At 49.6% G+C, this 55,232-nt stretch carries 64 protein-coding genes and 1 pseudogene (1 of these 65 only partly in view); 32 read left to right on the top strand and 33 right to left on the bottom strand.

What is annotated here, in order from left to right; translation table 11 throughout:
* Positions 1 to 774 carry the 3' portion of a hypothetical protein gene (locus RDU59_10155; GenBank protein ID MDQ7838834.1) on the top strand. 636 nt of this gene lie to the left of the window's left edge, so 774 of the gene's 1,410 nt are visible here — the last part of the coding sequence; its start codon lies beyond the left edge, outside the window; it ends in the stop codon at positions 772 to 774.
* A 337-nt stretch (positions 775 to 1,111) separates the two neighbouring features.
* Here the strand turns inward: RDU59_10155 and RDU59_10150 are convergent, their stop codons facing one another.
* Entirely contained in the window at positions 1,112 to 1,306 is a 195-nt protein-coding gene (locus tag RDU59_10150) for a hypothetical protein (protein ID MDQ7838833.1), read from the bottom strand.
* A 369-nt stretch (positions 1,307 to 1,675) separates the two neighbouring features.
* On the opposite strand from RDU59_10150, the gene RDU59_10145 reads away from it, so the two are divergent.
* Positions 1,676 to 2,143: a bifunctional nuclease family protein gene (locus tag RDU59_10145; protein MDQ7838832.1), complete on the top strand. Its 468-nt coding sequence runs from the start codon at positions 1,676 to 1,678 to the stop codon at positions 2,141 to 2,143.
* Between the two features lie 11 nt (positions 2,144 to 2,154).
* On the opposite strand, the gene RDU59_10140 is transcribed toward RDU59_10145, so the two are convergent.
* Positions 2,155 to 3,186, bottom strand: coding sequence for a TIGR00730 family Rossman fold protein (locus RDU59_10140; GenBank protein ID MDQ7838831.1), 1,032 nt, complete (start codon positions 3,184 to 3,186; stop codon positions 2,155 to 2,157).
* Positions 3,187 to 3,376: 190 nt separating this feature from the next.
* On the opposite strand from RDU59_10140, the gene RDU59_10135 reads away from it, so the two are divergent.
* Positions 3,377 to 3,622, top strand: coding sequence for a hypothetical protein (locus RDU59_10135; GenBank protein ID MDQ7838830.1), 246 nt, complete (start codon positions 3,377 to 3,379; stop codon positions 3,620 to 3,622).
* A gap of 68 nt (positions 3,623 to 3,690) precedes the next feature.
* Positions 3,691 to 4,473: a YkgJ family cysteine cluster protein gene (locus tag RDU59_10130; protein ID MDQ7838829.1), complete on the top strand. Its 783-nt coding sequence runs from the start codon at positions 3,691 to 3,693 to the stop codon at positions 4,471 to 4,473.
* A gap of 321 nt (positions 4,474 to 4,794) precedes the next feature.
* Here RDU59_10130 and RDU59_10125 read toward each other — a convergent pair whose 3' ends face one another.
* The 3 genes from RDU59_10125 to RDU59_10115 all read right to left on the bottom strand — a co-directional run bounded on the left by RDU59_10125 (position 4,795) and on the right by RDU59_10115 (position 8,809).
* Positions 4,795 to 5,841, bottom strand: coding sequence for a deoxyhypusine synthase family protein (locus tag RDU59_10125; GenBank protein MDQ7838828.1), 1,047 nt, complete (start codon positions 5,839 to 5,841; stop codon positions 4,795 to 4,797).
* A 365-nt stretch (positions 5,842 to 6,206) separates the two neighbouring features.
* Complete coding sequence (locus RDU59_10120) at positions 6,207 to 6,917, bottom strand: PilZ domain-containing protein (GenBank protein ID MDQ7838827.1); 711 nt, start codon at positions 6,915 to 6,917, stop codon at positions 6,207 to 6,209.
* Between the two features lie 251 nt (positions 6,918 to 7,168).
* Positions 7,169 to 8,809 carry a VCBS repeat-containing protein gene (locus tag RDU59_10115; GenBank protein MDQ7838826.1) on the bottom strand — a complete coding sequence of 547 codons (1,641 nt, stop codon included), beginning with the start codon at positions 8,807 to 8,809 and terminating at the stop codon, positions 7,169 to 7,171.
* Positions 8,810 to 9,093: 284 nt separating this feature from the next.
* Here RDU59_10115 and RDU59_10110 point away from each other — a divergent pair, with 284 nt between their 5' ends.
* The 7 genes from RDU59_10110 to alaS all read left to right on the top strand — a co-directional run bounded on the left by RDU59_10110 (position 9,094) and on the right by alaS (position 17,202).
* Positions 9,094 to 9,825, top strand: a complete 732-nt coding sequence (locus RDU59_10110; protein ID MDQ7838825.1) for a VTT domain-containing protein — start codon at positions 9,094 to 9,096, stop codon at positions 9,823 to 9,825.
* Complete coding sequence (gene larC, locus RDU59_10105) at positions 9,797 to 11,023, top strand: nickel pincer cofactor biosynthesis protein LarC (protein ID MDQ7838824.1); 1,227 nt, start codon at positions 9,797 to 9,799, stop codon at positions 11,021 to 11,023. Before RDU59_10110 ends, larC begins: the two co-directional genes overlap by 29 nt.
* A gap of 189 nt (positions 11,024 to 11,212) precedes the next feature.
* Positions 11,213 to 11,668 carry a phosphatidylglycerophosphatase A gene (locus RDU59_10100; protein ID MDQ7838823.1) on the top strand — a complete coding sequence of 152 codons (456 nt, stop codon included), beginning with the start codon at positions 11,213 to 11,215 and terminating at the stop codon, positions 11,666 to 11,668.
* A 39-nt stretch (positions 11,669 to 11,707) separates the two neighbouring features.
* The gene (locus RDU59_10095) at positions 11,708 to 12,964 is read left to right on the top strand and encodes a competence/damage-inducible protein A (GenBank protein MDQ7838822.1); all 1,257 of its coding nucleotides are present in this window, start codon (positions 11,708 to 11,710) and stop codon (positions 12,962 to 12,964) included.
* Positions 12,939 to 13,502, top strand: coding sequence for an RNA 2',3'-cyclic phosphodiesterase (thpR, locus tag RDU59_10090; GenBank protein ID MDQ7838821.1), 564 nt, complete (start codon positions 12,939 to 12,941; stop codon positions 13,500 to 13,502). Before RDU59_10095 ends, thpR begins: the two co-directional genes overlap by 26 nt.
* Positions 13,503 to 13,533: 31 nt before the next feature.
* Complete coding sequence (recA, locus tag RDU59_10085) at positions 13,534 to 14,568, top strand: recombinase RecA (protein ID MDQ7838820.1); 1,035 nt, start codon at positions 13,534 to 13,536, stop codon at positions 14,566 to 14,568.
* Positions 14,569 to 17,202 (top strand): alanine--tRNA ligase, encoded by a 2,634-nt coding sequence (gene alaS / locus RDU59_10080; protein ID MDQ7838819.1) that lies wholly within the window; start codon positions 14,569 to 14,571, stop codon positions 17,200 to 17,202. It begins immediately after the preceding gene.
* Positions 17,203 to 17,278: 76 nt separating this feature from the next.
* On the opposite strand, the gene RDU59_10075 is transcribed toward alaS, so the two are convergent.
* Positions 17,279 to 17,989 (bottom strand): outer membrane protein assembly factor BamD, encoded by a 711-nt coding sequence (locus RDU59_10075; protein MDQ7838818.1) that lies wholly within the window; start codon positions 17,987 to 17,989, stop codon positions 17,279 to 17,281.
* Positions 17,990 to 17,994: 5 nt separating this feature from the next.
* Positions 17,995 to 18,330, bottom strand: coding sequence for a thioredoxin (gene trxA, locus RDU59_10070; protein ID MDQ7838817.1), 336 nt, complete (start codon positions 18,328 to 18,330; stop codon positions 17,995 to 17,997).
* A 348-nt stretch (positions 18,331 to 18,678) separates the two neighbouring features.
* Between trxA and RDU59_10065 the strand changes: the two genes are divergently transcribed.
* The 7 genes from RDU59_10065 to RDU59_10035 all read left to right on the top strand — a co-directional run bounded on the left by RDU59_10065 (position 18,679) and on the right by RDU59_10035 (position 24,112).
* The gene (locus RDU59_10065; GenBank protein ID MDQ7838816.1) at positions 18,679 to 19,638 is read left to right on the top strand and encodes a GDP-mannose 4,6-dehydratase; all 960 of its coding nucleotides are present in this window, start codon (positions 18,679 to 18,681) and stop codon (positions 19,636 to 19,638) included.
* Between the two features lie 4 nt (positions 19,639 to 19,642).
* Complete coding sequence (locus RDU59_10060; GenBank protein ID MDQ7838815.1) at positions 19,643 to 20,956, top strand: UDP-glucose/GDP-mannose dehydrogenase family protein; 1,314 nt, start codon at positions 19,643 to 19,645, stop codon at positions 20,954 to 20,956.
* Between the two features lie 199 nt (positions 20,957 to 21,155).
* A complete protein-coding gene (locus RDU59_10055; GenBank protein MDQ7838814.1) occupies positions 21,156 to 21,716 on the top strand; it encodes a hypothetical protein in 561 nt (186 codons plus the stop codon).
* 202 nt (positions 21,717 to 21,918) lie between these two features.
* Entirely contained in the window at positions 21,919 to 22,236 is a 318-nt protein-coding gene (locus tag RDU59_10050) for a Rho termination factor N-terminal domain-containing protein (GenBank protein ID MDQ7838813.1), read from the top strand.
* Positions 22,237 to 22,257: 21 nt separating this feature from the next.
* On the top strand, positions 22,258 to 23,154 hold the full coding sequence (locus RDU59_10045) for a phosphoribosylaminoimidazolesuccinocarboxamide synthase (protein ID MDQ7838812.1): 897 nt from the start codon (positions 22,258 to 22,260) through the stop codon (positions 23,152 to 23,154).
* 16 nt (positions 23,155 to 23,170) lie between these two features.
* Positions 23,171 to 23,812, top strand: coding sequence for a thermonuclease family protein (locus RDU59_10040; GenBank protein ID MDQ7838811.1), 642 nt, complete (start codon positions 23,171 to 23,173; stop codon positions 23,810 to 23,812).
* Positions 23,813 to 23,935: 123 nt separating this feature from the next.
* Positions 23,936 to 24,112 (top strand): hypothetical protein, encoded by a 177-nt coding sequence (locus tag RDU59_10035; protein MDQ7838810.1) that lies wholly within the window; start codon positions 23,936 to 23,938, stop codon positions 24,110 to 24,112.
* A 135-nt stretch (positions 24,113 to 24,247) separates the two neighbouring features.
* Here RDU59_10035 and mtaB read toward each other — a convergent pair whose 3' ends face one another.
* The 3 genes from mtaB to RDU59_10020 are packed head-to-tail and all read right to left on the bottom strand — an operon-like array spanning position 24,248 to position 27,074.
* Positions 24,248 to 25,564, bottom strand: coding sequence for a tRNA (N(6)-L-threonylcarbamoyladenosine(37)-C(2))-methylthiotransferase MtaB (gene mtaB / locus RDU59_10030; GenBank protein ID MDQ7838809.1), 1,317 nt, complete (start codon positions 25,562 to 25,564; stop codon positions 24,248 to 24,250).
* Positions 25,557 to 26,636: a tRNA 2-thiouridine(34) synthase MnmA gene (gene mnmA / locus RDU59_10025; protein MDQ7838808.1), complete on the bottom strand. Its 1,080-nt coding sequence runs from the start codon at positions 26,634 to 26,636 to the stop codon at positions 25,557 to 25,559. The genes mtaB and mnmA overlap by 8 nt, the downstream gene beginning before the upstream one ends.
* 12 nt (positions 26,637 to 26,648) lie before the next feature.
* On the bottom strand, positions 26,649 to 27,074 hold the full coding sequence (locus RDU59_10020; protein MDQ7838807.1) for a 4Fe-4S dicluster domain-containing protein: 426 nt from the start codon (positions 27,072 to 27,074) through the stop codon (positions 26,649 to 26,651).
* Positions 27,075 to 27,405: 331 nt separating this feature from the next.
* Between RDU59_10020 and RDU59_10015 the strand changes: the two genes are divergently transcribed.
* Both RDU59_10015 and RDU59_10010 read left to right on the top strand, forming a co-directional pair.
* On the top strand, positions 27,406 to 27,897 hold the full coding sequence (locus RDU59_10015) for a hypothetical protein (GenBank protein ID MDQ7838806.1): 492 nt from the start codon (positions 27,406 to 27,408) through the stop codon (positions 27,895 to 27,897).
* Positions 27,898 to 27,920: 23 nt separating this feature from the next.
* Entirely contained in the window at positions 27,921 to 28,262 is a 342-nt protein-coding gene (locus RDU59_10010; protein MDQ7838805.1) for a hypothetical protein, read from the top strand.
* 381 nt (positions 28,263 to 28,643) lie between these two features.
* Here RDU59_10010 and RDU59_10005 read toward each other — a convergent pair whose 3' ends face one another.
* Both RDU59_10005 and RDU59_10000 read right to left on the bottom strand, forming a co-directional pair.
* On the bottom strand, positions 28,644 to 29,741 hold the full coding sequence (locus RDU59_10005) for an IS91 family transposase (GenBank protein MDQ7838804.1): 1,098 nt from the start codon (positions 29,739 to 29,741) through the stop codon (positions 28,644 to 28,646).
* Positions 29,728 to 30,612, bottom strand: a complete 885-nt coding sequence (locus tag RDU59_10000) for a site-specific integrase (protein MDQ7838803.1) — start codon at positions 30,610 to 30,612, stop codon at positions 29,728 to 29,730. The genes RDU59_10005 and RDU59_10000 overlap by 14 nt, the downstream gene beginning before the upstream one ends.
* A 239-nt stretch (positions 30,613 to 30,851) precedes the next feature.
* On the opposite strand from RDU59_10000, the gene RDU59_09995 reads away from it, so the two are divergent.
* The 6 genes and pseudogenes from RDU59_09995 (at position 30,852) to RDU59_09970 (ending at position 33,183) form a co-directional block, all read left to right on the top strand.
* Positions 30,852 to 31,316, top strand: coding sequence for a hypothetical protein (locus tag RDU59_09995; GenBank protein MDQ7838802.1), 465 nt, complete (start codon positions 30,852 to 30,854; stop codon positions 31,314 to 31,316).
* Positions 31,317 to 31,420: 104 nt separating this feature from the next.
* Complete coding sequence (locus tag RDU59_09990) at positions 31,421 to 31,867, top strand: hypothetical protein (protein MDQ7838801.1); 447 nt, start codon at positions 31,421 to 31,423, stop codon at positions 31,865 to 31,867.
* 107 nt (positions 31,868 to 31,974) lie between these two features.
* A pseudogene (locus RDU59_09985) lies at positions 31,975 to 32,070 on the top strand (type II toxin-antitoxin system HicA family toxin).
* Positions 32,067 to 32,417 (top strand): type II toxin-antitoxin system HicB family antitoxin, encoded by a 351-nt coding sequence (locus tag RDU59_09980; protein ID MDQ7838800.1) that lies wholly within the window; start codon positions 32,067 to 32,069, stop codon positions 32,415 to 32,417. Before RDU59_09985 ends, RDU59_09980 begins: the two are co-directional and overlap by 4 nt.
* Positions 32,418 to 32,602: 185 nt before the next feature.
* Entirely contained in the window at positions 32,603 to 32,854 is a 252-nt protein-coding gene (locus RDU59_09975) for an AbrB/MazE/SpoVT family DNA-binding domain-containing protein (protein ID MDQ7838799.1), read from the top strand.
* On the top strand, positions 32,821 to 33,183 hold the full coding sequence (locus tag RDU59_09970) for a type II toxin-antitoxin system PemK/MazF family toxin (GenBank protein MDQ7838798.1): 363 nt from the start codon (positions 32,821 to 32,823) through the stop codon (positions 33,181 to 33,183). Before RDU59_09975 ends, RDU59_09970 begins: the two co-directional genes overlap by 34 nt.
* A gap of 96 nt (positions 33,184 to 33,279) precedes the next feature.
* Here the strand turns inward: RDU59_09970 and RDU59_09965 are convergent, their stop codons facing one another.
* Entirely contained in the window at positions 33,280 to 34,863 is a 1,584-nt protein-coding gene (locus RDU59_09965; protein ID MDQ7838797.1) for an AAA family ATPase, read from the bottom strand.
* A gap of 371 nt (positions 34,864 to 35,234) precedes the next feature.
* On the opposite strand from RDU59_09965, the gene RDU59_09960 reads away from it, so the two are divergent.
* Positions 35,235 to 36,365, top strand: a complete 1,131-nt coding sequence (locus RDU59_09960) for a multiheme c-type cytochrome (protein ID MDQ7838796.1) — start codon at positions 35,235 to 35,237, stop codon at positions 36,363 to 36,365.
* Positions 36,366 to 36,405: 40 nt separating this feature from the next.
* Here RDU59_09960 and RDU59_09955 read toward each other — a convergent pair whose 3' ends face one another.
* From RDU59_09955 to RDU59_09945, 3 genes are read right to left on the bottom strand one after another with little or no spacing between them, the layout of a single operon-like run.
* Positions 36,406 to 37,578 (bottom strand): MFS transporter, encoded by a 1,173-nt coding sequence (locus RDU59_09955; GenBank protein MDQ7838795.1) that lies wholly within the window; start codon positions 37,576 to 37,578, stop codon positions 36,406 to 36,408.
* Positions 37,568 to 38,395, bottom strand: coding sequence for an SAM-dependent chlorinase/fluorinase (locus tag RDU59_09950; protein ID MDQ7838794.1), 828 nt, complete (start codon positions 38,393 to 38,395; stop codon positions 37,568 to 37,570). Before RDU59_09950 ends, RDU59_09955 begins: the two co-directional genes overlap by 11 nt.
* Before the next feature lie 17 nt (positions 38,396 to 38,412).
* Entirely contained in the window at positions 38,413 to 39,063 is a 651-nt protein-coding gene (locus tag RDU59_09945; GenBank protein MDQ7838793.1) for a WYL domain-containing protein, read from the bottom strand.
* A gap of 127 nt (positions 39,064 to 39,190) precedes the next feature.
* Here RDU59_09945 and RDU59_09940 point away from each other — a divergent pair, with 127 nt between their 5' ends.
* Positions 39,191 to 39,679: a zinc ribbon domain-containing protein gene (locus RDU59_09940; GenBank protein ID MDQ7838792.1), complete on the top strand. Its 489-nt coding sequence runs from the start codon at positions 39,191 to 39,193 to the stop codon at positions 39,677 to 39,679.
* A gap of 31 nt (positions 39,680 to 39,710) precedes the next feature.
* Here the strand turns inward: RDU59_09940 and RDU59_09935 are convergent, their stop codons facing one another.
* Complete coding sequence (locus RDU59_09935) at positions 39,711 to 40,082, bottom strand: response regulator (GenBank protein MDQ7838791.1); 372 nt, start codon at positions 40,080 to 40,082, stop codon at positions 39,711 to 39,713.
* A 391-nt stretch (positions 40,083 to 40,473) separates the two neighbouring features.
* On the opposite strand from RDU59_09935, the gene RDU59_09930 reads away from it, so the two are divergent.
* Entirely contained in the window at positions 40,474 to 40,848 is a 375-nt protein-coding gene (locus RDU59_09930) for a helix-turn-helix transcriptional regulator (protein MDQ7838790.1), read from the top strand.
* Positions 40,849 to 40,909: 61 nt separating this feature from the next.
* Positions 40,910 to 41,569 carry a DNA repair protein RadC gene (radC, locus tag RDU59_09925; GenBank protein MDQ7838789.1) on the top strand — a complete coding sequence of 220 codons (660 nt, stop codon included), beginning with the start codon at positions 40,910 to 40,912 and terminating at the stop codon, positions 41,567 to 41,569.
* 46 nt (positions 41,570 to 41,615) lie between these two features.
* Here the strand turns inward: radC and RDU59_09920 are convergent, their stop codons facing one another.
* The 15 genes from RDU59_09920 to RDU59_09850 all read right to left on the bottom strand — a co-directional run bounded on the left by RDU59_09920 (position 41,616) and on the right by RDU59_09850 (position 52,799).
* A complete protein-coding gene (locus RDU59_09920) occupies positions 41,616 to 42,029 on the bottom strand; it encodes a hypothetical protein (protein MDQ7838788.1) in 414 nt (137 codons plus the stop codon).
* A gap of 110 nt (positions 42,030 to 42,139) precedes the next feature.
* A complete protein-coding gene (locus RDU59_09915; GenBank protein ID MDQ7838787.1) occupies positions 42,140 to 42,736 on the bottom strand; it encodes a nitroreductase family protein in 597 nt (198 codons plus the stop codon).
* Positions 42,737 to 42,755: 19 nt separating this feature from the next.
* The gene (locus RDU59_09910; GenBank protein ID MDQ7838786.1) at positions 42,756 to 43,451 is read right to left on the bottom strand and encodes a cytochrome c biogenesis protein CcdA; all 696 of its coding nucleotides are present in this window, start codon (positions 43,449 to 43,451) and stop codon (positions 42,756 to 42,758) included.
* 2 nt (positions 43,452 to 43,453) lie between these two features.
* Positions 43,454 to 43,825 carry a thioredoxin family protein gene (locus tag RDU59_09905; protein ID MDQ7838785.1) on the bottom strand — a complete coding sequence of 124 codons (372 nt, stop codon included), beginning with the start codon at positions 43,823 to 43,825 and terminating at the stop codon, positions 43,454 to 43,456.
* 212 nt (positions 43,826 to 44,037) lie between these two features.
* The gene (locus RDU59_09900) at positions 44,038 to 44,382 is read right to left on the bottom strand and encodes a hypothetical protein (protein MDQ7838784.1); all 345 of its coding nucleotides are present in this window, start codon (positions 44,380 to 44,382) and stop codon (positions 44,038 to 44,040) included.
* 27 nt (positions 44,383 to 44,409) lie between these two features.
* Positions 44,410 to 45,306 carry a multiheme c-type cytochrome ExtKL gene (gene extKL, locus RDU59_09895; protein MDQ7838783.1) on the bottom strand — a complete coding sequence of 299 codons (897 nt, stop codon included), beginning with the start codon at positions 45,304 to 45,306 and terminating at the stop codon, positions 44,410 to 44,412.
* A complete protein-coding gene (locus RDU59_09890; GenBank protein MDQ7838782.1) occupies positions 45,303 to 45,524 on the bottom strand; it encodes a hypothetical protein in 222 nt (73 codons plus the stop codon). Before RDU59_09890 ends, extKL begins: the two co-directional genes overlap by 4 nt.
* Before the next feature lie 41 nt (positions 45,525 to 45,565).
* Complete coding sequence (locus RDU59_09885; GenBank protein ID MDQ7838781.1) at positions 45,566 to 47,794, bottom strand: formate dehydrogenase subunit gamma; 2,229 nt, start codon at positions 47,792 to 47,794, stop codon at positions 45,566 to 45,568.
* A gap of 63 nt (positions 47,795 to 47,857) precedes the next feature.
* Positions 47,858 to 48,097, bottom strand: a complete 240-nt coding sequence (locus RDU59_09880) for a hypothetical protein (GenBank protein ID MDQ7838780.1) — start codon at positions 48,095 to 48,097, stop codon at positions 47,858 to 47,860.
* Positions 48,098 to 48,219: 122 nt separating this feature from the next.
* Entirely contained in the window at positions 48,220 to 48,669 is a 450-nt protein-coding gene (locus RDU59_09875) for an alginate export family protein (GenBank protein MDQ7838779.1), read from the bottom strand.
* Between the two features lie 126 nt (positions 48,670 to 48,795).
* The gene (locus tag RDU59_09870; protein ID MDQ7838778.1) at positions 48,796 to 49,293 is read right to left on the bottom strand and encodes a thioredoxin family protein; all 498 of its coding nucleotides are present in this window, start codon (positions 49,291 to 49,293) and stop codon (positions 48,796 to 48,798) included.
* A 461-nt stretch (positions 49,294 to 49,754) separates the two neighbouring features.
* The gene (gene arsB / locus RDU59_09865) at positions 49,755 to 50,798 is read right to left on the bottom strand and encodes an ACR3 family arsenite efflux transporter (protein MDQ7838777.1); all 1,044 of its coding nucleotides are present in this window, start codon (positions 50,796 to 50,798) and stop codon (positions 49,755 to 49,757) included.
* A 31-nt stretch (positions 50,799 to 50,829) separates the two neighbouring features.
* Positions 50,830 to 51,060 carry a thioredoxin family protein gene (locus tag RDU59_09860; protein MDQ7838776.1) on the bottom strand — a complete coding sequence of 77 codons (231 nt, stop codon included), beginning with the start codon at positions 51,058 to 51,060 and terminating at the stop codon, positions 50,830 to 50,832.
* Positions 51,061 to 51,079: 19 nt separating this feature from the next.
* Positions 51,080 to 52,390, bottom strand: coding sequence for a permease (locus RDU59_09855; GenBank protein MDQ7838775.1), 1,311 nt, complete (start codon positions 52,388 to 52,390; stop codon positions 51,080 to 51,082).
* Positions 52,391 to 52,442: 52 nt separating this feature from the next.
* Positions 52,443 to 52,799, bottom strand: a complete 357-nt coding sequence (locus RDU59_09850) for a metalloregulator ArsR/SmtB family transcription factor (protein MDQ7838774.1) — start codon at positions 52,797 to 52,799, stop codon at positions 52,443 to 52,445.
* Between the two features lie 171 nt (positions 52,800 to 52,970).
* Between RDU59_09850 and RDU59_09845 the strand changes: the two genes are divergently transcribed.
* Entirely contained in the window at positions 52,971 to 53,282 is a 312-nt protein-coding gene (locus tag RDU59_09845; GenBank protein MDQ7838773.1) for a DsrE family protein, read from the top strand.
* A 42-nt stretch (positions 53,283 to 53,324) separates the two neighbouring features.
* Positions 53,325 to 53,807, top strand: a complete 483-nt coding sequence (gene tsaA / locus RDU59_09840) for a tRNA (N6-threonylcarbamoyladenosine(37)-N6)-methyltransferase TrmO (protein MDQ7838772.1) — start codon at positions 53,325 to 53,327, stop codon at positions 53,805 to 53,807.
* Between the two features lie 59 nt (positions 53,808 to 53,866).
* Here tsaA and RDU59_09835 read toward each other — a convergent pair whose 3' ends face one another.
* The gene (locus RDU59_09835) at positions 53,867 to 54,787 is read right to left on the bottom strand and encodes a hypothetical protein (GenBank protein ID MDQ7838771.1); all 921 of its coding nucleotides are present in this window, start codon (positions 54,785 to 54,787) and stop codon (positions 53,867 to 53,869) included.
* Positions 54,788 to 55,232 lie beyond the last annotated feature (445 nt).

Below are 55,232 nucleotides of genomic sequence, written 5' to 3'. Positions count from 1 at the left end.
ACCAAACCTTGTCTTTACCTGGGCTATGCCTTCGACTACTACCATGTCCGGACAGGTTCAGAGAACCCGGCCACTACCGGCTGGAAGGCCAACCGCATCGGCAACTACTTCTGCCTACAGGCCAATGATGCGACGAACACCTATTTCTTCAAGGGTGAACTGTCCCTCCTGGGCGGCGACTATAAGGATTACTACGCCGCCGGCACTACAGATGTGGATCGCGCCGGGTGGGGTTACTATGCCAAGGCCTGGATGAACAAAGGTCCTCTTACCGTAGGGATCGGCACGGCCTATACCTCCGGTGATGACAATGCTACAGACGGCGATTATGACGTCGGGCCGGCCTCCGGCGGAGACTTTCAGCCGATGTACGTCCTGTACGGGCCACAGAGCAACATTTTAAACACCACGCTGGTACACCCTTCCCAGAAATCTGGTTACTCCAATGCCGGCCAGTTTGGCAATCCGGGAGATACCGCTACTGGTTCTGTAGGATACTGGATCTATGCCGACTATACGGTCGATCCCCATCTCGCCCTGCATGGCGCCCTGGGCATAGCATACGCGGACAAGATCAGCAGCACCTATTACCAGGATGATGAATTCGGTAAAGAACTGGACCTGGGTCTGAAGTATCAGATCATGAGCAACCTGGCCTATGAACTCCATCTTGGTTACCTGTGGACAGGCGACTTCTTTAAGGGTCCGGCTGGTACAGACTACACTACCGATGACGTCTATCAGATAGACCACAGCCTGACACTCAGTTTCTAAAATCCCCCCATCCCCCCTTTGATAAAGGGGGGTGAGGGGGGATTTAGTGACGAGTGACGAGTAATGAGTAAGACTTTTCACCGCAGAGCACACGGAGAACGCAGAGAAAAAGATATATCTTTCTTTGCGCCCTTTGCGTCTTTGCGGTGAAAGAGGTAAGACTGGCTGACTTTCAAGCGATCAGCCGTCAGCAATCGGCAGACAGCCAGAGACTGAAGGCTGAGCGCTGATAGCTGACAGCTAATTCAGAGGCCGGGCATCTGGCCTGGTTAGGTAAATAAGAGGCTGGCTCTGGAGTAATTCCAGGGCTAGCCTCTTTGATTCCCCACAGGGCAAGCTAACCTTTTTCAAGATATGGTCTCAGAATTTCGTACATCCCGGGAGGCCATTTTTTTGGGTCCGGCTCTGTGAGAAATATCTTGGTCCAGGGCTCCTTAACTCCGGCCGTTAATTTTTGCACTAAATCCTTGGGCATGTTTTTCAAGTCCTCTAACCTCTCCTGATAAACCCGGCTTGTTGTTTCTTTATCCATAATTATCTCCCTTGTTCGAACCTCCGTACTATCAAAAGATTAACCACAGAGTACACAGAGAAAATAAAATATCAAGGTTTCCTAAAATATAGCAAACTCTGTGGTTGTTTTTCATAAAACTTTTGGCATTACCTTTAACTCCGGCTTATTTTCTATTCTATGGCGTGATTGTCCCAGGCACAAGGAAATTTAAAGAATTTATGAGGGTTGACTTTCCATGGGCCTTAATTTAATGTCTTTTTAAAAGCCTTAGACGGATTTGCAGCGAGGAGACTATGTCAAGGCGAGGGCCTTGACCTTTGTTGTAAGTCTTTGGGTAAATGATATTGATCTTAATAGAAGAATTGGCGCGTTAGAGGAGGAATCAATTTGGAAGGGCTGGAAGATATGATAGCCGTGCATGATGTCCAACTGGTAGAGCAACAGGATGGATATCAGATTATCTTAAAAGAGAAGACGGACAGTAAATATTACTTTACGATGCTCATCGGTCCGGCTGAATTCGCTGCCATTGCCAAGGAAAAAGGCACTTACAGGCCTCCCCGGCCCCTAACGCATGATCTTTATTTAGGGATATTGAAAAATCTGGGCATTAGATTCTTGCGTGTGGAGATATATGAGCAGCAAGATAATGCGTATATTGCCAATGTCTTCTACGAAAAAGGCGGGAACGAGGTTGGGGTTGATTCAAGGCCCAGTGATGCCCTGGCCCTGGCCTTGAATCAGCAAATTCCTATACTGGTCAGGCGGAACCTACTTAAGACCGAGGTATCCAAGGAAGAAAGGGAATTTTACAGGGATATAATCAAGGTAGTAAAATTTAAAGAAACAGAATAACACAGTGCATGTCAGAAACTATTTACCCGCTCAATTATAGCCTTAAGGCTGGCGAAAGATTTCTTATTAAAGGGGAACGTTAAACGCGGCAGTTCTAACAATTCAGGTTCGTCTTGTTCCTCCGGTAATGCCTCCCGGGCCTCAATTTTTCCACCGGGCAGGAGATCCTCCGGGAATTCCTCGTTTAATGCCTGTATAGCATATTTTCCCAGGCGGGTCTTAAGGCGTAAGACTACCATATCTCCTACGTAGCGTATGGAGTGATAACGGCGATAAAACGCTGTGATAATTTTTACCGCCTCTTTTTCATCGTTGAGGATGGTGAGTAGGTTTACGTCTTCCGGTGAGATATATTCGCCCTTAACCAGGCAGTCTTGCAGAAATTCCATCCATTTTCCCCAATATCCATTTCCCCTGGTTTCGAGAAACACGATAGGGATGGGGTTCTGTTTTCCGGTCTGGACGAGGGTCATGGCCTCCATAGCCTCGTCCATGGTTCCAAACCCACCGGGGAACAGCGCCACAGCGTGGGTTTCCTTAATAAAGGCCACCTTGCGGTTAAAAAAGTATTTGTACTGGATCATGCGCGGATTAGAGGCTATTATCTCATTAGTCACCTGTTCAAAAGGGAGTTTGATAGTAACACCAAAGGAATTCTCATGACCGGCCCCCTTGTTGGCTGCTTCCATGATACCAGGACCGCCGCCGGTAATCACCATAAAACCGTTCTCGACCAACCCGCGGGCAAAGCGAAGGGCCATATCATAAAGCGGTGTGCCGGGAAGGGTTCTGGCTGAACCAAATACCGTTACTTTGAGCCGGTTCCGATAAGGCCCAAAGACCTTTGCAGTATAACGCATCTCCTTGAGGGTGTTATTCATCATCTTCAGGTCACCGCGATCCCTGGTGTCCTGACCACCCTTCAGGCTGGCAATAATTAATTCGCGTATAATATCGCGATTGGCATCAACGCCTGCCAAGTCCATCAAGGACTCTATCCGGTCATCAATTTCGAGGTTCGGTTCATGAAAACGGAGTTCCATACTTTGATTGGTTTCCCCCGGGCACTTTTTACGAGTTCATCATATATTTTCAATCGAACATTTTACCTATATTCTTTAATTCTGTTAAGTTTTAATTTGAGCGCACAAAAATCTTGTCTTAAGCGCTTAAACAGGCTAAAAAGCAACGTGATCTCACCGGAATTTAAAAACCACTTAAGAGACGGGAAAGATGGAAGAGACGGTAACCAAAGAAGTTGAAATGCAGAGGGCCCATTTGGAGGAAAAGGTTCGAGAATTAGAGGCCGAAAGAAAGGCCAATGACCGAAAGATACTGGAACTCACGGAAAGGGAGCTTAAGCACCGTGAGATTCATACTGAAGAAATTCATCTCCTGCGCAAGAGGAATTTTGAGATATCTTTTGAGATACTTGCGAGGCGTAACGAGATAAAAAGGCTAAGCATAAGTTACGGATAACCGGTCTTTCGAATATTTCGCCCGGCTTGTACAGTCCGGAAAATTTAACACAAAAGGAAATAAGATACATGACAGAACTGAACAAAGTTGTAACTGGAGAAGCAGGCGAGTTAGAAGATCCCAGGCCGCTCATGCCGGGCGAGAGGTTTCGCTTTGCCTGCCGCAAGGGATTAAGATGTTTTACCCATTGTTGCCGTGACCTTAATCTCTTTCTCTCGCCTTATGATATACTGCGCCTGAAAAACAGACTGGGCATTTCATCCGGCGAGTTTCTGCGGAAATATGCCTCTACCAATATCGGTATTGTCTCGGGATTCCCGGTGATGACTCTTCGTATGAACAAGGACCAGGAGCGGACCTGCCCTTTTGTTACGCCGGACGGGTGCACGGTCTATGCGGACCGGCCTGCTGCCTGCCGCACTTATCCTCTCGGTCGCCTGGTAGAAAAAAACAGAGATACCAACCGGAAAAAAGAGAACTATTTTATCTTCCAGGAAGACCATTGCCTGGGGTTTGAAGAGCCGAATGAATGGTCTATAGAAGAGTGGCTGGATGATCAAGAGATAAAAATTTATAACGAGATGAATGATCTTTTTATGGAACTTATTGTGAGCAGGGATCGTGCCGGGATTAAAAATCTGACCGATGAGAAGATGCGAAATTTTGCCCTGGCCTGCTACAATCTGGATAAATTCAAGGACATGGTTTTTACACCAGGGTTCCTGGAAGAATTTGACCTTTCGGTCGATTATGTTACCCGGCTTCGTTCAGATGAACTGGAACTGATGAAGTTCGGCATCAGGTGGGCCCAGTTTATGGTTTTTGGCGAGAGGACGCTGACACTTAAATAACACAGACCGCATGGGGACAGAAGTACCCTTTTAAGCTCAAATGACAAAATCCCAGGTTCAAATGAATACCAAATGACTAAATGTCGGTAGATCCGCCGCAGGAGGGGCAAAGTTGATGAACTCGTAAAAGGCCCAAAATATCACGCAAAGCCGCCAAGGACGCAAAAAGAATAAAATTTGGAACTCAGGAGCTCATGAAGGGAAATACTGTTCCATCCCTGATTTCTTGATTTCCAGATTTTCATTTTTCCTTCGCGGTCTTTGCGCCTTTGCGTGAGAAATTGACTTTTTACGAAGCCGTTAGGGTTAAGTTTCCAGCCTTCAGCTTTCAGCTTTGAGCTTGCCTTGCTTGATCTTCCGGGCAACCTTTTCCGGATTTAATCCTTTAAGGATGTCCCCTTCCCAATTAAATACCAGCCTTGGCCTGGCCGGCGCAGGATGTTTTTCCAGTGCATAAGCGGCCAGCAGCGGCAAGGAGACACTGGGTTCTACCCAGGCCATGGCAAAGTCTGCATCTTTCTTTATCTTTCCCCAGGACTGGGCTTCACCCAGGGTTGAACCGGAAAGACCGCCGTCATGTGAAACCGCTGTGGTGACCTGTATGGCATAGGAGTGTCCGCGTTCCAGACTGAATATATAACTCATGACTATGGAGTCGTTGATGTAGTTTTTCGGTACGCCACCGGCCACGTAGATGGCCGCCGTCTTCTTTGACCTGACCACAATCTGCGTAAGCTCATAATTGTCCTGAATAGAATCAATGGCAACTCCCGGCCTTGACTCCACCTTACATCTGTGCCGGTGTTCAGTAAGGCCGATGCCTATGGAAGAATCATTTATAGCCGGGGCAAAAATAGGTATGCCCATGCGGTGGCATTGGTAAACTATAGAGCGTTCGTCATCCAGATGAGAGCCGATAAAATCTATGTACTGCCGGCTGGAATAATTGCCGGGTGGCAGTTCATCGGCGATCTTGCCGCACCACATATCGGTTTTCCAGAAGGCCTCCTCATCTACGTAAGTATCATAGATGCGGTCTATGTAAAGGTCTCTGAGCATCCGGTCATCTGCCGCCGGAGTTCCCTTATAATGCTTATATCCTCTGGCCTGGTATATATCCTGATAGAGGATGGCCCCTGTTGACACCACTACGTCTATATAACCTCCTACAATTAACTCACGTATGACATTCCTTAATCCGGCGGCGATCAGGGGGCCGGCCAGCCCCAGAAAAATCGTAGGCCGGTCAGGATCTTCAAACATCCTGGACAGAACTCTCGCGCAATTGCCCAGATTTCGTGCCTGTATGGACATCCCGCTCATTTTTCCCAGCAGGTCACCCACGGTCATACCCGGTGATATCTCCACGGGACGTATCGCTTCAGCCAAAATTTTACGTTTACGAAGTTTAGCCCCCTGAGACAGCTGGCTATAACCGGAAGACGGCTTTGATTTCATGATTCCTTAATATTACCTCCTGAAAAATTATAGGCCCGTGGGAAAGACCTTGTGATTATCCCGGAAAAAGATTGACCATATAAAAAATAAACAAAAAAAATCAAATAATCAATAACCACTTAGTTTCCATCCGGAAACCCAAGGATTCCGGATGGAGCGATCAGCACTCAGCAATCAGCTTAATGTGTTATTTGTCTTAGATTTTTACTGATCCGCCTTAGGCGGAATCGCTGAAAGCGTGAAGCCGGAAACAGTAGTTTCCGGATGAACACCACTTAGTCTTCCATCCCGCGTAACTTGCGGAGCATAAAACGTTCCAGTCTGCGGATATAGTCGTTCACTATATTTTCTGTCTTATTATCAATACCTGTGAATTCTAACCCGCACTGGATCACGTTGGTCTCCATATTATCTTGCAACCTTCTTACTATGGCTGACTTTACGGCAATCCCGTAAACTTTTCCCTCCAGGAGGAGATGGACTCTGAGCTCTTTTAGTTCATCACCGAGCTTTAGAAATTTTTCTTTTCCCTTATTTCGGGGTACGAGGATGGCTAATCCGCTTACACTGATGTCTTTTATGGCGAAGGCCGAGGTTTCTCCTCCCGGGGACATCCTCACTTCACTGCCTGAGGGGACATCAATACGGAAGTGCCGCCGTCTTTGGATACGAACAATTTCTTTGGGGGAATAGACCCATATCTCCCTGTCCTCTGCCTTGTAGGGCTTGGTTGAAAAACGATACGGGATTTTTTGGCTGTCAATACATTCAAAGATAAGCTTGGGATCCGGATGAGAGAGAATAATATCCGCAAAATCTTCTATCCAGTCCATTGCCACATATTGTTGGTCACCGATTACAGGGAGCTTAAGGATGATAGTTAAACGAGTGTAATCAGCGCCAGGAATAAACAGGCTGAGTTGAGTTTTCCTCAACATGATCTCGCGCAAAAAACGCAGGGCATTTTTACCGACAAGGGTTTCCATGAATTAATCGATTTTTGTATCCTGGTTATACGGAACAGATTTTCGCCGGATGTCCCTAAGAATACATCGGTAAGTTAACCGTTAACTTCAAAAAAATGTCAACAAAAAAACAGATTACAACGGTCGGCAGTCAAGGAAGGTGAGAGGGGAGACGTAAGGGGAGGGACGAGAGACGAAAGACGCCTCACGTTTGGAGCTATACGCTACCCGCTGAAAGCTATGTGTTCTGTGGTTAACCTTTTGATAAAACGCTATTCGTCCTGACTGACGTTGAGCCTGTAGCTGATTATCGTGCTTTTGCCGGAAACAAGGGGTGCGACGCCGGTTCTCATTATGATACCGACAAAGAGTTCGTAATGGTCTTTCCCATCGGTATCTACTAACTGATAATCACAGACTCCACCGGATATCTTGCGTGTCTTCCAACTTTCCGCCAGGCCCAGCCCGTCCCAGCTGAGCAAATATATCTCGCTGCTGGTATATTCTTTGAAGTTTCGCAACAGTCGGGATGCGGTAGAAAGGTTTCTGTTTACTATAAGGTCGGCAATACCATCTTTGTTTAGATCGGTCACAGTGATCCGTGAGGGCAGATATATCCTTTCTTCAGTGTCGGAGCGTGTGCGGTTGGGGTTGACCGTAACAAAGTTAATAGTTTCTCCATAGGGTTCGTCACTTTTCCAGCGCAGTTCACCGGAGGCAGCATAAACCTTGAGTTTATTGTGTTCATCAATCATGATAGTTTCTGCAGTCTTGTCTCCGTCGATATCCGCTATCGTGAAATTGAATACGTTAGCGCCTACAGGCAGGCCAAGTTGTTCTCCGGCCTGTAACTTTTTGTTTACCCATAGCAGCTCGCAAACGGCCAACGTAAAGGGACTATTAATATCTTTTTGCTGGCCGACTATGGTCAGGTTGCCCCCTGCCAGCTTAGTTATCCTGAGATACCAGCGGAGATGTTCGGCGATGCGCACAAAATCTGAGCCGTTCCATTCCAGAACGAATGAATCCACGTTGCCGGAACTCAGGTTGGACACGTAAATTTCAGGGGTCCCGTTACCGTTTATATCCCCTACGTCCACGGAAAGTTGATCATAGGTGGATTTGCCCTTGATATGTTTTACCTCGTCCAGTTTTTCACCTTTTTGCCGGTATATCCAGACATCTGTCTGGGTGATGAAGACTATTTCTTTCTGTCCATCGCCGTCCAGGTCGATTACCTGCATCCCTCTCATAACGGCTGGAAACTCCTGGCTCTTCCAAAAACCGGCCTTCTTTTGTTTGGCAGAAAGTTGAATAAAATCCGGATTTAGATTAGAAGAAGGCTCCTCTTCCTGGCTGGACAATAAAATCCGCTGTGGATGGGCTGCAACCGTCGTTTGTTCCTTAGGCGGGGCGATGGCGGTACGGGTGATAACCGGAGTCCGGCCAAATATCTTGGCATTTATATCCCCGGCAAATTCATCTACTTTAGGAATGACTTCATCCAGACTTTTTGTCTGAGTATAAACGGACATGGCCGGCTGGTTAAGATTTGTGGCTACTATTTTGGCGTCCAGGCTGCTTGAATTTCCGAGTACCGTAAGGCTGCCGAAAAGGATGTAATCGACCTTTAACTCCTGGCCCAGTTTTTTGGCCGATATTTCATTTAAATCGCCCGTATATTTCTGGTATATATCTTTAACCGCGTGCTTTTCCAGCACCACGACTTTCCCCTCCCAGGCAATACGGCTGGCCAGCATGTCGAAGATGCCGTCCTGTAGGTAGGACAGATCACCCGGCGCATGGACATTGAAGGGGATAATGGCAACCCTGGCCGGTTCTCCGGCCCAAAGCGATGAGCATAAGCTCAGGATTACAAATAGACTACTTATTGATATAATAAACTTTTTCATGGCGGCTACCTTGGCTTTTATGGATAGCCGTAGGGTAACATTTGGTGTGACCGTAGTCAAGATTAAAGGCCGACCCTATCCACACTTGACGGCTTCGTAAAAAGTCCATTTGCTGCGTTGCGCGGCGTCCTTCGTCACTGCGGCGTAGCTACAAGTACGCCTCATTCCTCAGGATTTGCGCGCCTTGCAACTGGAGCTTTTTACTGTGCCGTCCAAACCTTGACTTTTTACGAGTTCATCATACTTGACTTGCCAAAAGTCTTAAAAATAAGTATAGAAAAACAATGGACAAGGGCAATCTCTACAAAAAGTTATTACTCTGGGCCATTATTCTTTTATGCCTCTCATTGTTCGGTCTGGTACTGCTCCATAATTCTTTATCAACTATTGGATATGACAAATTCAGCGCCCTGCTTTCTGACCGGGAAAAGATCCGGGATTTTGTGGCTTCTTTCGGCTCGCTGGCGCCCCTGGCCTTTATCGGCCTCCAGATAATGCAGGTGGTAATCTCCCCGATTCCGGGGGAGGCCACTGGTGGATTTATCGCCGGATACCTCTTTGGTGCGGTTAAAGGATTTATCTATTCGACTGTTGGATTAACCTTGGGTTCATGGTTGGCCTTTAGTATCTCCAGAATATTTACGCCCTATGTAACCCGCCGCTTAGGCCAGACAAAGATCTACAATAAGTTCAACTTCATAGTCGAGCACCAGGGCGTTATTATAGCCTTTATCCTTTTTTTGCTGCCGGGGGTTCCCAAGGACTCTCTATGTTATCTCCTGGGGCTTAGTCTCATGCCTACCAGTGTCTTTCTCGTCATCGCTGCGGTTGGCCGCATACCCGGCACGCTGATGTTTGCCCTCCAGGGGAGCAAGGTCTTTGATAAAGAGTATGTCGGTTTTTTTATCCTGCTTGGGATAGCTCTGGCTGCCGTTATCTTTTCATACATGGCCAGAGAGAAAATCTACAGACTGGTCCAGGGGCTTCATGCAAAAAACACGGATACAAAAAAATAAAATACCAGGATACACCCGCGATTCTATACTGTACTTCGACTGCCTTGGGGGCATAAGCGGCAATATGGTGGTGGGGGCGCTTCTGGACCTGGGATTGCCCCTGGAAAAACTGAGGGGCGAGCTGAAGAAGCTCTCCTTAAAAGGATATCATTGCCGCGCCCAGCGTTCTAAAAGATACCCCATCAGCAGCATATTTTTTGAGGTAGATGTAAGGGAAAAGACGCCCCCGGAGCGCCGGTTTGTTGATATCCGGGAGCTCATATCGGAGAGCCTCCTTGATGCGCCGGTGAAAAAAATAAGCCTGGATATATTTAAACGCCTCGCCGGGGCCGAGGCCCGTGTCCATAACACGCCGCTGGCCAGGGTCCACTTCCATGAGATAGGCGGTGTCGATACCATAGTTGATATCGTAGGGGCGGCTATCGGTTTTAATTACTTTGGGATAAAAGAATTCTATTGCTCGCCCCTTCCTATGTCCAGAGGCTGGATAACCTCCAGCCACGGCCGCTTGCCGCTACCCGCCCCGGCCACCCTGGCCCTCCTTAAGGGAGCGCCTACATATCCGGTGGATAGCCAGGTAGAGCTTGTAACTCCTACGGGAGCAGCTATTGTCACTACCCTGGCTAAAGATTTCGGGCAGATGCCGGCCATGCGCATCGATAAGGCGGGTTACGGTGCGGGCACATCTGAACTGTCAGAAATACCAAATCTCCTGCGCCTGGTCTCCGGGCATCCTTTGGCGATCCCCGAATCAAGGCCGGTCGCGGTCATAGAGTCGCATATCGACGACATGAACCCCGAGTTTTATGACCACCTGATGGACAAATTGTTTGAGGCCGGGGCGTTAGACGTCTCTTTATCTCCCATACAAATGAAGAAAAACCGGCCGGGGACGCTGCTGCGGGTGATAAGTCCCGAGGCAGTAAAAAACCTGCTTATGGAGATCATATTGCGTGAGACCACCACCCTGGGGCTGCGCTATTACGAAGCCCGGCGTTTTGCTGTAGAACGCACTGTGGGCCAGGTCAGGACGGAGTGGGGTCTGGTAAAGGTAAAGATAGCGAGGGGAACGGATGGACGGCGGATTGTTTATCCTGAGTATGAAGAATGCCGAAAAATAGCCAACGAATACAATGTCCCCCTCAAATATGTATATCAGAAGATCGCCCTGGCCGGTGCTGGAGAGCAGGCTGATTAATTAATGTTCATCCGGAAACTACTGTTTCCGGCTTCACGCTTTCAGCGATCAGCGATTAGCTGTCAGCAAAAATCTAAGACAAACATCACATTAAGCTGAACGCTGATGGCTGAGTGCTGATTGCTCCATCCGGAATCCTTGGGTTCCCGGATGAAAACTAAAAGATATTCTCAAAAGGATAATTAAGTCTTGCGTAGTTTGATACTCTTTTTGGCCACAGGGGCCTATTTCGGACGGTTACCTCTGGCCCCGGGGACGTGGGGCAGCCTGTGGGGGGTATTATTTCATTATTTGCTGGCGCGATATTCGCTGCTCTTCTATCTCCCCGGCCTTATCGTGCTGATTTTTCTGGCAGTCATAGTCGCTCATCAGGCAGAGATCATAACCGGACAAAAAGACGACTCTTCCATAGTAATTGACGAAATTGCCGGGATGGCGGTAACTCTTACGCAAATTCCTCCAACCGGTTGGGCGGTTGTGGTTGGGTTCTTACTTTTTCGTTTCTTTGATATTACCAAGATATTTCCTGCTAAAACGCTTGAGGGAGTATTACCCGGAGGTTACGGTATAGTGGCTGACGACATTGTCGCAGGCATATATGCCAACTTGATTTTACGCCTTATCCTCTACATCACCGCGGCCTAAAGGCTGCGGCTACCAAAATTGGCATTATAGGGATAATCCATGAAAGGTGAGATTATAGCCATCGGCGATGAATTATTGGTGGGACGGGTCCCAAATACTACCAGCCTATTTGCGGCCAGGCGGTTTTTTGAGGCGGGTTATGTTATAAGGAAGATGAGCATCGTGGGAGACCAGCCGGAATCTATAGAAGAGGGGCTCACTCAGGCCATGCAGAAGGCCGACTTTGTGATAGTTACGGGCGGGCTGGGGCCTACCAGTGATGATCTGACCACGGAAGTAACTTCCCGCATCCTTGGCCGCAGGCTTGTATTTCACAATGAGATCAGAGAGCGAATCGAAAAATACTTCCAGGCCAAAGGGGAGAAACCGTGTGAAGAATACCTTAAGCTGGCCTGGCTGCCTGAAGGGGCCACCCTACTGGATGAAATAGGCAAAGCGGCCGGTTATTTTCTGGAGCACGAGGGGAAAACTCTTTTTTTTCTGCCCGGGGTTCCCGATCAGATGAAGGACCTCCTGGACCGCAAGGTCTTGCCGTACCTGGCAACCAAATGGAGGCCCTCTGTGGTTACCAGGCAGGAAGTCATAAAGACCTTCGGGCTGGTCGAGTCAGAGATAAATGCCCGCTGTGCGGATCTGGAAGAGATTTATCCCAGGCTTAAAATCGGTTATTATCCCGATTTTCCTGAAGTCCACGTGACCTTGACTTTCAGTAGTGAACCCCTGGGTGAGACTGAGGCTATCCTTTCCAGGGCCAAGGCAGAACTGGAAGCGAGATTGTATCCGCATATCTTTGGCTATGGGGACGATACGCTGGAGAAAGTAGTGGGGGACTTTTTAAGGGCCAGGAAGCTTAGTCTCTCTGTGGCGGAATCGTGTACGGGCGGGCTGCTTGGACACCGCCTGACCAAAATACCTGGAAGCTCGGATTATTTCGAGCGAGGGGTTATCACCTACAGTAACCTCTCAAAGGTGGAACTTCTCCATGTCTCTGAAGAGACGCTTACTGCCTTTGGCGCAGTCAGCGCCGAGGTGGCTGAACAGATGGCGCGCGGAGTTAAAGAGAAAAGCCGCACCGATATCGGTCTTTCGGTAACCGGCATTGCCGGCCCTACTGGTGGTACACCGGAAAAACCGGTGGGGACAGTCTATATCGGCCTGGCCGTTCCCGGAAATACGGTAGCTCATCATTTTTTGTTCCGGGGCACGCGTGAGATGATTCAAAAGGTAGCGGCAGAGACCGCCCTGGATGGATTGAGAAGGTATCTGGCGCATGATACGCTCGTTTTTGGCAGTTGATCCGCCCATGGATCTTCGTGAATCTATAGTTAGCGCTACCATGGGGCTACGCACCCCGGCTGCCGATATAAAATGGGTCAGGCCGGAAGGCATCCATCTTACTTTGAAATTTTTCGGCAATATTGAGGAAGGAAAGGTTGAGCCCATCGTTAATGCGGTAAGCGGGGTTATAACTGACCGGAAGCCGCTGGTCTTGAAGGCCGAAGGTATAGGCGCCTTCCCGGATTTAAGGCGGCCGCGGGTCATCTGGATCGGGATGACCGGCGATATAGAGCGTTTGATGGTTATACAGAAAAGTATCGAACAGGCCCTTTCCGGCCTGGGTTTTCCGGCAGAAGACAGACCATTTACCCCGCATTTGACCCTGGGACGGGTACGTTCCTATAAGAGGGCCTCGGATTTGGCCCATAAAATTGAAGGGCTTAAAGATATAAACTTTACTCCTTTTACCGTCAATGAGCTAATACTCTATAAAAGCGCCCTGCGCCCTGAAGGCGCCATCTATACCCCCTTGCGGCGACTACCATTAATAGGTTAATATCAGCCTTAATAAAAACTGGAGGGATAACATGGCAACACCAATGGATAAAAGCAAAGCCGTAGAACTGGCCGTCATCCAAATCGAAAAACAATTCGGAAAAGGCTCTATTATGCGCCTGGGGGCTAACGAACGGGTAGTGGATGTCCCCATTATTCCGACCGGCTCCCTGGCTTTAGATATAGCCTCCGGCATAGGGGGTATCCCCCGCGGGAGAGTAACCGAGATCTTCGGGCCGGAGTCTTCCGGTAAGACGACCCTGGCCTTACATATTGTGGCGGAGGCCCAGAGAAGAGGGGGTACAGCAGCCTTCATTGACGCAGAACATGCCCTGGATGTGGGTTATGCGCAAAAGCTGGGGGTTAAGACCGATGAGCTTTTGGTGTCTCAGCCGGATACCGGTGAACAGGCCCTGGAAATTGCCGAGGTGTTGGTGCGTAGCGGGGCGGTAGATGTACTGGTCGTTGACTCCGTGGCAGCGCTCGTTCCGCGCGCCGAGATAGAAGGGGAAATGGGCGATTCTCATGTCGGACTTCAAGCCCGCCTCATGTCCCAGGCCCTGCGCAAGCTTACCGGCAGCATCAGCCGGTCTCTGACCTCGGTGATATTCATTAATCAGATACGCATGAAAATCGGTGTCTTCTATGGCAACCCGGAGACGACTACGGGCGGCACGGCCCTTAAGTTTTATGCCTCTATGCGTCTTGATATTCGAAAGATAGGCAATCTCAAGGAGGGGCAGGATATTGTAGGCAGCCGCACAAGGGTGAAGGTGGTCAAAAATAAGATGGCGCCGCCCTTCAAAGAGGCAGAATTTGATATTTTATACGGTTCGGGTATATCCAGGGAGATGGACGTCCTGGACCTGGCTACGGCCGTGAACATAATTGATAAGAGCGGCGCGTGGTATTCCTATAGCGGGGAAAGAATCGGCCAGGGACGTGAAAATGCCCGGTTATTCCTAAGGGACAATCCTGCGGTAATGGCGGCCATTGAGGACAGAATTAAAGAAGCCTATGGGATTGCCGGGAGCGATACGGAAAAGGCGGCAAAACAGGACAAATAAATGACCGGACAGGAGATCAGAGAAAAATTTATAGAGTATTTTGTTACAAAAGGCCATACGGTAGTTAAAAGCTCATCCCTGGTGCCGGCCGATGACCCAACCCTGCTTTTTACCAATGCCGGGATGGTCCAGTTTAAACAGGTATTTCTGGGAGGGGAAAGGCGCGATTATGTCCGGGCGGTTTCGGTACAAAAGTGTATGCGGGCCGGCGGCAAGCACAACGACCTGGAAAATGTGGGCCGGACGGCGCGGCATCATACGTTTTTTGAGATGCTGGGTAATTTTTCCTTTGGAGACTATTTCAAGGAGGAAGCCATCGCCTTTGCCTGGGAGTTTTTGACCGGGCACCTAAAACTGCCTGCAGAAAAGTTGTGGGTTTCCGTCTATGAACAGGATAACGAGGCCTATGAAATCTGGCGTACAAAAATAGGTCTGCCTGCGGAAAGAATAGTCAGGCTCGGGGAAAAGGATAACTTCTGGGCCATGGGGGATACCGGCCCCTGCGGGCCCTGTTCTGAAATCCTCATTGATCAGGGCGAGGGGATCGGCTGCCGTAGGCCGGATTGCCGGGTAGGTTGTGATTGCGATCGTTACCTGGAACTGTGGAATCTGGTCTTTATGCAGTACTACCGGAATGAAAAAGGAGAGCTGCATCCGCTGCCCCGGCCCAGCATTGATACGGGTATGGGATTGGAACGTATTGCCGCGGTCCTGCAGGGCAAAAAAAGCAACTATGAATCCGACCTGTTTCAGGGAATCATCGCGGCCATAGCCGGCCTGGCCGGGACCTCTTATGGCCAGGGTGAGGCCCGCGATATGGCCATGCGGGTCATTGCCGATCACAGCCGGGCAGCCGCCTTTCTCATCGCCGACGGGGTGTTGCCCTCCAACGAAGGCCGCGGCTATGTGCTCAGAAGGATACTGCGCCGCGCCGTCCGTTATGGCCAGGAGCTTGGTCTTACCAAACCCTTTCTGGGCGAGATAACCGGCGTTGCGGCCGGTATTATGGGGAAGACCTACCCGGAATTAATAGAATCTGCCGATTTTGCGAGAAAGGTCCTTTTAAATGAAGAGGAACGCTTTGCGGAGACCCTAGACTTCGGCCTCCGTCTCCTTCAGGAGGAAATAGCCGACCTGAGGGCCAGGGGGGGGCATATTATATCAGGTGATACCGTCTTTAAACTCTACGATACCTACGGGTTTCCCATAGACATCATCCAGGATATAGGGCAGGAAAACGGCCTTGAAATCGATAATGCCGGTTTCCAGGAGTATATGGCCAGACAACGCGAGCTCTCCAAGAAGGCCTGGAAGGGTGAACCAATGGAGATTCCTCTTGTATTTCGCGACCTGCTGGACAAAGGGCAAAAGACGGAGTTTGTCGGCTATGCGGTCTGCTCGACCCGCTCCCGGTTGTGGCTATTGGTCAAAAATGGCGAGGCAGTGGCGGAGGCGGGAAAAGGCGAGGCGGTGGAGGTCGTGGTGGAAAAGACGCCTTTCTATGCGGAGGCCGGGGGGCAGGTAGGAGATCAGGGGACCATCAGAGGACATACAGGCACGGTGGTTATCGAGGAAACTATCAGCATAGCGGGCAGGCTTTATGTACATCGCGGCCGGGTGATAGATGGGAAAATAAAGGCCGGCGAAGAGGTAGAACTGGCCATATCCCCGGAGCGACGGCAGTCCGTGGCCCTAAACCATACCGCCACCCATCTCCTCCATGCCGCACTGCGAACCGTCCTGGGTGAGCATGTCCGGCAGTCCGGCTCTCTGGTGGCCCCGGATAGACTGCGTTTTGATTTCACGCATTTTTCGCCGGTAGAGGCGGCTGACCTGGAGAGAATCGAGGCCATAGTCAACGGGAAGATCCGGGAGAATATTCCCCTGGAGACGGATATACAGGCCCTGGAACAGGCCATACAAAACGGGGCGACCGCCCTCTTTGGGGAAAAGTATGGAGACCGGGTGCGGGTGGTATCTATCGGCCCTTTCAGCAAGGAACTTTGCGGGGGTACGCATGCGGCCCGGACCGGTGATATAGGTCTGTTCAAGATCGTGGGTGAAGGCGGGGTAGCCGCCGGCATCCGCCGTATAGAGGCCGTAACCGGCAGTGTGGCCCTGAGGTTGGCGCAGGAACAGGATCTAAGATTAAAGCGACTGGGCCATCTTTTGAAAGCGGGCACGGAAGAATTAGAAAACAAGATAGAGAAATTAATAACCAGACAGAAAGAACTGGAAAAGGAAGTCGCTGATTTAACGTCTAAACTTACCATCCAGGGATTGGACGGTATCCTGCAAGGCGCCAGAAAAATGGATGGGTTCCATGTCCTTTCTACGATAGTCCCCATAGATAGTCCCAGGACCCTGCGGGAACTCGCCGACAGATTTCGTGACAAGATCGGGTCGGGTATAGTCGTGCTCGGAGGTATCCATGATAACAAAGTCCACCTTGTGGCCGTGGTTACCAAAGACCTGACCAAGAGATTTCATGCCGGAGATATCGTTAAAAAAGTGGCCCAACTGGTAGGCGGCAGTGGCGGTGGACGGCCGGATATGGCCCAAGCCGGCGGCACTAAGGTCGATAAGCTTCCTGAGGCGCTGGATATTGTTTATAAGGTTGTGGCTGAGGGCTGAAGGCTACATTAAGTGGCTGAAAGCTGACCGTCGAAGATTCGCCGGTATTGTGGCGAGCTGGCGGCTGAATGCTATATTATGAGACGTCTGCGGCGAGCTTTCCCTCGCACTGTTTGATAAGGGCCAGGGCTTTTTCTTTAGCCGAGGTCTCCGGATAGTCGCTTACCAGTCGTCTCAGGCGGTTTAAAGCCGCCTGATATTGTTCGGTCCTTAGATAGAACCTGCCTACATATAACTCGTGTTCGGCCAATTTTTCCCGGCACTGCCTGATCTTTTCTTTCGCCTCAATAACGTATGGACTGTCCGGGTACGTGTTCAGTAAGCGGTGAAATTCATTCAAGGCATTTCTGGTAGCGGCCTGGTCACGGTCGACACCAAGCATCTGCCTGAAATAAGACATGCCGATCTGATAGGTTACGTAGGGCAAGGCCTCATTGGTTGGATGAAGCTTCTCAAACTCCTGGTAGGCGCTGACGGCCTCTTCATATTCTTTGCGATGATAATGAATATCGGCTAGTTTCAGGGCAGCCAGGAGACTATATTGGCTGAACGGATGACGGTCCTTTATCTGCTGGAAGGCCTCTGCGGACTTATAATAATCTCCGCCACGCAGATAAGCCATACCCGATGTTGCCAATTCTTCGGCGGTTTTTTCACTCGGTGGTTTAGGAAAGACTAAAGAAGTAATTGTAGCGCAGCCGGTAAAAAATAACAGGAAAAACAGTACAAAAGAAAAGGTGGCGATCCTTTGCATGTCGCCGCTTCTAATCCGTTTAACTTTATTCATATTATTTATGTCTCAAGGATCTTTTTGATGCCGCTTTCAATGATGTTTTTAGAGACTGCGCCGGTAATCTGATCGGCCAATTTACCGTCTTTAAAAAAAAGCAGCGTAGGAATGGCCCTGATGCCATATTTACTAGGCGTGGCCGGATTTTCGTCCACGTTCATTTTTGCGACCCTCATGCGGTCTGCATATTCCTCGGCCAGTTCTTTAACCACCGGGGCAATCGCCCGGCACGGGCCACACCACGCCGCCCAGAAATCTACCAGCGCCGGCTTATCACTTTTGAGGATATCTGTCTCAAAACTGCTGTCGCTAACCTCCAGGACATTACCTTCTGCCATGACAACCCCTCCTGAGTGGTGTTTTTGATTGCTATCCTTTACCACGGGAGGTATAGAGATTACAAGAATTTTTTTGTTTAGTTACCTATAGCTATGAGTTAAAATCTCCTTTTCAAAAATACCATCTCCAAAAAAATTGACATGCCGGATAAAACATCATAAAAAGAGCCTAATTAGTGTTCATCCGGAAACTGCCGTTTCCGAATGAAAGCTCTCAGCGATCAGCTTTCAGCCGTCAGCAAAAAATAAGACAAACAACATCTTAAGCTGAACGCTGATAGCTGACTGCTGACCGCTCCATCCAGAAAACCGGGGGGTTCGGATGGAAACTAATTATTAGGAGGGTAAATGGCGGTCATGGTAACTGGTGGAGCGGGATTCATTGGCTCCCATCTGGTCGAAAAACTGCTTAGTACTGAAGAGGTGGTTTGTGTCGATGACTTCAATGACTTTTACGACCCGGCCATCAAGCATCGCAACCTGGAACCGGCCCTGCAGAGCCGGAATTTTCATCTGCGGCAGGGAGATATTCGCGACCCCTCCTTTATGGAAGGTGTGTTTCGCGAGTTTCCATTAACCGAGGTCATCCACCTGGCGGCACGAGCCGGAGTACGTCCGTCTTTAAAGGACCCCCTGCTTTACGAGGATGTAAATGGACGCGGTACCTTAAATATCCTGGAGCTTTGCCGTAAATATGACGTAAAGAGGTTTATCTATGGCGGGTCGTCTTCAGTGTATGGCATAAACAATAAGATCCCGTTTTCAGAAGATGACGAGATATCAAAGCCCGTATCTCCTTACGCGGCCACCAAACGGGCCAATGAACTCATGTGTTATACCTATCATCACCTTTACGGCATCCATGTTACCGTGCTGCGTTTTTTTACGGTTTATGGCCCGCGTCAGCGGCCGGAGATGGCTATTCACAAGTTTACGCGCCTTATCGACGAGGGCCTGGAGGTGCCGCTCTACGGAGACGGTTCGTCCCGGCGGGATTATACTTACATTGATGACATCATTCAGGGTGTAATGGCGGCCCGGGCATCCACTGCAATAGGGCCTTATGATATCTTCAACCTGGGCGAATCGCATACTACAGAGTTAAGGAAGCTGGTGGCCCTGATAGAAGATGCCCTGGGAAAGAAAGCACGCATAAAATGGCTGCCCGACCAGCCGGGCGATGTGCCCGTCACCTATGCGGACATATCAAAGTCTGAGGGACTGCTCGGTTATAATCCTCAGGTGACGGTGGAAGAAGGCATCCCATTATTTGTAAAATGGTATCAGGAAATGAAGGTTAAGAGGTAGGCTTATGCACATTACCGTGATTGGCACCGGCTACGTGGGACTGGTCACCGGCGCAGGGTTGGCTGACTTTGGGTTGCAGGTTATCTGCGTCGATCAGGACAAGGACAAGATTAAAAGGCTCAAAAAGGGCGAGATACCTTTTTACGAACCGGGGCTGGAAGAGTTGGTCTCCAAGAATGTAAAAAATGGCCGCCTTTCTTTTACCACGGATATGAAGACCTCGGTAAGGCAGTCTCTGGTCATATTTATTGCCGTGGGCACGCCGGATGACGGGCAGGGACAACCGGATCTCTCACAGATAGAAGCGGTGGCCGGAGAAATGGCAGAGGCAATCGACGACTATAAGGTAATCGTTATCAAAAGTACGGTACCGGTGGGGACTAACCGTTGGATTAAAGGGGTTATCTCCGCCTCAGGCGGGAAAAAAGGCATTAAAGTGGACGTCGTGTCAAATCCGGAATTCCTGCGTGAGGGATCAGCCATTGAAGATTTTATGCGTCCCAACCGGGTGGTTCTTGGTTCTGACAGCGCCGAGGCCCTGGCCGTTGTAAAGGATATTTACCGGCCTCTCTATCTGATCGAAACTCCCTTTGTTATAACCGGCCTGGAAACCGCCGAGTTGATTAAATACGCTTCAAATGCCTTTCTGGCGACAAAGATATCATTTATCAATGAAGTGGCGAATCTTTGTGAAAAGCTCGGAGCGGATGTGCATCACGTAGCCAGGGCCATGGGCCTGGACGGTCGGATAGGGCCGAAATTCTTACATCCGGGGCCGGGCTATGGAGGCTCTTGTTTCCCCAAGGATACACTGGCACTTGCCCACCTGGGAAGAAAGCAGGGCAGTCCGCTCAGTATTGTTGAGACCGTGATTGAAGTAAACCAAAGGCAGCGGGCCCGGATGGTCAATAAGATTGAGACAGCGCTGGGCTCCTTGAAGGGGAAAACAGTCGGTGTACTGGGTCTTACTTTTAAACCCAACACCAGCGATGTACGGGAATCTCCGGCTATTGACATAGTCAGAATATTGCTGGAAAAGGGGGCAAAGGTAAGAGCCTATGATCCGGCCGGCGTGGATGAGTTTAAGAAGGCGGTAACCGGCAGAAACCTTTCCTTTTGCCAGGATGCCTACCGGGCGGCAAAAGGGGCAGACGCCCTTGTGTTTCTTACGGAATGGAACGAGTTAAGGAACCTGGACCTGAAAAAGCTCCGGAAGATAATAGCCCAGCCCCTGATCCTGGATTTACGAAATATCTATGACTCGGGGAAAATGCGCGAACTTGGCTACACTTATATCGGTGTTGGCCGGGGTATATAGTGAATGTCATTAGTCATTATTTAGTTTTCATCCGAAAACTGTCGTTTTCGGATTCAAGCTTTCAGCCATCGGCGATCAGCTCTCAGCTAAAAACCAAGATAAACAATATATTAAGCTGTATGCTGATAGCTGACCGCTGACTGCTTCATCCGGAAATCTTGGGTTTTCTGATGAACACTAGTTAAGGATGGTGAAGATAATGTTCCCAGAGAAAAAATACTTATTTGGGGGAGTCGTCTGCCTCTTATTCTGTATTTTATCTTCTTTGTCTTGCAGCCCGCGGCTGACCTTGGCCGAGGCCGAACTAAAGTACGGCCCGCGCCCACCGGTAGTAGAGCGCTTTTTTTGTCCGGCCGCCATCAGAAGCGGTGACACGCTGAAGTTCTATATCTCCGCTAAAGATGAGGACGGGGATCTGGCTTACATCCATGTCAATGTACGTCAGAGGGGTGCGGGTGAAGAATCGGTGCCCTACATGAAGGTGCGCAAGGATAACCGGGCGCAAGTGGCCGGGTATCTTTACATGCTTACGCCGCCGGCTGTCCTTTTTGGAGAGGCTATAAATGTTGCCGTGGCCGTCATAGATCAGGCCGGCCACCGTAGCGGAGACGTATCACAGGATATATATTTTGGCAACGAATCTCCGCCGGATTGTCCGCCCGGATGGGAAAAAGAATGCAATGACCCGTTGGGGTTTATCCCTGTTTTTTTACGTCCTTTCCAGGAGAGAAGTACGTTAATAAGTCCCAGGACAATGTAGGGTTACAAAGTTAAAGATGATGGCTTCGTAAAAAGTAAAATTTTACCGCAGAGATCGCTGAGAGCGCTGAGATAAGGAATGAAGTTATTCGTTAATTGTTATTCGTTATTCGAGTAACCAATAACCAATAACGGAAATGAAGTTTCTCTGTGTTCTCTGTGGTTAAGTTTTGATAATGCTAAACGATTAGAAAGGAGAGATTATGGGAAAGAAAGAAAAAGAAATGAAGGAAAAACCGCTTGAGTCCATGACCGTTAAGGATCTCCGGGAGATCGCCTTGCAGATCCCTGATATTGTCGGCGTTCACGGAATGAATAAGGACGAGGTTGTCGCGGCTATCAAAAAGGCGCGCGGCATTACGGATGAGCCCAAGAAAAAGCCTGCCGCCACTATGCGCGAGATAAAGGCCAAGGCTAAGGAGTTGCGGGCCAAGCTTGTGGCCGCTCATGAAAGCGGAGACAAGAAAAAGGCCTGTATTAATCGCCGCCGCATAAGCCGTCTCAAGAAAAAGACCCGCTGAGCGGGATGATGGTGAGGTAAGATGGCTGCTGGCGCTGTTTTTGAGACACATATTGAAGGGCTGCCCCTTTTCAACCGGGGCAAGGTGCGCGACGTCTATGATGCCGGCGAACACCTGCTCATCGTGGCTACAGACCGGCTTTCGGCCTTTGATGTGGTGATGCCCAACCCCATACCGGACAAGGGCCGCATCTTAACCCGGATATCGCTTTATTGGTTCCGGGAACTGGCCGACATAGCGCCCAATCACCTGATCTCAGGCGAGGTAAAAGACTTTCCGGCCGTATGCCGTAAATATGCCGAAATCCTTGCCGGCCGTACCATGCTGGTCAAGAAGGCCAAGCCCCTCCCCGTAGAGTGCATTGTGCGTGGTTACCTGTCGGGCTCGGGGTGGAAAGAGTACCGGAAGACGGGAGCGGTATGCGGTATAACCCTGCCCAAAGGGCTTACGGAATCGGCCAAACTGCCGGAGCCGATTTTTACCCCTTCGACCAAGGCCGAGGCCGGTACGCATGATCAGAATATCTCTTTTCCCGAAGTCGAGAACCTGATCGGAAAAGAGATGGCCGCCAAAATTGCGCAAATAAGCCTGCGGCTATATAAAAAGGCGTCCTCCCTGGCCGAGAAGAAAGGGATTATTATAGCCGATACCAAATTTGAATTTGGGTTGACAGGTGAAAACCTGATGCTGATTGACGAGGTCCTGACGCCCGATTCCTCACGTTTCTGGCCGCAGGATCAATATCAACCCGGCCAGGGTCAACCCAGTTTTGACAAACAATTCGCCCGTGATTATCTGTTGTCACTCCATTGGGACCAGAAACCACCGGCCCCTGAGCTGCCTCCGGAGATAATAGCAAAGACCAGGTCCAAGTATATCGAGGCCTTCGAGCGGCTTACCGGCAAAAAATTTGTTTAAAGGCCGCCATCTACTTATGAGAGATAAACGCAAAAAAGTCTGTTTCGTTGTCTGTCTCTTTGTCCTTTGGGCCCATCTTTTCAGCGCTCCTGTCCTGGCCGACATGGTGGCCACGGTGGTCTGGGTGTTCGATGGAGATACTATAAAGCTTTCAAACGGCGCCAGGGTGCGCTATGCAGGCGTAAACACCCCGGAAGTGGCCCACGATGGGCAGCCGGCACAGCCATTAGCCGATGAGGCCTGCCTTTTGAACAGGCGTCTGACGCGGGGCAGGCAGGTACGGATCCAGATTGACAAGGAGAAGTATGACCAGTACGGGCGATTGCTGGCTTATGTCTTTTTGCCGGACGGGACCTTTGTTAATAGCGCTTTGGTGGAAAAGGGGCTGGCCATGGTATATACAACCCCGCCCAATGTGAGATATGACCAGGACCTGTTAACCCTGCAGCGCCGGGCCATGCGTGAAAGGGTGGGCCTTTGGGCCTCGGCCGACCCCGGCAAGGAACCCTTTTACATCGGCAATACGCGGTCGCGTCGCTTTCATAGCCCGTCCTGCCATCTTGGCCAAAAGACAGGCCGGCGTAACAAGGTCATCTACCGGAACCGTCTGGAGGCATTCTATGATGGGTTAAGTCCGTGTAAAAAGTGCAATCCCTGACATAAAGTCTACAGACGAATGGCGCTTCATTTTTAGACTTTATCTATTTTTTATTTTGGTGTATAAGCAAACCAATAAGAAAGGCCACTACTTCCGATAAGTTGAGAGATAACGGGGGGAAATATGAGTGAAAAAGCGGTACATTCCTTGGCGGTAATTATTGTTCTTTGCCTGGTCGTAGTCGTTTCTTCCGGACTATTCTGGCATCTCTGGCACGCCTGGGGCAGCCTTATCGTAGGGGAAATCGTGATGATCAGCATTATGGGTTTCCTGGTTCGTAAGGTGATCAGGTTCGGATGAGCTGTCTGTAAGCACTCAGCAATCAGCTGTCAGTTGTCAGCAAAAAACCAGGACAAACAACGACACATTAAGCTGAATGCTGATAGTTGACAGCTGGGCCGACCGTAGGCTGGAAACCCTGGGTTTCCGGATGGATTACAGAAGAACACCGATAACTTGGTCGCTCAGGATGCGTTCGATTTTTACGTCTATCATCCCGCTGATAGATACACCTTTTGTGTCTATCAAAACCGGGATGTAATTGGGCGTAAGCCCTTTATAAAGTTTAGAATGCCTGTCCCGGCCCTCGATTAGAACGCTGGTCTCTTGTCCCAGGTTTCGAAAATAGAATGTCTTCTTTTTGAGAAGCCCCATCTCCTTAAGCTGTCCGGCCCTCAGAGTGGTTGCCTTTGCGTTTACGCTTTCCGGAAAGGCACAGGCAGCGGTTCCCCGACGGGCGGAATAGCGGAATACGTGCAGATAGGTTATGGGCAATTCGGATAAGAGATCATAGGTATCTTTAAACTCCTTTTCCCCCTCTCCCGGAAAGCCGACCATTACATCCGTGCCTATGGCTGCCATAGGTATGGCATCATGAATCATGCCGATCATATCCTTATAAAATTCCGCGGTGTAATGGCGGTTCATCCTTTTTAACGTCTCTGTACTTCCACTTTGCAGGGGGATGTGGAAGTGGGGACAGATGACCTCTGATCCGGCCATGAATGTCACCAGTTCTTTTGTTATCTCCGTGGGTTCGATCGAGCTGATGCGGATTCTACGAAGCCCATTTACCTTTTCCAACGACACCAGAAGTTCATAGAGCGAGGCCGGCGGGGTGAGATCCCGGCCGTACCGTCCCAGGTTGATGCCGCTAAAGACTATTTCTTGATAGCCGCCCTCCACAAGCCGCGCCACTTGTTTAAGCACCTCAACCGGCGGCAGGCTGCGGCTGCGCCCCCGGGCATAGGGGACGATACAATAGGAGCAAAAGGCATTGCAGCCGTCCTGTATTCGGAGAAAGGCCCTGGTGCGCCGCGGGAAATGTTCGACGGTGAAGGGGCAGATATCTGTTACCTCTTCTATAGCCCCCACGTAGATTTCAAAGGAGTTATCCGGGTTATGCGGGCTGAGGTAGTTTGCCAGGTCAAATTTCCGGTCATTTCCAACCAGACAGACATTGCCGGCCTGGCAGAATTCCAACAGTTCCCGGCTGGCCGTCTGGACATAGCAGCCGGTGGCGATAATCCTGGCGGCAGGATTGGTGCGCATGGCCCGGCGGATGAGCTGTCTGGACTGAAAATCCGCTTTGGCCGTGACCGTGCACGTGTTTATGATGTATGCGTCGGCCGGCTGCGAAAACGGGACTATAGTATGACCTTTGGCCCTGAGCTGTTCTTCTATGGCTGCCGATTCAAATTGATTGACCTTACAGCCCAGGGTCTCAATGGCAATCCTCTGTATTTCAGGCAATGAATCCGCCTCCTACCACCACATCCCCTTTATAAAAAACGGCTACCTGTCCCGGCGTAATGGCCTTTTGCGGTTCCTGAAAGCGGACGCGGACAGTGGCCGCATCTACAGAGGTAAGTATCGCAGGGGCTTCCCTGTGTTTATAACGAATACGCGTTTTGACCTTCAATGCCTGCGTGATTTCCCGGGTAGATACCCAATTTATCTTTTCTACCATGCAATCCTGGCGATAGAGGTCTTCCTTCTTGCCGATAATAACCTGTTTTTTCTCAATATTAAACCCCAGGACGTAAAAAGGAGTCGCATCCGGCAGGCCAAGCCCCCGGCGCTGCCCGATGGTGAAATTAAAAATGCCCCGGTGTTTCCCCATGATACGTCCTTCAGTGTCCACGATATCGCCGGAATTAGCCATGTCCGGCGGTATTCGTTCCCGCAGAAATTCTTTATAATCTCCATGGGGGATAAAACAGACCTCCTGGCTTTCACGTTCGGATAAGTCTTTGAGCCTTATCCGGGAGGCATAATCTCTGGCTTCGGTCTTAGACATCTCTCCCAGTGGAAGGAGGATTCGGGCCAGTTGTTCCTGGCTGAGCGTGCAGAGAAAATAGGACTGATCCTTGGCGCGGTCGGAACCCTTGCGCAGGATGAACCGGCCAGCCTCCTCATTATATATCACACGGGCGTAATGGCCGGTAGCTATCTTTTCCGCGCCGAGAGATAAGGCCCTCTCCAGCAGGACGCCCAGTTTGATTTGCCGGTTGCAGACCACGCAAGGGTTGGGGGTCCGGCCCCGCAGGTATTCATCAATAAAATAATGGATGACCTCTTCGCTGAACGGCTTTTCCACATCAACGGTGTAAAAAGGGATATTGAGACGCCGGGCTACGGCCCCGGCTTTTTCGGCGCATACGGCCATATCGTCCGTGGGGATCAACATGTGCAGGGCAAAGATATCGCATCCTTCCTCTTTAAGCAGGGCGGCGGCCACGGCGCTGTCTATGCCTCCGCTTAAGGCTACGGCAATCCTTTTTTGTGGGGGATAGCGGCTCATAGAGAAGGGGATGGGGCGCAAAGAGAGCGGCTTCTAAAAACCTGATGCATTGCGCAGATGAACTTCCATGGCCCGTACCGGGCAGGCCGCCACACAGAGTTCGCAACCGCTGCATTTTTCCGGTTCAAAGCATACCTCCATCTCCGGACGGCGAATATAGAGGGCCCCGGTGGGGCAGACGGCGGTACAGGCCCCGCATTGAAGACACTTGTCCATATTGCGGTTAATGTCCTGACCGATGGTCTTTATTTTTACCCCGCATTCTTCCAGATACTTTATTCCCCGATTAAAATTCTTGCGATGTCCGCTCAGCTCCATAATCATAAGGCCATCCTGCCCCGGCAGGATGGTGGCCTTAAGGATGTTGAAAGAGAGGTCAAATTCCCTGACCAGGTTGCAGACGATCGGTCTATCTACGATATCTTGCGGGAAGCGAAGCACCAGCATGCGTGAATACATGGTATCACCTCATGGTAATTGGGACGGCCTCGTAGTCCGTTTCTATGTCTTATTTATGCTTTTTTGCGGCTTATGTCAATTTTTCAATGTTGGTATCATACATGCCTCAGCGTCAGGCGCCAAGATCCTTCACAGACTCCGCGTGTACTGTCTCAGAAATGACTTTACACAACGGTCATTCCGGATCCCCAATCAAGTTGAGGACAGGCTTGATCCGGAATCCAGTTTATCCTGTTGCGTTTTTTAGCAAATTTCTATACGATACCTATCATATTCAGCTCAGACGAAAAAAAGAGTCTACATAATATATAAGTTAGGCTAAGAAAGGAAAATGAGTCAAGCAATCATCAATCTCATCAAAAATGCTCTTTATGATGGGGCTTTTCTCGACATCAAAAAGGCTTCATCTGGCAACTCAAAAATAGGTGCATTTATCCTTGCAAGCTGCTTCATCGACTATATGGCAGGATTCGTTTGTGGGCGCGAAACAAAACCGAAAGACTACAAAGACTTTGTGAGTCATTATCTACCATCAATCTATAACCCATCAAAACTATACAAGGACCTAAGGTGTAGGCTCGTCCACAATTATTCCGAAGGTGGATCATACTGGTTTAAGGATAACAAGCCGGAGTTACACGGGAAAACTATGAATGGCAGAACCATCATTAATTTGGAGAACTTTATCGACGATTTGGGGAAAGCATTTAATAAACTTTTAGAGGAAATCAAGTCTGATCCATCAAGAAAGCAAAAAGCTGTTGATCGATACAATTCTATTGGACTCCTTTGTGTAGGGGGATTGGCACCCAGAAAGATGTAACTGTTTTGAGGAGGGAGGACATAATGGATTTAGTAAAAGCGTTATGGCGTGGGGAAGTATCACTTGCGAAAACATATTGGATCTTTGGTAGTTGTATTAATGTGCTGCTCTTCATTTCATTATCCTACATTTCTAGAAACGAACAACTATTTTCTACCCCTCCGGGGAAATTGGTTTTCTGGATGCTGTTTGGATTCTCTTTGGTCTATACCCCATTCATTCTTATATGTATTTGGAGGAGTGCGAATAAATATACAGGCACAAAGGCATGGTCAATATTAGCAAAGATCATGGTCATTGTGGGCTGGATGGGCTATATAAAAGAGATGTTGGAAAGTGCTTTAATAATAACGGGGGAAAAATAGGGATGGAGTTCTCAAGAAGTAATATGGAACTAACAATGCCTAACCTTTAAGGATTGAGACGACTTCCTAGTCGTTTCAATCCATTGTTCAAGAAGCCCGTGGTGTGGCACTGATCTTTCTAATAGGGTAATGCTTTTGTGGTGAAGAGGGGGAGTGCGGTATGGGAGAGGAAAAAGAGCCGTCGTCTGAGTCTGGGCAAATAGGCGACAGGTTGTTTTTTAGAGAAAGCGCGCTTTTTTGAGAGAATGAAAAGCTCTTTTTCCTCTGAGAAGTTTTGCACAGGCGGCTTCCGGGCACACCTGTCCTGTGCCGCTTTCATCAAGGCGATGGGTAGCCTGTATTGTGTTCTGCTTGATGAAGTTTTTGCTTGGGCTTTTTGCTTTAGCCCGACGGTCCTCCTTGTATATTGCGGTTTGGCAGAATAAAGAAGATATATTTCAGTGTCCAGCCGCATTGACGGCACTTCATGGGTTGCAGTGGTTCAAGTTCGGCTGCCGGCTCGGCCACTTCGAACCCGTAGGCAAGCTCGATTTTGGCCCGTACTTCATCAAGTGTAACTTTGGAAGTAGGGCTCAGGAAGCCATAGTAGCGCACCTTCATAAAGCCTGTCGGCAGGACGTGCTGGAGAAAGCGGCGGATAAACTCCGCCGTCTCCAACTCCATGGTGCGCAGGCGGTTGCTCTTCTGCTTTTTGTAGCGAAAGAAGACCTTGCCGTCTTCCACCTTGATGATGCGGCTGTCCGTGATGGCCACGCGAAAGACGTACCGGGCGAGGTACTTGATACTTGCGCGGCCATCACCCACTGCCCGGCAGTTCACGTTCCAGCTCTTTTGCCAGGCTTCAGTGCTAATCTCGTTGAGAAATCCGGCCTTTTCCATCCGGTCACGAAATTTGGCCCGGAAGATTAGGGAGAGGGCCTTTACCGGGAGATAGAAGGCACTGTTAGAGGGGTGCCAGAGGCCGTCCTGACTTGAGAGCGCCCCGCCCGGCACCACGTAGTGGATATGGGGGTGGTACTGCAGCTGCCTCCCCCAGGTATGCAGGACGCCGAAGAAACCTGAGATGTCGCTGCCGACGAACTTGGGATTTTCGGTCAGGATACTTATGGCGCTTGCAGAGGCGACAAACAGGGCGGCATAGGTAAGGCGCTGGTGGCTGCGCATAAAAGGGCGGATTTCCCCCGGGACGGTGAAGGTCACCATGAAATGATGACCGGGCAACTGTCGTCCCAACTGTCGCTCGATCCAGAGCCTAGTCTTATGGCCCTGGCATTGGGGGCAGTGGCGGTTGCCGCACGAGCGATGTACCACGTGTGTCTCTCCGCATTTTTCGCAACGGTAGACAAACGAGCCGTTTCCTTCCGTGCGGCAATTAATAATGGCGGCGATGACTTTTTTATGCTCGGTCGGCATGGTCTCGCCGTAGATTCGAAGGTATTCCGGGCCATAGGTGCGAAAGATATCATTAATCATCCCCATCGGTTAGATCCTCCATGAGGTGATTGATGATCCGGGCCGCGTCCTCATGCCCTTTCTGGGTCAGGTGGAGGTAGATCATTGTGGTTTCCAGGGCTGCATGTCCCATGAATCTCTGGATGGCCCGGATATTTACTCCCTCTTCCAAGAGGTGCGTGGCATAAGAATGACGAAGGGTATGGACCGAAACCCCCTTTTTGCGAATGCCGGCCTCGCGAAGGGCATGGCGTAATGCTCCCTGCACGCTGCTTTTGGCCATGGGGTTATTGGCCGTAGCTGCTCCCTGGCCGCTGCGCCCCAAAGCCGGAAAGATCAGGTTCTCATGGCGGTGAGTGAGCCAATGGCGGCGCAGGATGGCCAGTGTCGACTCTGGCAGGGGCACCATGCGGTCCTTGGCGCCTTTGCCCCTGTGGACGTGGATCATCACCCGCCCGCTGTCGATGTCGGATACTTCCAGGCAAAGGGCCTCCTGGAGACGCAGGCCGCAGGAATAGACGGTGGAGAGAAAGGCATGGTTATGGGGGGTGCGAACACGGGCGAGAACGGAATGGACCTCTTCGCGGGAAAGCACCGCGGGAAGCTTCTTTTCTCGGTCGGCGCGCAGGAACTCGAAGGTGTGCCAGTTGCGCTGCAGTACATTGATGAAGAAGAAGCGGATGCCGCTGTAACATATCCGCATGGTAGCTGCCGACCAATGGTCGACGTTTCTGCGGTGGAGGAAGTACTCCTGGAGCTCTTCCTCAGTGACAAGGTCAGGGGTCTTGCTGTAGAATTCGCACAGCATACGCATTGCACGGGTGTATGACTCCTGGGTGCGCGTGCCCAGGCCGTTCAATTGCGATGCCCTCATAGATTTTTCGTACCAGTCGGTCATTATATGGGTCTCCTTTTACGACGAAATTTTCCGCTATTGCGGATGAAGAAAGGGAGTACCTAATGGCTTGCTGGATTGAAAGCTTTGTATGAGGATTGGGGAGAATATCGCGGGACTACTTTATAAAGAGGAATTAAAATCTGCCGCGTAGCGGCTTACTTGAACCATGCCTTGCACGCGGACGGGAGTTCCGCTGCGCTCCACTCCCGCCGGTGAAGGCAACGTTAGGCTTATGATTTATGATGAACTCGGTAAAAAATATATTGAAAAACCTTCGACGGTCGGCCATCAGCAAGAATTCTGAGTTCCAGGAGGGACGACTGGCATTTGCCAACGGGAGCACACGGTTCGAAAATCCTTACGCTGAATCGAGCCAAGCCGCCTTAAGTTGGGATGCTGGCTGGCTGGAAGCGGAGAATGGCCGGAGAAAATTCCTCTCATCCCAAGGCGTGATGATCGATGACTCAAATATTGATGACTCTGATGCACATCCCTTTTGGCATATTGTTTTCTTCATTGGCTTGATTGTAATCTTTTTCCCTTGGTCACTGTTATTACTTCTTTTCCTATTTGGATGGGATGGGACAGTTCATATCTTTCGTGGACTAGTAGTCGGAACCGTTGGGACAATTATTTTCCTCTTGTGGCTGGTAATAGGGTTTCTCATTGTAATTGGCATTGTAGCCTTAATCGCGAATGCCTAACATCCGCCTGGGCAGACGGCGAGAAAATCGCGATTCAACATAAAATCCTGAAGAAGTCCAATATGATATAGGGCCGCTGCTCATCCGGCCCGTTAGGTGAAAAAATGAAAGATATAGATTTAACCATAATGTCCGATCTCCAACTCGCAGAATATAAACAGGGTTGCAGAGAAGATAATCCTCGTGCTGTTCTTGTTGAAAAAGAATTTGAACGCCGTGCCAGATTAGAACAACATAAGTTGGATTTAATTCTCATTGGTAAACAAGTCCAATGGATGAAATTCAGTGCCATACTTGGAGTTGTTGCTGCGCTTGTCGGTGCCATTATAGGAGCCTATTTAGCAGTAAAGATGCCAGAATTCCTGAAAAAACAGCCACAACAAAAATCAGAATCACAACTTGAACAAAGAACTGTTTCTCCTCCATCGGTTCATCAAAAAATAATAATCGAAAAATCTTTGGAAGATAGCGCTTCACAACAACCTCCTAAAAAAATGATAAACCACCTAACAACTGGCTCAACCCGACCGTGCAAAGCCACGTCGGGTTAGCCTTGACGTGTGTGCCGGGCATGGCACAGGACTATCGGGGTGAGAGTCCCCGATCCAGGTTTTAGCGGAGCCTAAGGCTAGGAGAAGGGCAAGAGCCTGCCCCGGACATAATTCGTTTACATAAGCCACACCCAAATAATGAGTTAAAACAGTATCAGATTGAGCAGATTATTGATGAGCTCAAGTCGAGGAGGTTAATATGAAAGATTTCTTGCAGTATAAAGAATATATAGGTTCAGTTCATTTTAATGCTGACGACGAAGCCTTTTTTGGAAAAATTGAAGGAATTGAAGATCTGATTTCTTTTGAAGGCGCTAGTGTAGCAGAATTGAAAAAATCATTTGAAGATGCGGTAGAGGATTATATTCAACTCTGCAAAGAACATGGGAAAAAGACTGAAAAATCTTATAAAGGCAGTTTTAATGTAAGGATTTCTCCCGAAGTTCATAAAAAAGCAAAACGGTTAGCAATCATGAAAGGAATATCATTAAATCAGTTCATTCAAAAGGCTGTTGAAGAAGAAGTAAGTAGAGAGAGTGCGAATATATGAGAAGTATGGGAAGCTGGTAAAAAAGTAAGTTGATAACGGAAAGCGTAAATCTGAAACAAAACCCATTCTTCACACCTAAGCGTGTCGGGAGCGGCCTCTAAAGTTATTACGGTAAACAATTTTTAAATTGACATTCTCCCATCGCAGATATACATTGTATATCATATATGTAAGGGGACATAACTATGCAAGATAATATGGAGTTACAAATTGGGAAATGGGGTAATTCGCTTGGCATTCGACTTCCAAAACATGTATTAGAATCACTCCATCTGGGTGTAAAAGATCGGGTAAGTTGCTCATTAGAGGATGGAAAGTTGATTTTAAAGCCCCTGTCTCACCAAAAGAAATACACATTAGAAGAGTTGCTCGCCCAAGTACAAGAACCCGGCAAGGAAGTTTCATGGGGCAAGCCGGAAGGAGAGGAAGTTTGGTAGCCCATATCCCAAAACGCGGAGATTTTATTCGCCTTAATTTTGACCCACAAGCCGGGCATGAACAGAAGGGAAGCAGGCCGGCTTTAGTCGTAAGTCATAGCGCCTTTAATAAAAAGATGGGGTTCATTTTTGTTTGTCCCATCAGCAACACAGAACGTAAAAATCCATTTTATGTAGCCATACCCGAAGGTAAAAAAATTACAGGGGTGATCATGGCAGATCAGTTGCGTTCGCTTGATTACGGAGCTAGAAATGCGGCCTACATTAGCAAATGCCCGGAAGAACTACTCCAGGAAGTCTTAATGCGTATAGACCCTATAATGTTCTGATTTCCTATTGACGGCACCCTGCGCGTGTAAGTAGTTAGTCAAAATTCTGTCCAAGACAATCCCACTCTAATTGCCGAGCACTCCGTCACGTAATCGTCAGAGGGATAGGGCGCGGCGTATATCTTCCGGGCAGGACTGGAGTATATAAGCTGTAGTCCTGTCCACGGTCTGGCTTGTATCTACCTGAAGAAGGCGACCGGACGGTATCTCCTCCGGCCGATCAAAGGTCTCCGCCTGTTTCAGATATATCTCCCAGCGACCGTCTGAGACGGCCTTTTTGTTTTTTCTCCGTCTTTCCAGGCGGGACTTGGTTTCTTCCTCCGGGCAGTGGCAATAGACGAAGCAGTAGGGGACATCCAGTTCTTCGGCCATCTGGATCAGGGCCGTCCTTTCGGCCCGGTCCTTGTATGAGGCGTCGAGGATGACGGATTCTCCCATCTCCAACCGGGCCGCCGCCTCTTCGCGTAATTTGGTATAGGTCGAGCGGGAAAAGTCCGGGCTGTAAATGCCCTGTCCGAAGGGCTCCGGCCTTCTTTCTGTGGGCGCGAGGCCGGCCATTTTTTTCCTGATCTCATCAGAATTAAGGGGCACGATGGCTAGTTTTTCACCAATAATCCTGGCCTGGGTGCTCTTCCCGCCGGCAATAAGGCCAAAGAATACCAGGAGAACCGGCTTCCTTTTTCCGTCGGCATAGCGGTAGGCAAGGCTAAGGTATTTTCGGGCCGTAGATAGAGAGCGGCCCCGGTCTTCTTCGCCGATCTCCTTGCTGTCCGCCGAGAAGGAGTGGATTTTGCCGCGCACGTAGGCCCGATAGCATTTGTAGAAATCCAGTACGTCTATAAGCGAGCGGTCGCCGGAGAGTTCCACGAAGCGATCGATAAAATATCCGGAGAGGGCGCCCAACCGGTGGAAATCCAGGTCCATGGCCAGGAAGGCTATATCACAGGCCACATCTCCATAGCGGAAACGCTCATTGAACTCTATGCAGTCGTAAATATAGACATCATCAGCTATACAGATGTTGGCCGAATAGAGGTCGCCGTGCCCGTCCCGGATTTTTCCTGATTTTATACGTTCCTGAAAGAGATTAGCCCTTTTTTCAAAGAAGGAGAGGCTGTATGCCTTAATGGTTTCAAAGCGCTCCCTGGTGAGGGCGCGGCCGATATAGCCTTCGGTCTGGGCAAAGTTTTCCTCGATATTGAAACGTACCTGCGGGATTTCGCCATAGAAGTCTATCTCCGGGCCGGTGGCGGCCTGTGTGTAGAAGGGGACGAGTTTTTGCACGATGCGGTCGATGACCCCTTGATCTACTTTGTCATCCTTTATCAGGACATCCATCATACGGTCCTGGGGCATCTGCCGCATCCTGACCGCGTATTCAATGACTTCTCCCGGACCGTTTATAAAAAAGCCTTTTCCGTCTGTAGTCACCGGTTCCACCCCGAGATATATCTCCGGTGAGAGCCTTTTATTGAGGACTACCTCCCGCTCACAAAAGTGTTTGCGTTTTTCGAGGGTGGTAAAATCGAGAAAACCGAAGTTAACAGGCTTTTTTATCTTATAAACAAAGTCACCGGTAATAAAGACGTAGGAGATATGGGTCTGGACAAGTTTTATCTCGGCTACCGGGTGGGGATATGCCCCTGGCCTTAACAGATCCTTTACAAAGTCAGGCAACATGCGGAACCTCTGCTGGCAGATAAGATAACTCTTGTTATCAGCTTATAGCCGAGGTGTCAAGGTATGGTGTTTATTTTTGATAATGCTGGACATCTGATTAGGAGTTTTGATATGCTGTTTCAGGTAGGCAATAATTCTTTGTAAGTATTAAAATGATCCGACTCTTAGCATATCTCTTTTTGTTGGTTATAATGTTCTTATCCTTTTTTGCCTCATCCGGTGCAGAAGAAGGGACAAGGATAACTCTGCTCTTAACCGGTCAGACCCGGGGGGCGCTGGAGCCCTGCGGCTGAGGCGAAAACCGGGCTGGCGGTCTGGCCAGAAGGGCTACAATAATCAAGGACGTTCTTAAGGAGAATCCTCAGGCCCTGTTGATCGAAGGGAGCGGCGCTTTTCATGGCGCAGGCCCGACGGATCTGGTAAGGACTGAGGTTTATCTAAAGACCCTGGAGAAGATGGGCTATCACGCCATTGCCTTGGGCGGCGACGCCTTCAACTTCGGGACCGACTTTATCCGGAATCAGATTAAGAGCCTAAACATTCCTTTCCTTTCGGCCAATGTCCATAAAGGTGAGGCTAAAGAGCTTCCGGGGAGGCCATATCTCATCAAGGAGTTGGGCCCGGTCAAGGTGGGAATCCTGGCCTTGACCGCGCCACCGCTCAGCCGCAATCAAATTCAAGCCGAAGGGGTTGAAATATCCGATCCTTTGGCCGGTATCAAAAAATATCTGCCCGTCATCAAAAGGGAAGCTAACCTGGTTGTGGTTTTAAGCGATCTTTCAGAAGAAGAAAACAGATCAATCATCTCTGAATTTGGCGACGTCCAGGTTATCCTGGCGGCCAGAGGCAAGATCCCTGTAGAAAATGTCAACCATGCCGTTATTGTCTCTCCCGACCAAAAGTACCTGGCCAGACTGGATTTATGGGTGGACCATAATGGACGGCTTCTGAGGCATGACTTTAAGTGGATTTACCTCTCGCTGGATATCGCCCCTGATCCGGCTATAGAGCAATTTATTTCACGGGCTTATGGCGCAGCGGTTAAGGATCGGGCAGGGCAGGCAGAGGCAAGACGAAGGTTTTCTGACCAGGCATTAGAGCAGGACAGGGATAATGGTTACGTGGGGGCAGAGAGCTGTCGAAACTGCCATGCACCTGAATACCGGGCCTGGAAAGACACCAGTCATTCCCGGGCCTTCGATACCTTGAGAGATATCCGGAGGCATTTTTATCCCGATTGTATTTCGTGTCATACCACGGGGTTTGGTTACCCTACCGGCTTTCAGATAGGTCAGACTACGGGACGGCTGGCCGGTGTGGAGTGCGAGGTATGCCACGGCCCGGGCCGGAAACATACCTTCCATCCTGAAACGTCTCAGTTGAGACGTACTGTCCCTGCTTCCATCTGCCTCGCATGCCATGACAAGGAGAGAAATCCGGACTTCGAGGGGCAAAAGGAACTGTTTTTTAACCGCATAAGCCATAAAGCATTAACTCGGTAAGGACAGATTTTGCATCTCCTTCGCTTGCTTGGTAGCGGCCTTATTGAGATTGGCCGGCCGGCGAAGAGGAAAAGAACCGTCTGAATGATATGGCCAGGATGGCTGTAAAGGCCAGGACGAACAGGCCGTTGGCCATAAAGGAAAAACTGTACCCCCACCTGGTGTTTAGAAGACCGGCTACTACTGCCCCGGAAAACATGGCGGCCGTCCGCACCACATAGAGCAGGCCTGAATTTCCCCCGAGGCGCGCCCCCGGGAAGTAGAGCGCAGTCAGGACCCCTATGCCTAAAATGGCTATAGCGTCACCCGTGGTGTGAAATATCCTGGTTAGAAGAAGACTCCCGAACGACCACGCCTTCCCGGTCAGGAATTGAAATGCACCGGACATTACAAGGCCGGCAAAGAGGAAATGGATAATCCTCTGCTTACGATCCATAAAGTATCCGATCCATGGGGCTAAAAAGGCCATCCACAGGCCGATACCGGCAAACATAAATCCGATATTTCTGGGCGCAAATCCCAGTTTCCCTTTCATTAAGAGTGTAAAGGAGGTTTGCTCTACGCCAAAGTGGGTGGCCAGGACAAATATCCCCAGTATCAAGAGGAGCCTGCCCGGTTTTTTCAGGTCGGCCCGGTATTCCTCAAAGCTAAACCTGATCGGGGCGGAATCCCTGAGAAATAAGGTAAGCGCGATAAGCGCCAGGGAGCATGCCCAGGCCGTAGCAATTAAAGACTTCGGTGGATAGTAAGAAGTAATCAATCCTCCTATGAGCGGTCCAAAGGCATATCCCAGGTAACCGCCCACGTGGTAGAGGGCCACCTGCCGGCTTAAACTATTGCGAGTGATGACCTTGAGGTAAAGAGACGAAAGCACAATAAAGAGGGCGGAGGCGCCGGCGCCTCCGATAGCGACAGAGAGCAGGAGCCAATAAAAGTTCCGGGAGAGGAGGAGGAAGAAGAAGTACAGGCTCAGGCAGCATGTGCCTGCGATGACGGTCTTTTTGGGAGAAAAGTAATCGGAAAAGACCCCCATGGGGAGCATGAGCAGCATAGAGGCCATGGAGAATGTGCCGATTATTATGCCGATACGGCCATCGGTAAGGCCGTATTCTTTCAGGAGAAGGGGCAGAAATGCAAAAACCATCCAGTGACAAAAATAAAATAGGGTGTTGGCCGCAAAGAAGACACTGGTGGTTTTTCTATCAAGAGCGATTTTCTGTTGTCTCCTTAAGATTCTTTTCTATGGTTACGGTTACCGCGGCCCCTGTGCCCATTTTCAGCCGACTGGCTGCGTTACCGGAGACCTCGGCGATTTCCAGAAGGCCGCCGCTGCCGAACAAGGCTATTATACCATGCTCTGCGGCCCCGGCATACGTCTTCTGGAGGAATTTTAAAGAAATGCCGTCGGCCTTAATCACAAAGGGTCTTCCCCGGATGTGTTTCTTAAATTCTTCTTCTGAGATGTTGGTAATAAGGTTTCCAAAGCGGTCTATCCAGACCACTTCTCCGTAGAGCGTCCTCCCATCGAATTCAGGTTTTGTGGCGCTAAAGATGACCGGGTCTGTAATGCGTTCACCCAGTTCCTCAGGCGGCGTGCCGCAGGCCAGGTGTCCGGCTACCGGCGCAAAGATATCGCGACCGTGAAAAGTGGCGGAGATTTTATCTAAAAAGTATTTTTTCTGATTTAATACATATACCTCAAAAGGCTTCCCTGATTGGTAGAGCAGGCTGAAGAGTCCGTTGTCCGGGCCGATAAAGAAGTGGCCGTCGCAGGCGACCAGGATAGGCCGGCGGGAAGCGCCCACCCCTGGATCGACTACGGCCACGTGTATGCTTCCTCTTGGGAAGTAATCATAGGAAGCGGATATCTGCCACGCCGCCGCCCTGATATCCTGCGGAGGAATTTCATGCGTCAGGTCGATAATTCGGACATCCGGGCAGATGGAGAGAATAACCCCCTTCACAACGCCGGCGTAGATGTCCTTGGCGCCGAAGTCGGTAAGGAGCGTAATGACTCTGGTTGTACGCATGGATTTCAGGCTGTTTATCAACGGGGTATGAAGAAAGGAGTTTTGATTACTTGCTTGATGAGCGGGACACGGAAGGTCTCCGTCTTTTTGCTTTCAGGGGTGAAGGCGTCAAGAAACAGACTGCCCTGCTCGAAGTAAAGCCGTTCCGGATCGGCCGTATAGCGGCGCAGCACCTTTTCACCTTCTTTCCGGCAGTCTATGACAATACGATTTCTATCCTGGAGCGCCCCCTGTAGTTTATCCAGGATGTCCTTATGGCAGCCGAATCCATCCTTTACAATCAGATTATCCACCATATTTATCAATTCTTTTCGGGTCTTCGAGGGGAGTGCGGCTATGATATGGCACAAAGCGGCGTAGGCGCCGTAAGCAAGAGCAAAATCATTTCGTGCCGTTAGAACCTGTTGCCGGACCGCGAGCATAAGGGCCACAGTATCCCCCAAGGCAAGATCGGGTATGGTAAATGCGGGTTCTTTTTTTATCAAAAATGCCTTTTCGTGGTTAGAATATTTAATTGACAGACCCAGTTCGTTTAACGACTGGAGATCATAATAGAACTGCGACTTGCCGATGCTAAGGGAGGCTAAACATTGCTGACGGGTTTGGTGCGGCTGGGTTTTGATCTTAAGAACCGTTTCAACCAGTCTAACTAAGCGGTTGGATTGCATATAGCGGCCTTTCACATAAGGGCACTATATTAAATTTTTCCTTTCAAAGTCAAGAAGTACTTTTTCCTTCCCAATTTCTACTTGACCCACGAATGCCTTTTTTCTACACTATCAGAGAGGAATTATCATGCCCATCTATGAATTTTACTGTGCTGATTGCAATACTATCTTCAACTTCTTTTCCAGCCGGGTAAATACGGAAAAACGGCCTATGTGCCCGAAATGCGGCAGCGGGCCATTGGATCGTCTCATGTCCAGGTTCGCCGTCCTAAAAGGCGCGAAGGCAGAAGATGACGTGGGGATGCCGGACCTGGATGAATCGAAGCTGGAAAAGGCCATGTCTGTGTTGGAACGCGAGGCTGAAAATCTCAATGAAGATGATCCCAGACAGGGTGCAAAGCTCATGCGAAAACTGTGTGATATGACCGGCCTTGATCTTGGCTCCGGCATGGAGGAGGCGCTGAAACGTATGGAGGCCGGGGAGGACCCGGAGCAAATAGAAAAAGAGATGGGAGATATTTTGGACGGAGGAGATTTTTTAGATATATCCTCAAAGGCCACTCCGGCAGCGAAGAAACGACCTCCTGTCCATGACGAAAACCTTTATTATTTATAAGGAGAAATAGACCTGCCTGTTATTCACATCTTCAGGTAGATGGAGGGCGTCCATCAAGGATGTTTTGTGAGATTTTTTGTAACTCTAAGATATTAAATGGTTTTTTTATACAGGCTAAAGCTCCGCTTTTCAGGAGTTCGCATTCAGGTCCATCGCTGGTGATTACGAGAACAGGAATGGAAGGATTTATCATTTTTATTCTTCGTGTTAATTCAAGGCCGTTCATCTCTGGCATCCTGTAATCCGTAATAATCAAATCATAGGCTTTAGAGGCAATCCGCTTGACGGCCTCTATCCCATTTTCTACAGTGTCTATCTCGTAACCAAAAAACTTAAAGGCCTTAAGCAGTAATGTTCTGATTATCTCTTCATCATCTACGACGAGGATCCTTTTTTTCTCCATTTGTTCACTCCCCATTGTTAAGCAATTTTTTTCAACTCTAATCAGGTGGATTCTAACAGCTCTTGCCCGGCGAACCTCTCCCCTATAGAAGACAAAGTTGGAGAAATCAGGGGTTAAAATATAAGCAAAGATCAACTTATACAACTAATAAGAGAATAAAATCAATCAAAAAATACAACTGTAGGGCGATAGACTTTTCCCCTTTTCTTTACGATAGTTAGTTTTTATCCGAAACCCGGACTATGTCTCATCTTACACCCGTAGGACAGCCGTCTCGGCTGTCCAAGTATTTGATCATATTTAAGGAATAGAGCACTTAGCTATAAATTCTAATTATGAAAAATTAAGACGGGTTATGTAAAAATTGACGGAAATCGACCGAAAAATTGGCGTGCGAATTAAGCAAATAAGGAAGAGCCGGGGACTGTCTCAGATTGAATTGGCCGAAAGGGTAGGCATATCTTTTCAGCAAATTCAAAAATATGAGAAAGGGGTCGCGAAGATGACGGTCTTTCGTCTTCAGCAGATATCCGAAGCCCTGGATGTTCACATCGCCGACTTTTTCGAAAAAGGAGAGTTTATTTCTAAGGTTTCAGGTCCTGTTTTAGAATATACTCCCGGAGAAACCCCTCTTGAACATTTTCAGCTCCTCGATAAGGAAGAAATTATTATCTTGAAACTCTTTCGCAAGATTAAGAACAATAAATTGAGAGAAGGGCTTTTGAAGCATATACGTGGGATTATCCAATTGGAAAAGAAGAAATAGGAACATGCCTTCCGCTAAGACAGTAACGTGGTTAAAATAAATACAATAACCTGAAGTAATTATGAAAGATATTAAAGACCTCCCCAATTTTGACAGGCCGCGTGAAAAACTGGCGGCCCAGGGGCCGGAGGCGCTATCGGATATTGAGCTTCTCGCCATACTTCTTGGAAGTGGGGTAAAGGGCAAAAACGTCTTTCAGGTAGCCCAGGGTATTCTACGAAAGCTTGATAAAGATAAGGGAAAAGTAGATCTAAAAAGTCTTATATTGATTGAAGGCGTTGGTCTTGCCAAGGCCTGCCAGATTGTGGCTGCCTTTGAATTTGCAAGACGGAGGTTCTTCAAGGACTTATTAGTGATTAAAAAAGCGAGAGATATTTTACCCCTTATTTCACATATTGCGGATAAGAAGCAGGAACATTTCCTGTGCATATCTCTGAATGGCGCCAATGAGGTTATCGGAAACAGGGTGGTCACTGTCGGTCTTCTTAATTCAAGTCAGGTTCATCCCCGGGAGGTGTTTGCCGATGTCATATCCGACCGGGCCGCATCCGTTATTCTTGCCCACAATCACCCATCAGGTGTGCTGAAACCAAGCCCTGATGATATAGCCATAACGGAACAGATGGTTGAGGCAGGTAAAATCCTCGGAATATCTGTGTTAGATCATATAATCATTACAAAAAAGGGATACCTGTCTTTTAAGGAAAAAGGGCTGATGTGACTCCCGTTTGAGGAATTTGTACGCCTGGTGTCAAGAATAAGGACTGTCAGGTGATGTATTTTTCATCTTTTTGTAAGAATGCTCCGTAATGTTCTTTAATGCATTCGGGGCATAAACTATGGGAAAATTCCGCTTCAGAATGATCCTTTATATACTGTTCAATGGGAATCCAATCTTTATCCACTCGTATCTTTTTGCAAAATGAGCAGACCGGTAAAAAGCCTTCCAGGTATTTAATCTGCTGAAGAAAACGTTGCGACAAAAAGATAATAAAGGCACCCAGGGCAATGACAAGGACGGTTTCTAGAATACTTTCAGCCCAGTTAATAGGCGTGGCCGCGGCCCCAAATAAATTATGCGGAACATCAAATACTTCGTCTAGCCATAATGCAAGGATTACCGTTAAAAATCCAATCGATTCATATAAGAGAATTTTTTTTGTCAGTGTGCTTTTGGCCATTACAGATTTCCTGAATGAAAATGCTGTGCGTAGTCTCCTGCGCGCCTGCGGCGGGACAGAATAGGCATTTTCGAAGCTCTCTTATTAATTCGGCTTAATTCAATAGAAACTTAACTTATAATAATATCATCCAGATGCCGCTTTGGCACATGGTGTACGCCTTCGGCATCCCGCCAGTATTTGATGTCTCCATCCGGTCGTAGATGTCCGCCTCTGGCGGATGCGACTGTCTCGATTACTACCTTTTCCCTGGGCTTACCCAGGGCCACAACAAGGAGTATCTCGTAGCGTAACGGTATCCCGAGGGCCTTGCGGAGTTCCTCCCGCTGTACTGACCCGATAATGCAGCCGCCCAGGCCCTTTTCTGCCGCACCCATGAGGATGCTCTGGATGGCTATCCCGGAGTCGTAGCCGACAAAGGACTGGTTGATTTCTTTATCCCCAAGTACCACGATATAGGCCGATGGCCTTTCTCCTTCAGCCGGGCCGGGCCAGTCTTTGAGGTAAGCAGCCCAGGCCAGGTGCGAGAATATCAAGGCGTTTTTTTGAGGATCGCAGGAAAGGATGTATTTCAGGGGTTGGAGGTTACCGGCGGACGCCGAGAGTCTGGCCAGGTCGACGAGTTCCCTCAGTGTCTCGTGCCCAATCGTTACTTCCTGATAAAAGCGCCGATAGCTCCTGTTCTTTAGTATCAAATCTCTTATCATCTTATATCCTTTTCAATTTTCAACTACTGTAAATCAGGTAAACGCCGCCCAGAAAGACCATGGCGCCACAAATCCTTTTCAATATGACAGCGCCATGGGATTTCTCATTCCAGTTCATATATCTCTGGACCAATTCGGCGGAGGTCCCGGCGGCCACTATGAGCGAACAGTGGCCGAGGCCGTACATGAGGAGCAGGAGAACCCCGTAAGCGATGTTTGTAGCGGCAACTTGAAAAGTAACGCCAATAATGGGCGCCATGTAAGCAAATGTGCAAGGGCCCACGGCCACACCAAAGATCAAACCGAGGACCAGGGCCATCCACAACCCTTTTTGTTTCATGCCGATCTGCCCTGGTCCGGACCAAGGGGCCGGGATTACGTCCATCAGGTAAAGGCCTACCAGGAAGAAGACCCCGGCAACCAGGTAGTTGCCATAGGGGCCAATATCCCCCAGCATGCGGCCGGCTGCTGCGGTTACGAGGCCAATGGTAGCAATGGTTATCAGAATCCCGCAGGCAAAAAGGAGAGATATGGAAAAGGCCCGTCCAGAGGACATACGCCCCTGACCGTCGATGAATCCAATAATCAGGGGGATAGAGGCCAGGTGGCATGGGCTGAGAAGGATGCTAAGGATCCCCCAGACAAACGATGCTCCCAGGGCCATTCCGAAGCTGTTCTCTACGGTTCGGGTCAGCACACTAAAAAGTTGATCCATGGCTATTTGATGAATTTGAGTTCCCTGAGTTTGGCTACCAGATCGTCTTTCGGATAAAATCCCAGATGACGATAAACCTCCCGGCCATTGGCATCCACAAAGACTTGTGTAGGGATCACCATAATACGATAGAGCCGGGTTAATTCTGATTTACTGTCAATTTCCACCACCTGTACCCTAAGCCGGCCTTCGTACTCCCTGGCCAGGGACTCCAGAATAGGCTTCATTTGTCTACAGGGGATACATATCCCCCTTCCGAACTCCATGAGGACTGGAAGCCTTGGCTTAGTTGCTGGTTCAGCCTGGCTCGGAGTAATTGACAGGAAACCTATAAAAAACACCAGTACCAATGCGATAAAAACTTTCTCTTTCATGTATTTTTCCCTTTCAAATTTATTGTAGTGTGAACATGCATAGCGAGCGCATACGATGCATTTTACCTTGCATACGGAGATTCCCCGCAGCTTACTGCGGGGAGCTTCAATGCTCTCATTTCTTAGTTGTTATCAACAATTCTTCCATCACGGATCTGATGGATGCGGTCGAATCCTTCCACCATGCGCTGGTCATGCAGCCTTCCTCCGAATCATTCCATCGACACGGTACTTGTCTCCTCGTAGAACAAGAACTGATCCTTTCCGGGGACACCATCTTTGAGATCGACTCCTCGAGGAACATACCACAGTCTGACAGTGGTATGGATTTCTCGTGGACCAGCCGGGTTAATGTCCCTGCCGACTTTTTCCGGCAGCCGGATCTCGAACGTCTCGATCCGGGTCTGGCCGGGTTGCAGGCTTGTGTCACGGAGCAGGCCTGCCTTTTTATATGATCCATAGACCATCTCGCTGCCCCTGCCGTATGCCGGGGACTGGGGCATATAGATCTTTTCATCCGAGAATACCTTTTCGCCGTCTTCCGTGTGGGCGGTCACATCCAGGACCAGCCTGTTGGTGCCGGGTCAGCCGTCCGGTATTCTGTGCCCCGCCTTATTGGTCAGGTTAACCCTCAGGACGACCATAGGCACGGGCGAGGCACTTACCCTGGGGAGAAAACAATAGGCTACAGCATCAATCCGCATGTCTACAGCAGACCTCGCCAGTTTGTTGTCTCTGTATGCCGGCATGAGGTGGCCCACTTTGTCTTTCTTGATATGGCAATCCTGGCATGTCTGGGACCCGCCGGACGGGATGTATGCGTGCAGATAGCTGCCGTACAGGGTTGCGCACTGCGTGGGCTGCGGCAAGTCAAAGTTGGGACCCGACCCGTGGCATTGACCGCAAATAATAGCTTCTTTGATGATGGGGCTTCTTTTCAGAGCCTTGAATGAGGAGCCCGCATGGGGTCCCTCTTTAGTGCCGTACAGCGTTTCTCTTCCCGGTGCGCCGTCCAGCCACTTGTGCACGAGGGCGTGAGAGTTATGACATACGAGACAATCTATGCCGACCTTCTTGAGCGTGGCCTCGTCACCGTCGATAACCGCTCGGACAATCTGCCGCGCTACCTGGTCGCTGGCATTCTGTATCTGGGGCAAGTGACACTTGAGACATACGGTCACATGCTGCACGGTGACGTCGTCCAGGTTTTTCGCTCCGGAGTATGGCCACTCTTTCATGAGGGCCTGGGTAGCAAATTTACGAATACCGGACATGGTAGCCCCGGTGCCGACCAGAGACCGGGCGTGAATCGATTTCTGCCACTCTTCATATATCGTTTTGTGGCACTCTTTGCAGGAAGATGTGTCGTACATTCCGGCAAGTTCGTCGATGGTCCCGGCCTTTTTTTCATCCGGCACTGCCGCCCACACCGCGAGCGGCATGGCCAGTAAGAGGATAAAGGTAAATCTCGCGAGTTTCATAAAGCTCCTTTCTTTCCCGTGAACTGATCCTTCTGCCCCGGCTTATAGCTCGCCTCAAAGACAGGCACGCAGTGAGGGCCGCTTTTCTGTTTGATCTTTTTTCCCAGGCACTCCTTTACAAAACCGAGCGCCTCTTCTTTGTCGTCATCGAGTACAATATGGATTATGCGCTGTACTTCTTCCAGACTGAATTCCAGGACTGTTTTGGAATTACCCACCTTCTCCGACCTCCCGGCGGCCCTTTTACCGCCTCAGTTGTTTACCGCTTCTGTTTTTCCCCTTCCGCACTCTGGGGTTTCCACTGTGGATGATGTTTTTCCGCCCATTCTTTAGAAACCTTTCCTTCAAAGATGCTTCGCAGCGTACCGGGATTAGCGATAGTCCCCAGATAGACGTGCACTAGGACCACAGCCGTAAACAGGAAGACAGTGATACCGTGAATGGTGACTGCCACTTGCCTCAAGTTGGTCGCGTCGGACCAGATCAGGATGAATCCGGTTGCCGCAAGTATCAATGTCATCACCAACGCCAGCCAAAAGAAGAGCTTCTGCCCGGCATTGAAACGGGAGGCGGGGATATTAGCTTTGTAGCCGAAATAGCCTCCCAGCCTTTCTAGCCATTCTGCGTCGCAACGTTCGAAACAGGCATCCCTGAACCAGGCCAAAAGAAGCAAGAACACGGCTAAGACAAATCCATACCCAAAGTAGTGATGCCAAGTATAAATGTTTTCTATAGAATCCGCAGAGAACCAGGCCCCTGATAAGGTCAGGTAACCGGTTACGGCAAGGCCCAGGAAGGTGACGAGCGAACTGTAATGGATAACCCTTTCAAGGACGCTGAATCGCTGGATTTCTTGAAAAGAAGATCTCTCCTGTATACGCCTAGGACCAAAAATAATGTAATGGAGCAACAGGATTACGAGGACTATAAGCAGTCCCCAATAAATGAGTGGCCTTAAGGTTTCCTGCTGGAAGACACCCATGTTTACGGTCAAAGAAGTAAGACCCAGAAACTTAAAATTGGCTTGTGTAACCACGTTGCCTTTTTCATCGAAAGGGTTGACCAGGACCGGCTTGAAGAAGAAACCTGAGCCTGAACTGTGGCAGTCTTTGCATCCTCCGGAACCCAGGGCAGCGCGCGCCGGGCTTACATCGTGGCTGAACTTGAAGACCGAGCCGTAGGGACTGTACTCGTGAGGCGCTCTGGGCAGGGTCCGCCAGTTTACGCCGTCTGGAGTCACCTGATCTCCCTTGACAAAGACCACTCTTTTGCCTTCCAGGGATTCTCCTTCGGCCCGGAGATGTGCGGTAACAGCGGAGAGGAGGGCATAGATCTCTGCCGTCCGGTCGACCTCCGGGAAGCCGTCTCCATTGTCATCGCGTATTGATTTCAGCTCCGGATAGTTCTTTTCCGGTTCAGCCCGGTGCATGGACCACATCTTGAACATGTCCTTCATATAGGGCTGGCTGAGACCTTTTTTGCCCTCTTCTTCGATCCCGAGCCAGATACTATATAGACGGGTCAGGGGATAAATCTTTCCCTTGTACCAGCCGACCACAGGGGCATAGGTATGAAGCGGCTGGTAGCCGGCGGTGGAGGCATCCACCTCGCCGTAATAGTTCCAGGGCTTGGCATCCGGCCCGTAGAATGACCAGATGCGCTTGGGCGGCGGCTCAATACGGGGGGTGCTGTTAAAAACTGTGCTGTCCTGAATGAGAGCGGCCTTCACCTGTCTGGCCGGGATATGGCAGGTCTGGCAGGCGATCTTTTCCAGGTGGCGCGGCGGAAGCCCCCGGTGTTTCATGACCGGCGCGTTAAGGAGGCCCTTGCTATGGCAATCCGCGCAGGTACGCATGGTGTCGTCCAGATCGTTCCGCACCAAACCGCCCGGATCATCGCCTTTTCCGATCTGATGGACTTCTTTGCCCTGAATTCGCTTATCCACTGCCAGGCTCCCGGTCAAGTGGCAATCGATGCAACGAAGTCCGGCCCGGATATGCACATCGGTACGGGTATTGTATGATGCGCCCTTTTTCTTCCAGTCCGTTTCCTGATGGCAAAAGAGGCAATTTTTGGAAGGGGCATCGCGGACGATATTCAAGGCGACCTTCCCGTCGTCCTTGAAGAGCTTCGGGTCATAAGCCACATGGGGCTTCTCGCCCTTGGCCGTTTCGCCTTTTATCTCTCCGAAACCGGCACCGACGGTGGCTGCCCACCGAAAGTTTAGGGCCTTGATCTGCTCTTTACGCTTTTGGTTGTTATAGGCCGGGAGATGGCAAAGGAGGCAGTCGGCCTCGATCACCCCGGTCTCGGCCCATCTGGCCTTGAAGTAGTCGCCATCAAACCCGTTGTCTCCACCGGATTTGATGCCGTTCACGGGGTCACGGGCCACATCGTCGTACCTTTTCCCGTTTCGGTCGTATTCCATAGGACCGCCGCCCGGGTGGCAGCCGCCGCAACCGGCGGTAACAAAGTCAAAAGACGTCATATCGATCTCACGGGCTGATGTGTTGTTCTTCTTCGCCAACTGGCGAAAGACAGGGGCCGGGGTTCACCACCGCCCCCCGTACTGGCCGGGCGAGGTGCACCAGGGATAAAGCGCCTCAAAGGCCGCGACCAGCGACTCGCCTCTCCCCTGCTGAAAGTGGTAACCCTGGGTGATCTTGTTGTAGTCGTGGCACCGGCCGCAGGTCTTCTTCGGGCTGTAAGGCTTGTCGGCGTTTAGACCCTTGTCCGGATCAATGACGTTTCCGTCCTCGTCCAACAGGTTAAACGGCGGGCAAACTCCCATGGCCGTCCGCTTGGCGTCGGATGCCGCGGACTGGCCGGGAAGCAAAATAGCGTCTTGTCCTAGCAGAGAATGCGTTCCCAGAATCGAAGCAAGAAGTATGCTTAGGCCGAAGGACCATTTTTTCATAACCTCTCTCCTTTCGCTGATAAATGGGCTGTCGCACCCTTAACCGGCCGGTACTCGATATAGGCTTGGTTGATGTCGAATGGATCATGGTAAGGATTATTGCCCGGAGCAAAATCCTTGTCCGAAAAGGAAAGCCCCATGGCCTCGGCATCTTGGATTTGGGTATGAAGTCGAATGGCATGGGGCAACTGCAAATTGCGATCGAGTCGCAACCGGGAAAGGATGTAGTCTTCCTTAGTGCCCGTGCCATACGTTCTTATGTTAGTTTCGTCCTGCATCTCGCCTCGCAGGCGGTAGGTCCCGCCGATGTCCAGAATTGCTGAGCCCAATTTAATGCCCTTCCATGGGTGATCCTTTTTTGTGGCTGGGATTTTCTGATCTCCACGGGCCAACTGCGGACAACAAAGGATGACGATAAATGTCGGCAGAATTACCCAGTTCTTCATTTCGCCGCCGTTCTCAAAATGCCCTTCCGGATTCGCGGTTTCTTTATCAGTAGCATCCCTTTCCGATAAATCCAGGCCAGGACCATGGCCAAAAACCCGTAACAGCGTCCTGTATTCCCGCAGTATTCACACACTTACAGACTCCCTTATCCAGTCTTTTATCTGGGTTTTGGACGGCAACCGGCCGGAGGACTTTATCTCGCCGTTTATTACCAGGGCCGGGGTGGCTACCATCCCATAGCTGGCGATTTCTCGCACGTCACGCACATGCTCTACCTCCGCCCCTATATTCTCTTCTGTAAGAATAGACATGACCATCTGCTCCAGTTGGTCGCAGCTCGGGCACCCTGGCCCCAGGATGGCGATATTTAAAATAGACGTTTTTTCTTCGGCCACCGGTTCTCCCACGAATTTCTTGAATTCACGCAAAAAAGCCGCTTTATATTCTGCCTCTACAGAAGAGGGTATGTAATTTCCGGCTTTTAATTTTACGAGCATCAGGTCGGCAATTTCTTCGTCTTTTTTCCCTTTCCAGGCGGACAATTTCTCCAGCGCCTCTCTCAGGCCTAGGATACCCACCCGGATGCCCTTTATTGCTATATAAGAGGGTTCTTTCTCCGACATAAGAAATCCTTTTTTTGCCACGAATAAACACGAAGTTAAAAATTGAAGCTCCCCGCAACCCGCCTGCGGCGGACGGGGAATCTCCGTATGCAAAGTAAAATGCATCGTATTCGCTCGCTAACCCCGCTGCCCGCCAGAGGCGGACCTGGATGGCAAACAGCGGGGAATGCGCTCGCTATGCATGTTCAAGAGTTCTTGAATCGAGAACTCAGGAACTCAGGAAAAGAGATTTTTGTAGCAGATTATTTGTTCAAAAAACCATGTTGAGTATTCGGTCCCAGCTCAAATCCTCCCCTCGCTCTCCTTTCGGAAAAAGGGATTAAGGGGGATTTGCATGATGTTCCGCACATAGTCTCCGATTTCTCCAGCACCCACAGGGTTAAGTGTGGCAAAGGAGGATAGGGGAGATTTGAAGGCTCGGCTTACCGCTGAGTCTTTTCATAAATTCGTGCAATTCGTGGCTAAGAATAAAATCGTCTCCGGAAATACAAGGCCATGTTCACAAGGCTGATCAAAACCGGCACTTCCACCAGGGGACCGATTACTGCGGCGAAGGCCTGACCGGAATCAATCCCGAAAACGGCCACGGCCACGGCAATGGCCAGTTCGAAGTTGTTGGATGCCGCGGTAAAGCTCAGAGTGGTTGACTGCTCGTAGGTGGCCCCTATCTTCATGGAAAGATAGAAGGAGACAAAGAACATGCTCACGAAATAGATGCACAGGGGGATGGCCACCCGGACTACGTCCAGAGGAAGCTGGACGATGTATTCCCCTTTGAGGGAAAACATGACCAGGATGGTGAAGAGCAAGGCCATAAGGGTTATGGGGCTGATCTTAGGAATAAATCTCTCTTCATACCACTGGCGTCCCCTGACCTTGAGCCCGATTAGTCGGGTCAACATACCTCCTAAAAAGGGAATACCCAGGTAGATAAAAACGCTTTCGGCTATCTGGCCGATGGAAACATCCACCACCGCGCCTTTAAGCCCCAGCCATTGAGGAATAACAGTAATGAATATGTAGGCATAGACGGAAAAGAAAAGTACCTGAAAAATAGAGTTGAAGGCCACAAGTCCGGCGCAGTATTCTGTATCTCCGGCGGCCAGTTCATTCCAGACGATGACCATGGCGATGCACCGGGCCAGACCGATCAGGATAAGACCCACCATGTATTCGTGGTGACCTGAAAGAAAGGTAATGGCCAGGAGAAACATCAGGATGGGTCCGATGACCCAGTTTTGAACGAGGGAGAGGCCCAGAACTTTAAAATTATGAAAAACCTGCCCTAACTGTTCATATTTCACCTTGGCCAGTGGCGGGTACATCATCAGGATCAACCCGATGGCAATGGGGATATTGGTGGTGCCGATCTGAAAATAATTGATCACGTTCCGTACGCCGGGGAAAAGATACCCCCCGAACACCCCCGCAAACATAGCCAGGAAGATCCATAAGGTTAGAAATCGATCCAGAAATGAAAGTTTTTTAACAATTTGTTCAGCCATATCCAGGCCGCTTCCTGTTTTTTTGACTCTTCTATGCCAGCATCTTTTTGATTTCTTCAACGCCCGGCACCTTGCCGGCCACCTTGACCACGCCATTGACGACCAGGGCCGGAGTGATCATCACTCCGTAGGACATAATCTCTCTGATATCCGCCACCTTCTCCACGGTAGCGTCGATCCCGAGGTCTTTTACTGCCTGCTTCGTGGCCTCGGCCAGTTTAATACATTTGGGACAACCAGGTCCCAGTATTTGAATTTTCATGGTTGTACCTCCTTTCAAATTATCCCCAGAACGTGCCAAAAACCTTGCCGGCAACTGTGGCCATAACACAGACCAGGGTAATAAAGAGTATGGTTTTTTTGGTGCCCATAACTTGGCGAATGACCAGCATGCTGGGCAGGCTTAGCGCCGGTCCGGCCAGAAGTAACGCCAGAGCCGGGCCTTTTCCCATTCCGGCGCCGAGTAAGCCTTGTAAAATTGGTACTTCAGTCAGGGTGGCAAAATACATAAAAGCCCCGGCTACACTGGCAAAGGCGTTCGAGAACCATGAGTTCCCGCCCACACTGGTTGCTATCCACCTTTCCGGGATAAGAGCTGTATGTCCCGGGCGTCCGAGTAGAAACCCCGCAGCCAGTACGCCCAGGAAAAGAAGCGGCAAGATCATCCCGGCATAATTCCAGGTAGATGCTCCCCACTCCCTCAGTTCCGCCGGTTTGAACCAGAGGGACAGTGCCCCGATGAGTCCAAGAAGCAGGGCCCCTGCGATATAAAAGCGAGCCTTATAAATGCTGGTATAAAACGAGGGGGCATAGTCTATGGAAAAGATGTTATCCTTTGGAATAACCTGGATTGCGTTGCCGTCAATTTTCTTGAAGTGGTATTCGGTCAGCGTTTCACCAGAGAGAACTCCCTCCAGGACAGTTCCATTATTTAAAGTAATTTTAGCATCACCCGGCTTGCCCCAGTTGGCAAAGACCAGAATCCCGACCATTAGGGCAAAGTAGATAATCATTTTCCAGAGCGGCTTGCCATTTTCTTCCTCCGGTAGCAATACGGCCGCGGCCTCCTTGGCCTTTTCCCGTTCTTCTTTCAGAAAGGCCAGGTGCATCAAAAGACCGATGACGATACTGAAACCAATGGCGCCGACAGCGCGGGCCACACCAAGTTCTATGCCCAGCACTCGTGCGGTGAGGATGATGGCCAGCACATTAATAGCCGGCCCGGCGTAGAGGAAGGCCGTGGCCGGGCCAATGCCGGCCCCGCGCGCGTAGATACCGGCAAAAAGGGGCAGTATCGTACAAGAACAGACGGCCAGGATACCGCCGGATACCGAGGCCACGGAATAGGCCAGCCACTTTTGGGCCTGGCCACCAAAGTATTTTATAACACTGGCCTGGCTGATAAAGACAGCGATGGCCCCGGCAATGAAGAAGGCCGGAACCAGACAGAGAAGCACATGTTCCCGGGCATATTCCTGGAGCATCATAAAGGCCTCCAGGCCGGACTGCCGCACGATAGGGTGGGCAAAGGGGGTGAAATATGCCGCGAGAAAAATGCCGACCATGAGGCTGATAGCTTGCCACTGTTTCAATTCAGGGTACCTCTCTTGATTAAGCTAATGCGGGATTATTTTTAAAAAGTCTTTAAGCGCGCATGGTCTTCAGCAGCTTCATATGGGCCTGGGCATTAGCTACTAATACGGACTCGATACAGTCAAAAAATTTAAGGATGCAGGGTATCCGCAGTATATAGTAAATCTGAGTTCCGTGCTTATTGTCCTGAACTATACCGGCAGCCTTTAGCACAGAGAGATGCCTGGAGACCGTCGAGACATCGACGCCGATCATTTCCGTGAGTTCATTCACGCATCGAGCTCCCTTGGATAGTTCTTCGACGATGAACAAGCGGCTGGGATGAGCCAGGGCTTTAATTATCTTTGCGCGGGCTTCTAATCGGGCCTGCGTCCGTGTGCTGATCTTTCCCTTCGTTGTCGTTGGCATGGGGCTATCCTCCGTAGGTGGCTACTCTTAATGTTGGTTATTTGGTAATATAGCCAAATAACCAATCATGTCAAGAAATTTTTTTACTAATCTGCTGACTTTTCTGATATGATGATGCGCATTACAAGATAAATCCAGATGCGATGCCTATAGCGAAAGGAGGGATAGGGGATGAAAATTCTATTTATCATTACTGCCGACGATGGAGAGACAATATATAATGCCATGAGATTGGCCAATGTGGGGGGCAAAAAAGGTGACGATGTCAGTGTGTTTATGCTCGGGAAAGGCGTATGTTTTGAAAAAAGTAGCACCGAAGAATTTAATGTTATGGAGCAAGTTAACCAGTTCAAAGGAGATTTTTATGTCTGAGGGGTTTGTATGAAATCCCACGGTCTCGTGGGATCAAGTACCTGCCCCATTGCCTGGATGGACGATCTGTACGAATTGGTTAGGGACGCTGACAAGGTTATCACGTTTTGAGCAGATCATTATCCGAAATCACATGAATAGCATAGGGAAATTATGAAAGAGATAATACTTAGGCCGATAGGTATAATTCATTCTCCCTTTAAAGATATCCAGGGAATGCCCATACAACCAACCGCCGCCAGAGGCATCCCCGGGACTATAAAGATGGAACCAGAGTACGTTGATGGACTTAAAGACATAGAAGGATTTTCCCACATTGTTTTAGTTTATTATTTTCATCTCTCGGAAGGTTATTCGTTAAAGGTTAAGCCATTTATGGACGATCGTCTGCGCGGTGTATTTGCGACGAGGGCGCCCAAGCGCCCGAATCCTATAGGAATATCTGTGGTCAGACTGGTAAGGGTGGAAGGGCGGACGCTTCAAGTCGAAGATGTGGATGTTGTGGACGGCACACCACTTCTGGACATAAAACCTTATGTTCCGGAATTCGACAGCCCAAAGGCGGAGCGAATAGGCTGGCTCTCCGAAAAAGTGAATAAGATACATAAGATGAAGGCAGATGAAAGGTTTAGATGAACATTGGCATAAATACCCACCCGGCTGATCCATGGCGATATTTTTTTAATCTTATACTTTTATTGTCCAAAAATCAGCGCAATCGTTTGCTTTGCCAGGCCATACTTAGGAATAAACGCACTACCTAAAAAGTCGAAGAATTTAAATGCTTGAGTATGGTGGAATGGTACCCGACTCATTTCAGCCGCCAAACGGGACATCGACTCCAAAGAATCTCTGCGTCTGGGATCGACTTCAAGCAGTGCGGGTTCACTCGATTCGATTCCATTTTGAACAAAGCGTGACTTAACCAAATCGTAAAGATATGCTTTCTCGCTTAATTCCGAAATTCCATCCTGCCTTCGTTGTAAAGAGGATAGGCTCTTTTTCTCATTTTCAATGGCCTGATCGATTGCCTGTAATCCTCTTGTGTAACAGATACTCGAAGGTTTTTCGATAATGATGGCGGAGTCCATATCTTCCGCTTTAATAACGTCTAGCGACTGGCGCAACAGATCATACTGTAGGTGAACAAAGAAGGCTACGTCTGCAATAAGCCCAAAGCGGTTGGCATAGGCGCCCTTTTTTAGCCACCCCACTCTTGACAACGCGCTATCCAGGTTTCGCATTACATCTTTGTAAGGGTACCACAGCACCGTCTGATTGTCCTTGCGTTCCAGCGGCTGTGGTAACTCGGGTAAATTGCACGCATAGGCCTCAGCAATGAGTAAATGCGAAAGGGCGCTATAATAAGGGTCAGAGATATTTTGGGTAACGTAGTTTTCTGCCTCCTGTAGCTTTTTTTTCGTCGCACGACTATGGGCCATGTAATCATCGAAGGTCCTGAACTGGCTGATAGCCGTACCCATAAGGGCTTTTCCCTGATCGACAAGTTGGCTTATGTGATTGAGATGTCTGTTTAGTTCATGGCGGGAAGGGGTTTGGGCAATAGCTAAGGCCGGGGTGGCCAGAATCAAGAGAATCAAGACCACTCGCTTCATCTCACATACCTCCTATTCCCACGTTTTGATTCTTTTCTAACGGGGATCTCTTGAGCTGCCGTCGCTGCGGTTCAAGTAGCGAAGCGTGGCACTAGAGCTTATCGCTGGCGTCGTGCAGGCTCGGGTTAGCGTTGCTTGTCTTCGGCCTTCATCTTTTACATTTCCAGCCGCTATTTTTCCAATGGAGCTGCATCTACTCAAAATCATATAAGAATTTGCCAAATAACACAATAAGACAAAATATATTTAGTTTCCATCCGGAACTCCAAGAATTCCGGATGGAGCTATCAGCGTTCAGCTTAATATGTTGTTTGTATTGGGTTTTTGCTGACAGCTAATTGCTGATCGCTGAAAGTGTGAAGTTCGTCCCGGCGTATCCCACAAAAAGACTTGCACTAATTAATAGTATTCAAATAGAATATTAAAAAGGGTGTTGGAATACTCT

Source organism: Thermodesulfobacteriota bacterium (assembly GCA_031082315.1).
Lineage (GTDB): Bacteria > Desulfobacterota > QYQD01 > QYQD01 > QYQD01 > QYQD01.
Note: the sequence above shows the minus strand (reverse complement) of the source record. Positions and strands in the feature narration are given on the sequence as shown.

Bases quoted from the DNA above. Each gene is read 5' to 3' on its own strand.
- RDU59_10150 (MDQ7838833.1), bottom strand. From the start codon at position 1,306: ATGGATAAAGAAACAACAAGCCGGGTTTATCAGGAGAGGTTAGAGGAC.
- RDU59_10140 (MDQ7838831.1), bottom strand. From the start codon at position 3,186: ATGGAACTCCGTTTTCATGAACCGAACCTCGAAATTGATGACCGGATA.
- RDU59_10135 (MDQ7838830.1), top strand. From the start codon at position 3,377: ATGGAAGAGACGGTAACCAAAGAAGTTGAAATGCAGAGGGCCCATTTG.
- RDU59_10130 (MDQ7838829.1), top strand. From the start codon at position 3,691: ATGACAGAACTGAACAAAGTTGTAACTGGAGAAGCAGGCGAGTTAGAA.
- RDU59_10120 (MDQ7838827.1), bottom strand. From the start codon at position 6,917: ATGGAAACCCTTGTCGGTAAAAATGCCCTGCGTTTTTTGCGCGAGATC.
- RDU59_10115 (MDQ7838826.1), bottom strand. From the start codon at position 8,809: ATGAAAAAGTTTATTATATCAATAAGTAGTCTATTTGTAATCCTGAGC.
- RDU59_10110 (MDQ7838825.1), top strand. From the start codon at position 9,094: ATGGACAAGGGCAATCTCTACAAAAAGTTATTACTCTGGGCCATTATT.
- larC (MDQ7838824.1), top strand. From the start codon at position 9,797: ATGCAAAAAACACGGATACAAAAAAATAAAATACCAGGATACACCCGC.
- RDU59_10095 (MDQ7838822.1), top strand. From the start codon at position 11,708: ATGAAAGGTGAGATTATAGCCATCGGCGATGAATTATTGGTGGGACGG.
- thpR (MDQ7838821.1), top strand. From the start codon at position 12,939: ATGATACGCTCGTTTTTGGCAGTTGATCCGCCCATGGATCTTCGTGAA.
- recA (MDQ7838820.1), top strand. From the start codon at position 13,534: ATGGCAACACCAATGGATAAAAGCAAAGCCGTAGAACTGGCCGTCATC.
- alaS (MDQ7838819.1), top strand. From the start codon at position 14,569: ATGACCGGACAGGAGATCAGAGAAAAATTTATAGAGTATTTTGTTACA.
- RDU59_10075 (MDQ7838818.1), bottom strand. From the start codon at position 17,989: ATGAATAAAGTTAAACGGATTAGAAGCGGCGACATGCAAAGGATCGCC.
- trxA (MDQ7838817.1), bottom strand. From the start codon at position 18,330: ATGGCAGAAGGTAATGTCCTGGAGGTTAGCGACAGCAGTTTTGAGACA.
- RDU59_10065 (MDQ7838816.1), top strand. From the start codon at position 18,679: ATGGCGGTCATGGTAACTGGTGGAGCGGGATTCATTGGCTCCCATCTG.
- RDU59_10060 (MDQ7838815.1), top strand. From the start codon at position 19,643: ATGCACATTACCGTGATTGGCACCGGCTACGTGGGACTGGTCACCGGC.
- RDU59_10055 (MDQ7838814.1), top strand. From the start codon at position 21,156: ATGTTCCCAGAGAAAAAATACTTATTTGGGGGAGTCGTCTGCCTCTTA.
- RDU59_10050 (MDQ7838813.1), top strand. From the start codon at position 21,919: ATGGGAAAGAAAGAAAAAGAAATGAAGGAAAAACCGCTTGAGTCCATG.
- RDU59_10045 (MDQ7838812.1), top strand. From the start codon at position 22,258: ATGGCTGCTGGCGCTGTTTTTGAGACACATATTGAAGGGCTGCCCCTT.
- RDU59_10040 (MDQ7838811.1), top strand. From the start codon at position 23,171: ATGAGAGATAAACGCAAAAAAGTCTGTTTCGTTGTCTGTCTCTTTGTC.
- RDU59_10035 (MDQ7838810.1), top strand. From the start codon at position 23,936: ATGAGTGAAAAAGCGGTACATTCCTTGGCGGTAATTATTGTTCTTTGC.
- RDU59_10020 (MDQ7838807.1), bottom strand. From the start codon at position 27,074: ATGTATTCACGCATGCTGGTGCTTCGCTTCCCGCAAGATATCGTAGAT.
- RDU59_10015 (MDQ7838806.1), top strand. From the start codon at position 27,406: ATGAGTCAAGCAATCATCAATCTCATCAAAAATGCTCTTTATGATGGG.
- RDU59_10010 (MDQ7838805.1), top strand. From the start codon at position 27,921: ATGGATTTAGTAAAAGCGTTATGGCGTGGGGAAGTATCACTTGCGAAA.
- RDU59_10005 (MDQ7838804.1), bottom strand. From the start codon at position 29,741: ATGGGGATGATTAATGATATCTTTCGCACCTATGGCCCGGAATACCTT.
- RDU59_10000 (MDQ7838803.1), bottom strand. From the start codon at position 30,612: ATGACCGACTGGTACGAAAAATCTATGAGGGCATCGCAATTGAACGGC.
- RDU59_09995 (MDQ7838802.1), top strand. From the start codon at position 30,852: ATGATGAACTCGGTAAAAAATATATTGAAAAACCTTCGACGGTCGGCC.
- RDU59_09990 (MDQ7838801.1), top strand. From the start codon at position 31,421: ATGAAAGATATAGATTTAACCATAATGTCCGATCTCCAACTCGCAGAA.
- RDU59_09980 (MDQ7838800.1), top strand. From the start codon at position 32,067: ATGAAAGATTTCTTGCAGTATAAAGAATATATAGGTTCAGTTCATTTT.
- RDU59_09975 (MDQ7838799.1), top strand. From the start codon at position 32,603: ATGCAAGATAATATGGAGTTACAAATTGGGAAATGGGGTAATTCGCTT.
- RDU59_09970 (MDQ7838798.1), top strand. From the start codon at position 32,821: ATGGGGCAAGCCGGAAGGAGAGGAAGTTTGGTAGCCCATATCCCAAAA.
- RDU59_09965 (MDQ7838797.1), bottom strand. From the start codon at position 34,863: ATGTTGCCTGACTTTGTAAAGGATCTGTTAAGGCCAGGGGCATATCCC.
- RDU59_09950 (MDQ7838794.1), bottom strand. From the start codon at position 38,395: ATGCGTACAACCAGAGTCATTACGCTCCTTACCGACTTCGGCGCCAAG.
- RDU59_09945 (MDQ7838793.1), bottom strand. From the start codon at position 39,063: ATGCAATCCAACCGCTTAGTTAGACTGGTTGAAACGGTTCTTAAGATC.
- RDU59_09940 (MDQ7838792.1), top strand. From the start codon at position 39,191: ATGCCCATCTATGAATTTTACTGTGCTGATTGCAATACTATCTTCAAC.
- RDU59_09935 (MDQ7838791.1), bottom strand. From the start codon at position 40,082: ATGGAGAAAAAAAGGATCCTCGTCGTAGATGATGAAGAGATAATCAGA.
- radC (MDQ7838789.1), top strand. From the start codon at position 40,910: ATGAAAGATATTAAAGACCTCCCCAATTTTGACAGGCCGCGTGAAAAA.
- RDU59_09920 (MDQ7838788.1), bottom strand. From the start codon at position 42,029: ATGGCCAAAAGCACACTGACAAAAAAAATTCTCTTATATGAATCGATT.
- RDU59_09915 (MDQ7838787.1), bottom strand. From the start codon at position 42,736: ATGATAAGAGATTTGATACTAAAGAACAGGAGCTATCGGCGCTTTTAT.
- RDU59_09910 (MDQ7838786.1), bottom strand. From the start codon at position 43,451: ATGGATCAACTTTTTAGTGTGCTGACCCGAACCGTAGAGAACAGCTTC.
- RDU59_09905 (MDQ7838785.1), bottom strand. From the start codon at position 43,825: ATGAAAGAGAAAGTTTTTATCGCATTGGTACTGGTGTTTTTTATAGGT.
- extKL (MDQ7838783.1), bottom strand. From the start codon at position 45,306: ATGAAACTCGCGAGATTTACCTTTATCCTCTTACTGGCCATGCCGCTC.
- RDU59_09885 (MDQ7838781.1), bottom strand. From the start codon at position 47,794: ATGACGTCTTTTGACTTTGTTACCGCCGGTTGCGGCGGCTGCCACCCG.
- RDU59_09880 (MDQ7838780.1), bottom strand. From the start codon at position 48,097: ATGGGAGTTTGCCCGCCGTTTAACCTGTTGGACGAGGACGGAAACGTC.
- RDU59_09875 (MDQ7838779.1), bottom strand. From the start codon at position 48,669: ATGAAGAACTGGGTAATTCTGCCGACATTTATCGTCATCCTTTGTTGT.
- RDU59_09870 (MDQ7838778.1), bottom strand. From the start codon at position 49,293: ATGTCGGAGAAAGAACCCTCTTATATAGCAATAAAGGGCATCCGGGTG.
- arsB (MDQ7838777.1), bottom strand. From the start codon at position 50,798: ATGGCTGAACAAATTGTTAAAAAACTTTCATTTCTGGATCGATTTCTA.
- RDU59_09860 (MDQ7838776.1), bottom strand. From the start codon at position 51,060: ATGAAAATTCAAATACTGGGACCTGGTTGTCCCAAATGTATTAAACTG.
- RDU59_09850 (MDQ7838774.1), bottom strand. From the start codon at position 52,799: ATGCCAACGACAACGAAGGGAAAGATCAGCACACGGACGCAGGCCCGA.
- tsaA (MDQ7838772.1), top strand. From the start codon at position 53,325: ATGAAAGAGATAATACTTAGGCCGATAGGTATAATTCATTCTCCCTTT.
- RDU59_09835 (MDQ7838771.1), bottom strand. From the start codon at position 54,787: ATGAAGCGAGTGGTCTTGATTCTCTTGATTCTGGCCACCCCGGCCTTA.